The sequence below is a fragment of the Sphingomonas sp. genome (assembly GCF_042091075.1).
Classification (GTDB): domain Bacteria; phylum Pseudomonadota; class Alphaproteobacteria; order Sphingomonadales; family Sphingomonadaceae; genus Sphingomonas.
Genome location: NZ_JBELIE010000007.1, coordinates 1 through 42767 on the forward strand (window position 1 = coordinate 1; position 42767 = coordinate 42767).

The following is a 42767-nucleotide window of genomic DNA, read 5'->3' on the forward strand; positions in this document are numbered from 1 at the left end:
CTGGGCTGATCTCGGGGGCGTCGCCGCGGCGGCGGCGCTGGCCCCGACGGCGGCGCCGGAGGTGGCGTTCCTCGATCTGCCGGGTGCGAAGCTGCTGTTCGTCGATGGTGTGCTGGACGAGGCGGTGAGCGAGCCGCATCGCGTCCGCCTTGGCGACGTCGCTCCGAGCGACCATCCGCTCGGGCGGCGCGCGACGCGGGGCTGGTCGTTGCACCTTGACGCCGATGCGGTGACCGATCCGATCCAGGTGGTGCATGTCGCGACCGGCGGCGACAATCATGTCGCGGCGGACGTCGTGCTCGGCGACGGCGCGTCCGCGCAACTCATTGAGAGCTTTGTCGGCGCCGGCTGGTCGAACCGCTTGACGCGCGTGCGGCTGGGGCAGGGTGCGAGATTGATGCGCGCGGTGCGGATGACGCAGACGGCCGGATTCGTCTCGTTGCGTGACGAGGCGACGCTGGGGCAGGCGGCAAGCTATGTCGGCACCGTGCTGGCGGCGGGCGATCAGGGCGCGCGCATCGATGCCGCGATCACGCTGGCGGGCGAGGGCGGCTATGCGGAGTTCGGCGGCGCGCTGCTGACGCGCGACGCGATCAGGCAGGAATGCGCGGTGCGCGTGCGTCACGCCGAGCCCAACGGCCAGTCGCATCAACTGTGGCGCGCGGTCGCGGCCGACACGTCACAGGCCAGCCTGGCGGCGGCGGTGGAGGTGGCGCGCCACGCGCAGAAGACCGACGGGGAACAATCGCTGCGCGGCTTGCTCCTGCATCGTACCGCGACGGTGAACCTGAAGCCCGAGCTGGAGATCTTCGCCGACGACGTGAAATGTGCGCATGGCGCGACCGTGGGCGAGCTGGATGCGCGCGCGCTGTTCTACATGCAGAGCCGCGGTATCCCCGCCGGACGCGCCAAGGCGCTGCTGACGCGCGCGTTCGTCGCCGACGCACTCGACCGGATCGCGGACGAGACGGTGCGCGCCGCCTTCGTCGCCGATGCGGATATGTGGCTGGAGGAGGCGTTGTGAGCGACGAGGAAGCGCCGCTAGACCTCGTCGCCGACTTCCCGGCGATCCCGTCCGGCTGGGCCTATCTCGACACCGCCGCGACCGCACAGAAGCCGCGCGCCGTGATCGACGCGATCACGCGCGGCTATGACGACACTTATGCCACGGTGCATCGCGGCGTGTATCAGCGCTCGGCGGACATGACGCTGGCGTATGAGGCTGCGCGGGCGACCGTCGCGCGCTTCATCGGGGGCTCGCCGGAAGAGATCGTGTTCGTCCGCGGCGCGACCGAGGCGATCAACCTCGTCGCGCAGTGCTGGGCCGGGACGCAATTGCGCGCGGGCGACCGCATTCTGCTGTCGCAGCTCGAACATCACAGCAATATCGTGCCGTGGCAGATGGTCGCGCAGCGCGTCGGCGCGGCGATCGACGTCGTGCCGTTGACCGACGATCACCGGATCGATCTGGACGCGATGGCGGCGATGATCCGGCCCGAGCACAAGCTGGTCGCGCTGTCGCATGTCTCCAACGTGCTGGGTTCCGTGCTGGACGTCCGGCGTGCGGCCGACATTGCGCACGGCGCCGGTGCGAAGATCCTGATCGACGGATGCCAGGCGGTGCCGCGCGTGCCGGTCGACGTCGCCGCGCTGGGGTGTGATTTCTACGTCTTCTCGGGGCACAAGCTGTACGGGCCGACCGGCATTGGCGCGCTATGGGCGCGGACGGCGCTGCTGGAGGCGATGCCACCCTATCAGGGTGGCGGGTCGATGATCGACCGTGTCTCGTTCGAGCGGACCACCTATGCTCCGCCGCCGACGCGGTTCGAGGCGGGCACGCCGCACATCGTCGGCGCGCTCGGGCTGGCGGCGGCGATCGACTATGTCACCGCGATTGGCCTGCCGCGGATCCATGCGCATGAAGCCGCGCTGGTGCGCGACGCCCGCGCGGCGCTGGCGCGGTTCAATTCGGTGCGGCTGTTCGGGCCGGAAGATTCAGCGGGGATCGTCTCCTTCGCGCTGGAGGGGGTGCATCCGCACGATATCGGCACCATCTTTGACGAACATCGCGTCGCGATCCGCGCTGGGCACCATTGCGCACAGCCGCTGATGGCGACGCTGGGCGTCGACGCCACGGCACGCGCCAGCTTCGGCGTGTACAATGGCGCGGACGATATCGCCGCGCTGGTCGCGGGTATGGAACGGGTAGTGAGGATTTTCGGATGAGCGATGCCATCAAGGTCGAGCACGTCGACGCGGTGCCGCCGCCCCCGCGCGCCAAGGTGGCGGATGCGGTCGAGGACGGCGCGACCGCGGTGGAGACGTTCGAGCGCAAGCGCGATTATCTCGCCGGTTTCCTGGCGCAGAAGCCCGCCGTCGACGCCGCCGCGCATGAGCCGGGCGGCGCGCTGTACGAAGGCGTGATCGATGCGCTGAAAGACATTTTCGATCCCGAAATTCCGGTCAACATCTATGATCTGGGCTTGATCTACGGCGTCGAGGTGACCGCCGAGGGGCAGGCGGTGGTGACGATGACGCTCACCACGCCGCACTGCCCGGTGGCGGAATCGATGCCGGGCGAGGTCGAAATGCGCGTGGCGGCGGTGCCGGGAATCGCATTCGCGGATGTGAATCTGGTATGGGATCCGCCGTGGGATCCGCAGAAGATGTCGGACGACGCGAAGCTCGAACTGGGGATGTTGTGATGGCCACCGTCACCCGTGAGCGCCCGGCGGCGCTGAACCTGACCGCCACCGCCGAGGGGCGGATCGCCGACCTGATGGCGCGCGCGCCGGAGGGGGCGATCGGCGTCAAGCTGTCGACTCCCCGGCGGGGTTGTTCGGGGCTGGCCTATTCGGTCGATTATGTCACCGAGGCGCTGCCGTTCGACGAGAAGATCGAGACGCCCGGCGGCACGCTGTACGTCGATGGTGCCTCGATCCTGTATCTGATCGGCTCGACGATGAACTGGGTCGAGGACGACTTCACCGCCGGGTTCGTGTTCGACAATCCCAACGCCAAGGGCGCGTGCGGGTGCGGAGAGAGCTTCACGGTATAATCGTGGATCATCCGGCCCGGCACGACCGTGGCGAGGTGCCGTCGGCCTGTTGCCGCATCGCCACAGCTCGCGTGCTTATCGACCGGACAGGCAACCCCAGGCATCGTGTCGCGTTGCCCGGACGATGCGGACAAGCCTTTCTTCGTCGGATCTATGGCGGGCGTTTCGGGGTGACTGGTGGGGCGCCCTGAAGCGTGCCTATGCCGCGTCGAACGATGATAACCTTGGGCTGATCGCGGCGGGAACCGCTTTCTACGCCTTTTCCTCGATTGCCCCGCTGCTGGCGGCGACGGTGTTGAGCTATGGCCTCTTCGCCGATCCGGCGACCGTACAGGCGAATATCCGCACGCTGTTCGAACTGTTGCCGGCGGATGCCGCACGCCTCGTCGGGCAACAGCTCGATACCGTGATCTCGGGCAGCGAGGGGAAGAAGGGGCTGGGGCTGATCGTCGCGCTGGCGATCGCCATCTATGGCGGCAGCCGCGCTGCGACATCATTGATGACCGCCTTGAACGTTGCCTATGAGGTGAAGGAAAAGCGCAATTACATCGTCTGGATGCTGACCGCGTTCGCGGTGGTGCTGGGCGGGGTGGTGCTGATGGTGCTGGGGATGAGCGCGAGCACGCTGACCGCGTTCCTCGGCAGTCTGATCCCATGGACGCCCGGCTTCGTCCGTGCGGTGATCGGCGTCCTCACTTATGCATTGATGGCGGCGGTGACGGTGACGGGGGCGTCGCTGCTGTTCCGGTTCGCTCCCTATCGCCCGCGCGCGCGGCTTCGCTGGGGGACGCCCGGGGCGGTATTGGCGACGATCGTGTGGCTGGCGGCAACCACCGGGTTCGGCGTGTATGTCGCCAATTTCGGCAATTACGGCGCCACATATGGCTCGCTGGGCGCGATCGTCGTTCTGCTGACGTGGCTTTGGCTCAGTGCCTATGCCTTCCTGCTGGGCGCCGCGCTCGACGTGCAATTGTATCGCAGCCGCAGCACGACCCCGGTGGCCGCCGCGACGGAAGCCGCGCCGGTACAGCATGAATCGCGGGCGGCGGTCGCGGCGGCAGGAGTGGGTGGCCTCGCGCTGAGCATGGTGGGGCTGGTGATCTTTGTATGCGGCGGTGCGGCAAAGGACAGGTGACAACGAGCCTCGGCCGCGGCTAGGCTGAGGCACAACATCTCTGGGGGCATCCGTGACCGCGCAACCATCAGGCAATGAGCGAGGTCCGCTCGCGCATGCGATTCTCGACACGCTCGTCCACCGCATCGGCAAGGACGAATTTGCGGCGCGCCCGCATGACTGGCTGGCGGCGACGATCCTGACCGTCCGCAACGAAATCATCGAGCGGTGGATGGAATCGACCAAGGCCGCGCACGCCTCCGGCGCGAAGCGGGTCTATTATCTCAGTCTCGAATTCCTGATCGGGCGGCTGTTGCGCGACGCGCTCGCCAATCTGCAGAAACGTGATGAGATCGCGGCGGCGCTGTCGCAGCTGGGGCTCGATCTGGCTCAGCTTGAGGCGATCGAATCCGATGCGGCGCTGGGCAATGGCGGCCTGGGTCGGCTGGCGGCGTGCTTCATGGAAAGTCTCGCGACGCTCGACCTGCCGGCTTACGGCTATGGCATCCGCTATGTGAATGGCATGTTCCGGCAGCGGATCGATGACGGCTGGCAGGTGGAGCTGCCCGAAACCTGGCTGGCGCATGGCAATCCCTGGGAGTTCGAGCGGCGCGAGAGCAACTATTTCATCGGCTTCGGCGGTGAGGTGACCGGCAACGAACAGGGGCTGGTGCATTGGAAGCCGGCCGAGGCGGTCGAAGCGGTGGCGTTCGATACGCCGGTGGTGGGATGGCGCGGGAAACGCGTCAACACGCTACGGCTGTGGACGGCATTGAGCCTCGATCCTTTCCGGCTGGAGGCGTTCAATCGTGGCGACTTCCAGGGTGCCCTGGCGGATCAGCTGCGCGCCGACACGCTGGTGCGCGTGCTGTACCCGAATGATTCCACTGCGGCGGGGCAGGAATTGCGGCTGCGGCAGGAATATTTCTTCTCCTCCGCGTCGATCCAGGACATCGTTCGCCGGCACGTTCAATATGTCGGCGATATCCGCACCTTGCCCGACAAGGCGGCGATCCAGCTGAACGACACGCATCCGGCGGTGTCGGTGGCGGAATTGATGCGGCTGTTGATCGATCATCACGATCTGCCGTTCGACGAGGCGTGGAGCATCACGCAGCGCACCTTCGCCTATACCAATCACACGCTGCTGCCCGAGGCGTTGGAAAGCTGGCCGCTGCCGCTGTTCGAGCGGCTGCTGCCGCGTCACATGCAATTGGTCTATGCGATCAACGCCAAGCTGCTGCGCGAGGCGCGGCAGCGCGCGGAGGCGGACGACCGGGCGATCGCGGCAATCAGCCTGATCGACGAGGGCGGCGAACGCCGGGTACGCATGGCCAATCTGGCCTTCGCCGGGGCCCATAGCGTCAACGGCGTGGCGGCGCTGCACACGCAATTGATGAAAAGCACGGTGTTCGCCGATCTGCACCGCGTCTTTCCCGACCGTATCAACAACAAGACCAACGGGATCACGCCACGGCGCTGGTTGCAGGAATGCAATCCCGGGCTGACCGCGCTGATCCGCGAGGCGATCGGCGACGCCTTCACCGATGACGCGCAGAAACTGACGGCGCTCGCGCCTTTTGCGGAGGATGCAGGGTTTCGGGAGCGTTTTTCCGCGATCAAGCGTTCAAACAAGGTGGCGCTGGCGGAGCATCTTCGGGAAACGATGGGATTACGGATCGACCCCGATGCGCTGTTCGATGTGCAGATCAAGCGCATTCACGAATACAAGCGCCAATTGCTCAACATCGTCGAAACGGTGGCCTTGTACGATCAGATTCGCAGCCACCCGGAACGGGACTGGGTGCCGCGGGTCAAGCTGTTCGCCGGCAAAGCGGCGTCGAGCTACCACAATGCCAAGCTGATCATCAAACTCGCCAATGACGTCGCCCGGCGGGTCAACAGCGATCCATCGATCGGCGGGCTTTTGAAGGTCGCCTTCGTCCCCAATTACAACGTCAGCCTGGCCGAGAAGATGGTGCCCGCGGCGGACCTGTCGGAACAGATTTCGACTGCCGGGATGGAGGCGTCGGGCACCGGCAACATGAAATTCGCGCTGAACGGTGCGTTGACGATCGGCACGCTCGATGGTGCCAATATCGAGATCAAGGACCATGTCGGCGACGAGAATATCGTCATCTTCGGCCTGACCGCGGACGAGGTCGCCGCGAAGCGCGCCAATGGCTATAATCCGCGCGAGGTGATCGAGGGATCGAAGGAACTGGCGCAGGCGGTCAGTGGCATCGCCTCCGGCGTCTTTTCCCCCGACGATCCCAACCGCTATCGCGATCTGATGGCGGGGTTGTGCGATCACGACTGGTTTATGGTCGCCGCCGATTTCGATGGATATGCCGCCGCGCAGCGTGATGTCGATGCGCGCTGGTCGAACCGTGAGACGTGGCAGCGGCAGACGATCCTGAACGTCGCCAACATGGGGTGGTTTTCGTCCGATCGCACGATCGCCGAATATGCGCGAGACATCTGGGGCGTGATGTGACGCCGGCCGGGGCCGTCATTCGCGCGCTGCTTGACGGCACCAGCGACGATCCCTTCGCGCTGCTCGGCGCCCATGCGGGCCCCGCGGGCCTGTTCGCGCGCACCTGGGTGCCGGGGGCGGAAACGGTCGCGGCATTCTCGCTCGCCGGTGATCCGCTCGGTCGGTTGGATCGGGTCGACGATGCGGGTCTGTTCGAGGGCATGATCACCGGCGTGGCGCAGCCGCTGCGCTATCGCGCGCGCGCGGGCGGGGCGGAATGGTGGGTGACCGATCCCTATACCTTCGGGCCGGTGCTGGGGCCGGTCGACGATTTCCTGATGAACGAGGGCACGCACGTGCGCCTCTACGACAAGCTCGGCGCGCATTGCATCGCGCATGAGGGCGCGGAAGGCGTGCATTTCGCGGTATGGGCGCCGAACGCGCGCCGCGTTGCGGTGGTAGGGGACTTCAACGATTGGGACGCGCGCCGGCATGGCATGCGGCGGCGGGGCGATACCGGGGTGTGGGAAATCTTCCTGCCCGATATCGGCGCGGGACGTGCGTACAAATATGCGATCACCGGCCCCGATGGCGTCTTGCAGCCATTGAAGGCGGATCCTTATGCCTTCGCGACAGAATTGCGCCCGAAGACGGCATCACTCACCACCGCGCCGCCCGCCCACCAATGGGGAGACGAGGCGCACCGCGAAGCGTGGAGCAGGGTCGACCCGCGCCGGGTGCCGATCAGCATTTACGAAGTCCATGCGGGGTCATGGGAGCGCGATGAACACGGCTGGTTCCTGTCCTGGGATCAACTGGCCGATCGTCTGATCCCCTATGTCGTCTCGCTCGGCTTTACGCATATCGAATTCATGCCGATCGCTGAACATCCCTATGACCCAAGCTGGGGTTATCAGACCACCGGCCTGTATGCGCCCAGCGCTCGGTTCGGCGATATCGAGGGGTTCGCCCGTTTCGTCGACGGCGCGCATCGCGCCGGGCTGGGGGTGCTGGTCGATTGGGTGCCGGCGCATTTTCCGGTCGATGCGCACGGCCTGTCGCGGTTCGACGGCACCGCGCTGTACGAACATCTCGATCCGCGGCTCGGCTTTCATCCCGACTGGAACACCGCGATCTACAATTACGGGCGTCGCGAGGTGGCCAGCTTCCTCGTCAACAACGCGCTCTTCTGGGCCGAACGATATCATATCGACGGCCTGCGCGTCGATGCGGTCGCCTCGATGCTGTATCGCGACTATTCCCGCAAGGCGGGCGAGTGGATCCCGAACGAAGGCGGCGGGCGCGAAAACTGGGAGGCGGTGGACTTCCTGCGCGAGACCAACCGCGCCATTTATGGCGCGCATCCGGGTGTCTTCACCGTCGCGGAGGAATCGACCAGCTGGCCCGGCGTCACCGCACCGGCATTCGCGGAGGGACCGCGCGAAAGCCTGGGGTTCGGGTTCAAATGGAACATGGGCTGGATGCATGACACGCTCCAATACATGGCGCGCGAGCCGGTGCATCGTCGCCACCATCATCACGACATCACCTTTGGGCTGGTCTACGCCTTCAGCGAGAATTTCATCCTGCCGCTCAGCCATGATGAGGTGGTGCACGGCAAGGGATCGCTGCTGACCAAAATGTCCGGCGACGATTGGCAGCAATTCGCCAATCTGCGCGCTTATTACGCGATGATGTGGGGCTATCCGGGCAAGAAGCTGCTCTTCATGGGGCAGGAATTCGCGCAGCGCCGCGAATGGAGCGAGGAGCGCGCGCTCGATTGGGAACTGACCAATTCGGCCGCGCATGACGGCGTGCGCAAGCTGGTCCGCGACCTGAACCGCCTGTATCGCGATACGCCGGCGCTGCACGCGCGCGATTGCGAGCCGGACGGTTTTGAATGGCTGGTATCCGACGATTCCGAAAATTCGGTGTTCGTGTGGCTACGCAAGGCGCCCGGCGCGAACCCGGTGGCGGTGGTCGCCAACATGACGCCGGTCGCGCGCATGCCCTATCGCGTGCCGCTGCCACGCGACGGCCGCTGGCGCGAAATCCTCAATTCCGATGCGCAATGTTATTGGGGATCGGGGCTGGGCAATCTCGGCGGAGTCACCGCCGAAGACGGTTTCGCCTATCTCGCGCTGCCGCCGCTCGCGACGTTGATGCTCGAGTTCGAGGCGTGAGGCCGCGCGATCAGAGGAAGTGTCGCGCGATCGTGACGATCGCCACCCACGCCGCGAGCGACGGGATCGCTCCCGCCGCCAACCCGCGCCACAGCGGCATGGCGTCCGCCGCGCTGCTGCGGTGGGGAAGGGGCATGGGGGTGGCGTACATGAGCGATCCTCTGGGTGGCCTTGTCCTGAAGAATGTGGACGAAGCTCGGTTATTTTTTCCTTAATCATTAATTTGTCGGCACGTAAAGAGAAGAGGGAGAGGGACGTGGACGAACGCAGAGGTCAGCCGCTGGCACGCGATGCGATGGCCTACGTTCTGGCGGGCGGACGCGGCAGTCGCTTGAAAGAACTGACCGACACCCGGGCGAAGCCAGCCGTCTATTTCGGCGGCAAGAGCCGGATCATCGATTTCGCGCTGTCGAACGCGCTCAATTCGGGTATTCGCCGCATTGGCGTGGCGACGCAATACAAGGCGCATTCGCTGATCCGCCACCTGCAGCGGGGCTGGAATTTCCTGCGCCCGGAACGCAACGAGAGCTTCGACATCCTGCCGGCCAGTCAGCGTATCAGCGAGTTTCAGTGGTATGAGGGAACCGCCGACGCGGTGTATCAGAATATCGATATCATCGAGGATATCGCGCCCGAATATATGGTGATCCTGGCGGGCGACCACATCTACAAGATGGATTACGAGATCATGCTGCGGCAGCATTGCGACAGCGGTGCCGATGTGACCGTGGCATGTATGGAAGTGCCACGTATGGAGGCGGTGGCCTTTGGCGTGATGCACGTCGATGCCAAGGATCGTATCGTCGACTTCGTCGAGAAGCCCGCCGACCCGCCCGCGATCCCCGGCCAGCCCGATGTCGCGTTGGCGAGCCTCGGCATCTATGTTTTCCACACGCGTGTGCTGATCGAGGAATTGCGGCGCGACGCGGCGGATCCGACGTCGAGCCGCGATTTCGGCAAGGACTTGATCCCTCATCTGGTAAAGAACGCCAAGGCGGTCGCGCATCGCTTCTCGGCGAGCTGCGTCCGCTCACCGGAAGAGCCGGCGGCCTATTGGCGCGATGTCGGCACCGTCGACGCCTATTGGGAAGCCAATATCGATCTGACCGACGTCGTGCCGCAGCTCGACCTTTACGATCGCGAGTGGCCGTTGTGGACCTATTCGGAACTGACCCCGCCGGCGAAATTCGTCCATGACCAGGATGGCCGGCGCGGCCAGGCGGTGTCCAGTCTGATCTCGGGCGACTGTATCATCTCGGGGGCGAACATTCATCGCAGCCTGGTCTCGACCGGCACCCGCGCGCGCAGCTACTCGATGCTGGATGAGGCGGTGGTGTTGCCTTATTGCCGGATTGGCCGCGGGGCGCGGTTGTCGCGCGTGGTGATCGACCGCGGCGTGGTGATCCCGGATGGGCTGGTGGTGGGGGAGGATCCCGAACTGGACGGCCGCCATTTCCGCCGGACGGAAAAGGGCATCTGTCTGATCACGCAGCCGATGATCGACGCGCTGGGATGATGGAGATGCGGCTGCGGCACCGACAGCATAGTCCCGCCGGGACGACCGCATGTTTTGGCGCGGTCGCATGACGATCGCGGTCCTGTCGGTCGCATCGGAGGCCTATCCGCTCGTCAAGACGGGTGGGCTTGCGGATGTGGTGGGGGCATTGCCCGCCGCGCTGGCGCCGCACGGTGTCGCGGTGACGACGCTGCTGCCGGGCTATCCGGCGGTGCTGGCGACATTGCGCAAGCCGCGCGCGCTGCATCGCTGGAACGACCTGCTGGGCGGGCCGGCGCGATTGCTGACCGGCACGCTCGACGGCACACACCCGCTTCTGGTGCTGGAGGCACCGCGGCTGTTCGCGCGCGAGGGCGGGCTGTACACCGACGCGCTCGGTCGCGACTGGGACGATAACTGGCACCGCTTCGCCGCCCTGTCACGCGCCGCGGCCGATCTGGCGGCGGGGGCGGTGAGGGGGCGGCATTTCGACATCCTGCACGCGCACGACTGGCAGGCATCGTTCGCTGCCACCTATCTCCGCTATCACCCGGTCGAGACCAAGGCCAAGTCGGTGGTGACGATCCATAACCTCGCCTTCCAGGGACGGTTCGATGCCAGCGTCTTTCCAGCACTCGGCCTGCCCGGGGAGGCTTGGGCGATCGACGGGGTGGAATATTATGGCGGCGTCGGCCTGCTGAAGGGCGGGCTGGAGGCGGCGGACGCGATCACCACCGTCAGCCCCACCTATGCGCGCGAAATCTTCGAGCCAGCGTTTGGGATGGGGCTGGAGGGGCTGATCGCGGCGCGCGGCGGGCGTGTGCACGGGATCGTCAACGGGATCGATCCGGCGGTGTGGAACCCCGCCGTCGATCGCGCGCTCGCGGCGCGCTTCACGGAACGGTCGCTGGGACGACGCCCCGCCAACAAGCGCGCGGTCGAAATCGCATTCGGGCTGGAACCGGGAGATGGTCCGCTGTTCACGGTGATCAGCCGGCTCACCTGGCAGAAGGGCATGGACGTCCTGGGCGAATGTATCGACTCGCTGGTGGCGATGGGTGGACGGCTGGCGCTGCTCGGTTCGGGCGATGCCGCGCTGGAACATGCCTTCCGGCTGGCGGCGGACCGGCATCCGGGGCGAATCGGCGTGCGCATCGGTTATGACGAGCCGCTCTCGCATCTGTTGCAGGGGGGCGCGGACGCGATCCTGATCCCGTCGCGGTTCGAGCCGTGCGGACTGACGCAGCTTTACGGGCTCGCTTATGGCTGTGTGCCGGTGGTGGCGCGTACCGGGGGGCTGGCGGATACCGTGATCGACGCCAATACGGCCGCGCTGGATGCGGGCGTGGCGACCGGCATCCAGTTCAATCATGTCGCTGCCGATGCGCTGACCACCGCGATCGGGCGTGCCGTCTCGCTGTACGCCGACCGGGAGCGCTGGGCGATGGTGCAGCGGCGCGGGATGCGCGCCGATTTCAGTTGGGCTAAGAGCGGCCGGCGCTACGCCAGTCTCTACAGGGAGCTACTTTCGGCATGATCCGCACCGTTCAGACGACGCCATTTGCCGACCAGAAACCCGGCACATCCGGTCTGCGCAAGAAGGTGAAGGTCTTTCAGCAGCCGAATTACGCCGAGAATTTTATCCAGTCGGTGTTCGACGTGGTGGACGGCAAGCAGGGCGCCACGCTGGTGATCGGTGGCGACGGCCGCTTCCTCAACCGCCCGGTGATCCAGACCGCGATCCGGATGGCCGCCGCCGCCGGCTTCGCCCGCGTGGTCGTTGGGCAGGGCGGCATCCTGTCGACCCCCGCCGCCTCCAACGTGATCCGGCGGCGCGGCGCGCTCGGCGGGCTGGTGCTCTCCGCGAGCCACAATCCGGGCGGGCCGGACGAGGATTTCGGGATCAAATATAACGTCGCCAACGGTGGCCCCGCGCCCGAGAAGGTGACCGAGGCGATCCATCAGCGCACGCTGTCGATCGACGCCTGGCACGCCGCCGACGGCGCCGATATCGACCTCGACACACTCGGCGAGGTGACGGTCGAGGGCATGGTGGTGGAGGTGATCGATCCGGTCGCCGATTATGCCGCGCTGATGGAAACGCTGTTCGATTTCGACGCGATCCGCGCGGCCGGGCTGACGGTGGCATTCGATGCGATGAACGCGGTCACCGGGCCGTATGCGACGGAGATCCTGGAACGCCGGCTGGGCTTCGCGGCGGGGACGGTGCGCAATGGCACGCCGCTGGAGGATTTCGGCGGGCATCATCCCGATCCCAACCTGGTCCATGCGCACGAACTGTACGAGCTGATGATGGGCCCCGACGCGCCCGATTTCGGCGCAGCGTCCGATGGGGATGGCGATCGCAACCTGATCATCGGGCGCGGGCGGTTCATCACCCCGTCGGACAGCCTCGCGATGCTGGCCGCCAACGCGCACCTCGCGCCGGGCTACAGGGCGGGGCTGAAGGGCATCGCGCGTTCGATGCCGACCAGCGCGGCGGCGGATCGCGTCGCGGCGGCGCTCGGCATCCCGTCGTTCGAGACGCCGACCGGCTGGAAATTTTTCGGCAATCTGCTCGACGCCGGCATGGCGACGATCTGCGGCGAGGAAAGCGCCGGCACCGGCAGTGACCATGTGCGGGAGAAGGACGGGCTGTGGGCGGTCCTGCTGTGGCTCAACATCCTGGCTGCGACCGGCAAGAGCGTCGACGCGATCGCGCGGGACCATTGGGCGCGCTTCGGCCGCCATTATTACGCGCGCCACGATTATGAGGGCGTCGACAGCGCGGCTGCGGACGCGCTGATGGCGGAGCTGCGCGGGTCGCTGGCCGACCTGCCGGCGCGCGCGTTCGGGCCGCTCACCGTCGCGACAGCGGACGATTTCGCCTATGCGGATCCCACCGATGGCTCGGTAAGCGCGCGACAGGGCGTGCGTGTGCTGTTCGCGGGCGGCTGCCGGGTCGTGTTCCGCCTCTCGGGAACCGGCACCAGCGGCGCGACGCTGCGGGTCTATCTGGAGCGGTATGAACCGGCGGACGGGGCGCTCGACGCCGCGACCGATGCGATGCTGGCGGATATCATCGCCGCGGCGGACGAGATTGCCGGGATCGCACGGCATACCGGCCGTACCCGCCCCGACGTGGTGACGTGAGCGCGGCGATCGGCAAGGAGGCCGGCGTGGGCGGCACCGCCTTCACGGTGCGCGCCCCCCACGCCACGCGCGTCTGGACGTGCCTGTTCGATGGCAAGCGTGAGCGCCGCGTCGCGATGGAGCGCGTGGGCGACGAATGGCGCGTGTTCGTCCCCGGCGTCGGCGAGGGCGCGCGCTATGGCTTTCGCGCCGACGGCGCGGCGCCGTTCGATCAGGCCAAGCTGCTGGTCGATCCACGGGCGACCGCGATCGATCGGGCGTTCGCTTATGACCCACGGCTGGCGACCTTCGGTGTGGATACCGCGATGCTGGTGCCGCGCGCGATCGTCGCCGCGCCGTTGCCGCAGCTCGACCTGCCACCGCTGTTTCGCGCGGGCGGGCTGATCTACGAGATCAACGTGCGGGGCTTCACGATGCGGCATCCCGATGTGCCCGCGTCGCTGCGCGGCACGATCGCCGCGCTGGCGCACCCGGCGGTGATCGCGCATCTGCAGCGCATCGGGGTCGATACGGTGGAACTGATGCCGATCGTCGCCTGGATCGACGAACGACATCTGCCGCCGCTCGGGCTGCGCAACGCCTGGGGCTATAACCCGGTGGTGCCGATGGCGCTCGACCCGCGGCTGGCGCCGGGCGGGCTGGCGGAATTGCGGGCGACCGTCGCCGCGCTGCGCGCCGCCGGGATCGGCACGATCCTCGACCTGGTGCTCAACCATAGTGGCGAGAGCGACCGGCAGGGCCCGACACTGTCGCTGCGCGGGCTCGACGAGGCGTCTTACGCTCATGCCGCGGACGGGACGCTGATCAACGACGCCGGCACCGGCAATGTCCTCGATTTCGCCCAGCCGGCGGTACGAACCCTCGCGCTCGATACGATGCGGCATTTCGTCACCCAGGCGGGGGTGGACGGGTTTCGCTTCGATCTGGCGACGGTGATGGCGCGCGGACCCGGCTTCGCGCCCGACGCGCCGATCTTCGCCGAGATCGCCGGTGACCCGGTGCTCTCCCGCGCGGTGATGATCGCGGAGCCATGGGATGTCGGGCCCGGCGGCTATCGGCTCGGCTGCTTTCCCTCCACCTGGCTGGAGTGGAACGACCGGTATCGCGATGACGTGCGCCGTTTCTGGCGTGGCGACGGCGGGGTGGGGGCGCTGGCGACGCGCGTGGCGGGCTCGACCGACCTGTTCGGTACGCAGCGCACCCGGAGCGTCAATTTTCTTGCCGCGCACGATGGCTTCACGTTGCGCGATACGGTCACCTATGCCGAGCGGCGCAACCACGCGAATGGCGAGGACAATCGCGACGGCCATCACGGCGAGGTCGCCTGGGCGAACGGCAGCGAGGGCGTGCGAGAGCTGCTGGCGACGCTGTTCGCCAGTCGCGGCACGATCCTGTTGACCGCCGGGGACGAATTCGGCCGAACGCAGGGCGGCAACAACAACGCTTATGCGCAGGACAATGAAACGACGTGGCTTGACTGGCATGGCCGCGATCGCGCGCTGGAGGCCTTCGTCGCGTCGCTGGCGGCGCTGCGCCGCGCGATGCCTGAACTGGCGGATCCGACGATCCGGCACGATGCCCGCTGGTACACACTCGACGGCGACATGATGCGCGACGAGGATTGGGCACGGGCGGTTGGCGTCGAGATGCGCCTGCCCACGGTGAGCGTCATCTTCGACCGGGCCACGCCGCGCGTCACGATCCGGCCGTCAGAGCAGGCGGGGTCGGCGCTCGCCACGCGATGAAATCCCCTGGCAGTAGCGCCGGCTGACAGGGACATGGCCGCTTTGCCGCGGCACACGATTGCGGGACCTTGATGGTCGCCTTCCCGCGATGGCGTATCGTCGGTTAGGCGACTTCGCCGCCACGCACTTCGCAACAAACTGTCGTCGGCAGTGCTCAGCGACGACACGATGGGCTCGCGGCGTCACGCGGATGTAAGAATAATCTATCCGCATGCGATTCATGATCGTGTTCGTCGAACGAAATTACGCAATTTGACGCAAGTAATGCGTTGCCAATTCATGAAACTTAGATGTTTCGACCGTGAATGTAAGCTGCGTGTTTAGAAAGTGGAATATAATGTAAATATTGGCATCGTTCTATATGTGATTCGTTTATACCTGCACATATCGTTAACATTATTAAGAGATTTTGTAGCGTTGACTTAGATTTGTCGCCACAATTACTTAGCTCCAGACCAATTGATCGAAAATCGCTTTCCGGCCTGCGCCTCCGCCACTGTGGCGGTGTGCGAGGTGTTTTGTCGTGGCTGAATGCGATCGCGACGTTTGTGTCACTCTGGGGGGCTGTTTATGACGAAATTGCATTCGTTCCGTAGCTACGATCATGCTCGCGGCGTTCGTGGTGGTTTTATCGATCAATGGGCCGGCGGCGCGCCGCTCGGCTGGTCCGGCCGGCGCCGGATCATGGCGATCCTGCGCGCCAGTTGCATGGTGCTGGGGGTGAAGCGCCGTCACCACGGCGTCGGCCTGCTCGCCTTCGGCGGACAGTCCCCCAACGCCGATGCGGCAGGCGGATCGACACGGCCTGGCGCGCTGACGATGGCCATGCTGCTGGGCGGCGCCGCCGTGTTGCACCCTGTCGCAGCCGTGGCGCAGGCGCCGAATACGGCCTATTCGGGAACCTCCGCCGCCGGCACCGCGGGTGCCTCGGTAACGGGCAACGGCAACGTCGCGCTGGGCGTTTCCGCGGGTGGAAATGTCATCGGCGACGAAAATGTGGCGGTTGGAGGCACCGCCGGCGCGTCCGTAGCCGGCAATAATAACACCGCGGTCGGTTCGTTCGCCGGGGCGGGTGTGTCCGGCGATAACAATACCGCGCTGGGCGTCTCTGCGGGTACGCTGGTCGGCAACAACAACAACTCGATCGGCGCCTATTCCAGCCTTGAGGGCGCTGGAAACAACGTCAACCTGATGGGGCAGAATGCTGGCCAGTACATGGTGGGCAACGAAAGTATTGGCATTGGCAGTACGGCGCTAAGTTCTTCAATTGGTGACTATAACGTCGGCATTGGCAAAGACTCGCTGAGCAATGTCGAGGGCAATTACAACGTCGGCATCGGTAGCGGCGCGCTGAAATCCGCGCATGGATCGGAGAATGTGGCCCTTGGCCGGGGTGCGCTGCAATCGGCGCAGGGATCGTCGAACATCGGTTTCGGCTTCAACGCGGGATATGAGGCGACTGGCGATCGTAACCTCGTGATGGGGGAGGATGCCGGTAGTTACGCTAACGGAAGTTATAACCAGTTATTCGGATATGGGTCCGGTGAGGAGATGGCCGGTAACTATAATATCGTCAATGGTTACCGGTCCGGCGGTTACATGAGCGGTGAGTCCAATATATATACTGGCACGGAGGCAGGAACATCCGCGACCGGCGGAAGCAATATTGCTACCGGGTCATCTGCTGGTCGGAATATGTCCGGATATTACAATATACTGAGTGGAGATGAATCCGGGTCCGGAATTGTCGGATCACATAATTTCGCCGTTGGATTGTCGGCCGGATATGCCGCTTCCGGCGATGGAAACGCCATGATTGGCGAGAATTCCGGCTACTCCCTTACCGGCAGCTACAATAACATGTCTGGTTATGCTGCGGGTTTTGGCGCTATCGGAGATTACAATAATGCTATAGGCGAGAATGCTGGATATTCGCTGACTGGAAATTATAACAATCTAATTGGCCGGGAGGCTGGCGAATATTCCAGCGGAAATTACAATACAATTATCGGCTACGAAGCAGGTCATGAGTTCTCGGGTGACCAAAGCATCATCAACGGAAGCCACGCCGGGTTTTCCGCCTCGGGCAACGGTAATATCATGATTGGCAAATATTCTGGGTACTCCCTGACAGGAAATTACAATCAGTTGTTAGGATACAGCACTGGTTACGGATTAACAGGCGCAGATAATAACGCGCTAGGTGAGTACGCCGGCTATTATACGACTGGTGACGGAAATATCATGATTGGTGAGGAGGCCGGCGAATATGCTGTCGGCGATTACAATCATATGATGGGATATGAGGCGGGTTATGAGCTCACCGGCGATTATAATACCGCCTTCGGCATATACGCCGGATACTATACGACCGGCGATAGAAATCTTCTTATCGGCGAAGAAGCAGGTTATTATGCAGTTGGAAGCTATAACCATATTTTTGGTTATGAATCCGGATCCTATCTGTCAGGAAGCTATAATCTAATCGATGGTTTTATGGCGGGCTATTATCTTACGGGTGATTATAATACTGCCATTGGTTTATACGCTGGCTATTATACGTCGGGCGATAGGAATATTCTTATCGGCGAAACGGCGGGTGGTTCCGCTATAGGCAGCTACAACCAAAATTTTGGTTATCAATCCGGATACGGTTCAACGGGCAGCTATAACGCAATTGATGGTTACCAATCCGGATTTGGTTTGACCGGCGACTATAACGCAATTCATGGTTTTGAATCCGGATACGGTTTGACCGGCAGCTATAACGTAATTGATGGTTATCTAGCGGGTTACTCGATTGTCGGATCCAGGAATGTAGCAACCGGAATTTATGCCGGATATGAAGCCGTCGGAGATGACAACGTCATGCTCGGAAATTCTTCTGGTGCCTATATGGCAGGCAATCTTAACATTGCGCAGGGGATGAACTCAGGCGCGAATGCCAGCGGTGCCGAGAACGTTTTCCTTGGTTACGAATCCGGTCGGTCCGTAATTGGCAATAACAATGTCGGGATGGGCTCATACGCGGGGCAGCAATCCTATGGCTCGGGCAATATTGCCATCGGTCAATCGGCGGGTGCCAATATTGGCAGTTCGGCCGCTCCGGTGAATAACGCGATCGCACTGGGGAACAGCGCCGCTGCACTGGTGGAAGGCGGCATGGCGATCGGCCAGGGCGCGACGGTGCAAAGCGGTGCGTTTGCGGGCTCGATCGCGCTGGGTTCGGGCAGCACCGTTACCGGCTCCAGCAATGCCGCGGGTTATCTCACCAATGTCGCGGCGCCGACCGTCGGTCAGCTGGAGATTGGCGGCCGTCGGATCACCGGCCTCGCCGACGGTGCTGATGCGCAGGATGCAGTGACGGTCGCGCAGCTTTCGACCGGCCTTGCCAGCCTCGGCAACGGCGTGGCGGGCTTCGCGCTCGGCACCGGGGCCGGTGTGGGCTCCACGGGCAGCAGCAACGTCGCCACCGGCGCCGCCACGGGGCAGAGCGTCAGCGGCACCAACAACCTCGCCAGCGGCAATTCGGCGGGTCAGAATGTCGTCGGCAATTATAACGTCGCACTCGGCGATCAGGCGGGACAGTCCGTCGTCGGAGAGGGGAATACCGCGGCGGGCGCCTTCGCCGGGACCAGTGTCGCCGGTGATCACAATCAGGCCAGCGGCTATGCCGCCGGGCAGTCGGTCGAGGGAAGCGACAATAGCGCGACCGGATATAATGCTGGCCGCAACGTCGTTGGAAGCGGGAACACCGCCAGCGGCGCGCTGTCGGGTGGCGCGGTGGTCGGCGATCGCAACGTCGCGTCGGGCTATGGCGCGGGCAGCACGGTAAACGGGCAGGACAATTACGCGGGCGGCACCAATGCCGGTACGTCGGTCTATGGCTCGAACAACGTCGCGCTCGGCAATGGCGCCGGAAGCGGCATCGGCACCGCCGCGACGCCGGTGGGCAATACGGTCGCGATCGGTAACAATGCGGTTGCGGCGCAGGAGAACGGGGTGGCGATCGGCGCGGGTGCGTCGGTGGGTGCCGGCGCCGCGGCGGGCGCGATCGCGCTCGGTTCGGGCAGCACGGTGACGTCGACCAGCACGGCGGCGGGCTTCGTCACCGGCTCGGCCGCCCCCACCGTCGGGCAGCTGGAAATCGGCGGTCGTCGTATCACCGGGCTGGCGGACGGCGCAGATGCCCAGGACGCCGTCACAGTGGCGCAATTGTCGACGGCGATGACGTCGACCGCGTCGGGGCTGGCCGCGCTGTCGACCGGGCTGGCGACGACGAATACCGCGATCGCCAGTATCTCGAACGTCGCGCTGGCGGCGGCGAGCAGCGGCGGTGTCGCGACCGGCACCATCTCCGGCGCCGGAGGGGCGGCCGGCGCCTCGACCGTCACCAACGGTGTGGTGCAGGATGGTAGCGGCAAGGGGACGTATTCGACTGTCCAGGCCGCGCCGACCGCGTCGGCGGCGGATACCACCGCGTCGGGCATCTTCGCCTCGATCGACTCGGCCGCGACCGGGGGCACCACTTATGGCGCATGGAGTTCGGTCACCGGCCAGAACGGTACTGCGGTCGGCTATTCGGCGCTCGCCGGAGCTGGCGCGGTCGCCGTCGGCGTCGGCAGCGAGGCGAGCGGCACGCAGTCGATCGCGATCGGCTATCGCAATGTCGTCAGTGGTGCCAATTCCGGCGCCTTCGGCGACCCGAACGTCGTCAGTGGCGCCGGTAGCTATGCGATCGGCAACAACAACACGGTTGCCGCCAACAATGCTTTCGCGCTGGGCAACAACATCACCATCGCCGCCGGCAGTGACGGCGCGGTGGTGCTGGGCAGCGACAGCACGGCGAGCGGCGCCAATACGGTGTCGGTCGGCTCGGACCAGGTGAAGCGACGGATCACCAACGTGGCGGCGGGGACGGAAACGACCGACGCGGTCAACGTCGGGCAGTTGAACGCGCTGCAATCCAACCTGTCCTCGCGGATCACCGGCGTCCAGCAGGAGGTGTTCGACCTGCGCCGGGCCACCGGCTTCGGCATCGCGGGCGCGACCGCGCTGGCGATGATCCCGGATATCGATCCGGATCAGAAGGTGGCGATCGGCATGGGTGTGGGCGGCTTCGATGGGTATAATTCCATCGCGCTGAGCGTCACCGGGCGCGTCGCGGACAATACCAAGTTCCGCGCGGGTGCCTCGCTGTCCGGCGGCAAGTCCACCTACGGCGCGGGCGTCTCGTTCGGCTGGTAAGGGGCTACTCTCGGGGCGGGCCGTGACGGGCCCGCCCCATTCGCCGGGCGGCGCTGTTCGTGCCCGGCCCTCCGCCTCCGATCGATCGCCCTTGATCTCGAATCTGGATGACACCGTGCGCATTGGCATCGCCTTTCCCGCCGCATCGGACCGCGATCGCGATATCGCCGACGTGGATCGCTTGCTGTATCATCTGGCTTGCGTGCTGGAGGCGATCGGCTTCGTCGAGGCGGTGCTGGCGGTCGATACCGGCGGAAACGCGGCGGATGAGGCGTCCTTGTTTGCCCATCGTGGCGCGACGATCCGCCTCGCCGATGCCGATGCGGCGATCGACGTCCTGATCGTTACTCCCGGCGTGATCGCGGCCGAATGGCTCGCCTGTTTTCGTGCCCGCGGTGGCCGCGTCGTGCTCGTCGATCCCGGCAGCAGCCATGCGCGGTTGATCGAAACGACGCTGTTCGACGTACCGATCGCCTTCAGCGGCGCCGAGCCGTGCGATACGGTCTGGCTGTGCGGCGAGGCGCGATCCTCCGCGCCGATCCTGCGGGCATTCTATCGATGCCCGGTGATCCCGCTGCCCGCCATCTGGTGTGAAGCGCCGGCGGGGGGCGGCGCAGCCGGACGCGCGACCTATCGGCGCGACAGCGTGACGCGCGACGGCGCACGGCCATTGATCCTGCATCACCGGTCGACCGCGGCGACGATGCTCGTCCCGCTCCTGATATGCGAACAGGCCGTTCGGGCGGACGGCAAGACGATCGACCGCGTCCATCTGCTGCACGCGCACGCTCTACGGGAGCAGGCCACCTTCGCGCATCTGATCGCGTCGAGCGAATTGTATCGGCAGCATCGCATCACGATCGAGGACGGGCATCGGGCGCCGGTGCTGGGGGCAGATGCCAATATGGTGGTGGCGCACCAGATGGGTGGCGTCGGCCATGCCTGCTATCTGGATATCGTGGCGGCGGGATTTCCGCTCGTCCACAATCTGCCCGCGCTGGCCGATGTGGGGTATTTCTATCCCGGCAATGCGGTCGACACCGGCGCGGCGACGTTGCTGGCCGCCAGCCGAGATCATGATCGGACGCTGGACGATTATCGCGCGCGCACAGCCAGGGCCATCGCGCGCGTCGCGCCCCGTCATCCCGTCGTTCAGACCGCCTATGCCCGCGCTTTGGTCGCGACGACCGCCCCGGCGAGGGCGGCGGCATGACAGGGCGCGGGTTGCGCATCGCGGTCACCGTCTTTCTGCGCGGCGGCGATCAGTCGCTGTGGGAAAACGGGATCCACCAGAACTGCCTTTTTCTGCTGATGCTGCTTGGGGCGGTGTCGAGTGTGGCGCAGGTATTCGTCCTGCCGCTCGGCCCCGGCGCGACGACGCAGGAAGAGGTGGCGCAGGATAAGGTGGTGCGAGGTGAGGTAGCGGGGGCGATCACCGCGCCGTCGATCGACCAGCGAACCGCGCTCGACGCACTGGATATCGTCATCGAGCTCGGCGCGCAGCTCGAGCTCGACTGGGCACGGCAGTTTGCGGCGCGCGGTGGACGGATCGTCGCGATGCGCGTCGCCAACGATTTCATGATCGATGTCGAGCGGCTCGCCTTCGGCCTGTCGCCGGGGTTGTTGGTGACCGGCGCCCCCTATGCCGCGATCTGGATGCTGGCGGGTTTCGTTCCCGACTGCGCCGGTTATTACGCGGCGGCCCTGCGCGCGCCGGTGCGGATCATGCCGCACCTCTGGAGCCCGGTACTGGTGGAGCGCGCCGCCGGTGGGCATTTCGCCTATCGACCGGGGCGGGCGCGTTGGCGGCTGGCGGTGGTGGAGCCCAATATCTGCACCGTCAAAACCTGTCATCTGCCGCTGCTGCTGGCCGATGTCGCCCATCGGCGCGATCCGCAGGCGATCGCGCACGTGCGCATATTCAACGCTTTGGCGGTTCGCCGTCATCCCGCCTTCGTCGCTTATGCGCGATCGCTCGATCTGGTGCGGCACGGCCTGGTCACCTTCGAAGGCCGTCTGCCGCTGCATTCGATCATGGGCGCGGAATGCGACGCGATCGTCGCGCATCACGACGGCAACCCACAGAATTATAGCTATTACGAAGCGTTGTACGGGGGCTTTCCGCTGATCCACAACTCCGCGCTGCTCGGCGAGGCGGGTTACCGCTACGCCGATCACGATCCGGAGGACGGCGCGCTCGCATTGCTGCACGCGATACGTGGGCATGACGCCGACATCGAGGGTTACCGATCGATCGCGAACCGCTTTCTCGCCACGCTCGATCCGTTGTGCCCGGCCAATATCGCGGCCTTTGAGCGGGCGATCCTCGATCTTGATCCGCAGGGGAATGGTGGATGATGGCGTCTCGATCCGCGCGGTGCGGTGTGACGCGGCGCGCCCGGCTGGGGCTGGCGTTGGCGCTCACGCTGGCGGCCGGTTACAGTCTGGGGTGCGTGATGGCGCCGGGACGGGCAGCACCGCCCCCCGCGAGCCCTGCGGCGCGCGCGCTGGTGGTGGACGCAGCGCAGAAACTGGGCGTCAAACGCTGCCTGCCGGCGATTACCGCGATCGGCCAGCGCGCTGTCCTGGGGGCGACGCAACACGATATCATGGTCGACTGGGATCGGCAGGCGCCCGACGCGGCCCCGTTCTTCTCGTTCATCGGGTTGAGCGCCGGGAAGCAACGGGCGGGCGTCACGCTGGTGGCTGTTCCCGCCGGAACCGGCGGTTGCGCGATCCTGGTGGAGCGCGTGTCGAGCACCGGCCGCCCCTGCGCCGCGGTGGCAAGCAGCGAGCTACCGAACTATCCCGCTACCCCGCTGATCGACGGCATCACCGTCTATCAGAATCCGTCGTCCCCCGGCGAAACCTATGTGCTGGTCAGCAACGACGGCGGATGCCTGATCCTCCGTCGCCAGAGCAGCTTCAAATGGCCTCCACGGCCATGAGCGGCTCGCCGCCGCCGCCGCCGGCGATCCATCCTGCACGTAAGGGTTCACCGATGCCCCAAGGTCCGGCCGATACGGCGCTCGCCGCGCTGCAACGGGGTGATCTTGCCTCGTGTCATCGCATGACGAGCGAGCTGTTACGCGCCAATCCGTATGACGCCGGCGCGATCATGCTGCGGGGGTTGTCGACACCGCCGGCGGACGCCGTGCTGGCGCTGCCCTTGCTGCAACTGGCCTGCCGCATCGCCCCCCACAACGCGGAACATTGGTTTCAGCTTGGCCGGTGGCACGAACAGAGGGGCCGTTTTGTCGATGCGGCGCGGGCGTTCCGCCGCGCGATGGCGCTCGATCCGGCGCATCTGCCGGCGCTTTCCCGTGGTACGGAAATGCTGCGCGTCACCGAGCAATTCGCGGAGGCGATCGGCTTCGCCCGGCGGATGCAGCGGATCCTGCCCAACGATCCCGCCGGTTTCGCCCATGAGGCGATATCGCTTCAACATCTCGGTGAGCTGGAGGCGTCGGATGCGATGTTCGACGCCGCCATCCAGCGGTCGCGCGATCCGGCGCTGCTTCATTGGGAACACCAATTTTCGCTGCTGCGGCGGCAGCGTTTCGCCGAAGCGTGGGACAAATACGAGGTGCGCTTCGACTGCGCGGAGGCGAACAGCGTCGATGACATGGCCTTCACCCTGCCCCGGTGGCGCGGGGAACCGGGGCAGCACGTGCTGGCTTATGGTGAGCAGGGCATCGGCGATCAACTGATGTTCGCCTCGGCCCTGTCCGATCTGATCGCGCGCGCATCGCGCGTCAGCCTCGCCGTCGCACCGGCGATGGTCGATCTGTTTCGCGCCAGCTTCCCGACGATCCACGTCTTTCCGATCGAGCGGAAACGCGATCCGAAGGCATGCGCACGGGTGGCCGAGGCGGCGGGCGCGGTGGTGCCGGTGGACGCCACGCTGCCGCTTGGTTCGCTGATGGCGATGTTCCGACGCGATCGGGCGGCGTTTACCGGCATGCCCTATCTGCGAGCATCGGACGCAGCGCGCGAATATTGGGCCTCGCGCGGCGCGGCACCGTCTGTATCGCCACAGGGTGGCGGCAAGCCGTTTCGTATCGGGGTTTGCTGGTCCTGCAATCCGTCGCTGCAGCAATTCAGCCTGGCGCGCCGGGCCCAGCATCGCACCATGCCCTTTGGCGACATGGCGCGGCTTGCGCAGGTGCCGGGCGTTTCCGCCACCGCGATCACCAACGTTTCGCTGCGCGATTTCGGCATCGACGACGCGGCGGCGGGCGGGATTGCGGATGTCTCCTCGGCCCTCACCTCGATCGATCGCACGGCGGCCCTGCTGGAGGAGATCGACCTGCTCGTCACGGTCGATACCGGGGTGGCGCACCTTGCCGGCGGGCTTGGCGTGCCGGTGTGGATACTGTTGCACGCGGCGGGCGATCCACGCTGGGGCGCTCCCGGCAGCGAGGCCAGTTACTGGTATCGATCCGCGACATTGTTCTGGCAGGCCGAGCCTGGGAACTGGTCCGAGGTGATCGACCGGGTCGAGGCGGCATTGCGCGAGACCATCGCTGCCCCACGCCGCCGGAGCGTCGCGTGACGCCGTCCTTCCCGGCTGCGCTCAGCGCCTATCACGCGGGCGATCACACCCGCGCGCATGACTTGCTGCGCGAAGCGGGTGAAGCGGTGCTGGGGGATCCCGTGGCACTGCAATTGCTGGGGATTCTGCAGGCCGATCTCGGCGATGCCGACGCCGTGTACGACCACGCCGCTTTATCGCTCGATCCGGGCAATGTGCAGGCGATCTTCAACCTTGGCGTCGCCGATCAGCGCAAAGGGGCGCTCTTCCATGCCCTGCTGCGGTACGAGCAGGCGCTGCGCCGCGATCCACACCATCTCGGCGCGCTCAACAATCTCAGCGATCTGTTGCGGCGCCAGGGGCGCAGCGAAGAGGCCTGGGAGTGTCTGCAACGCTATCTCCGGGCGGGCGGCGATGCCACCGGCCTGGAGATCAGGCTGGCCAAGGTAGCCGACGATTGCGGGTTGAGCCGGGAGGCGAGCGAGTGGTTCGCGCGCGCGGCGGCGCGAGACGATGATCGCGACGGCGTGCGGTGGGAATGGGCGATGCAGCAACTGCGCGACGAGGAATTCGCCGATGGCTGGCCCCATTACGAATTACGCCGCCAGCGCTTCGGCCACGAGGTGTTGGCGACCGTCCAATATCATTCGATGCCGGAATGGCGCGGCGATGCGCTGAACGGCCGTTCGCTGCTGATCCACAAGGAGCAGGGGCTGGGCGACACGATCATGTTCGCCTCCTGCCTGGCGGACTTACCCGGTGATAGGGGCCAGTTGCATCTGGCGGTGCCGCCCGTCCTGGTGCGGCTCTTCGCGTCAAGTTTTCCCGATGCCGCCGTCTGGCCGAGCCGCTCGACCGTCGACACCGATCAGGAGCAGCATCAGGCATGGCGGCCGCAGGCGGGCGTGATCGACGCGCATCTGCCGATCGGTAGCCTGCCATTGCATTTGCGTCGTGAGGGGTTTCCTGCGCCGCGCCCCTATCTGCGGCCACTTCCACAGGATGTGGCGGACTGGTCGGCGCGCCTTGCCAGGCTGATACCCGGGCCGAGGGGCCTGCGGGTGGGACTGGTGCTGGCGGCGCGGCGTGGTGCGGCCATCAATCCCTCCGTCGCCGACGGCTGGCCGCGGTCGCTGCCCCTTCACCTCGCCAGCGATCTGGCGGTGCCGGGTGTGCAATGGTTTGGCCTCCACGAACGGCAATATGACGATGCCTTCGCGCAGGTTCCCGGCCTGTCGATCGTGCCGTGCGGCGACTGGATCCACGACATGGGCGATACGGCGGCGCTGATCGCGAACCTCGATGTCGTGGTGACGGTCGATACGGCGGTTGCGCACGTCGCTGGGGCGATGGGGCGCAAGGTGATCCTGATGCTTCGTCGTCTGGGTGACTGGCGCTGGGGGCGCGAACGTCTCGACAGTTACTGGTATCCCGATGTCGAGATCGTCCGGCAGGTTCGGGAGGGCCGCTGGGAGCCGGTCGTCCAGCAGGTCGCGCGACGGCTGGCGACGCTCGTCGCGGCGCGGGACTAGCGCGATGGCGCGGGAACCGCTGGCCACGATCGATCCCGCTCCGACGGCCGGGGAGGGGACGGCATTGCAGCGGCTGGCCTCGTGGCTCTGCTCGACGGCGCTGCCGGCGTGGCGCGCCGATCGCGAACCGCTGCCGTTCGCCGAATGCCGCGATGCGCACGGGCGTCGGGCCGATCCCGGCGCGGTACGGCTGCGCGTGACGACGCGCCAGACGGCCGTCTACGCACAGGCGGCGATGCTGGGCATCATGCCCGCCGCGGATGCGCTGACGGGATGGCGCGCCTTGACGGCGGTGTTCTGGCGACCAGGTCACGGCTGGATCACGCGGGTCGACCATCGCGGCACGGCGGTCGACGACAGTTTCGGCCTCTATGATCAGGCGTTCGCCTTATATGCGTGCGCCCATATCGCCCCGCTTGATCCCAGCGGTCGCGCGCTCGATCTCGCCCGCGATACGCTGGAGTTGATCGACGATCGTTTGCGGCAGGGGACGGGGGCGGGCTGGATCAGCGTGGCGGGCGCCACGGAACGCGATCAGAACAGTCATCTGCATTTTCTCGAAGCGTTGCTGGCGCTGGACGTTGTCGAGCATGATGCGGCATGGGCAGGGCGGATCGCGGAACTTGTGGCGCTATCCGGCGATCGTCTGTTCGATCCGGCGATCGGCGCGATCGCGGAGCATTTCGATGCTGGCTGGCGTCCCTTGCCGCAAACCCATGTCGAGCCCGGCCATCAATATGAATGGCACTGGCTGTTGGCGACCGCGCAAGCGCGGGGCTATCACAGCGCCCTGCCGTCGGCGCAGCTCTTCAGGTTCGCTGACCGGCACGGCTGGTCGTATCCGATTGCCCTGATCCACGACCGCTGCGACGGAAGGGGGCGGGCGATCAGCGACACGCACCGGCTGTGGCCCCATTGCGAGGCGATCCGCGCTGCGGCGGTGCAGCCTCCCGCGCAGGGATTGATGCTGGCGGCCCGGGCGGCGGGCCGGTTGGTCGACACCTTCTGCGGCGTGCCGTTCCCGGGCGGGTGGCACGACAGGGTAGATGCCACCGGCCGCCCGATCGTTGATCGGGTGCCTGCGACCAGCCTTTACCATTTGTGGGAAGCGGTGGTGGCGGCATGTGGCGCGGGTTGGGTGACGATGCCGGCGGTGCGGCCATGCTGATCGATGGCAAGGGGTGCTGGATCGCACCCGTAGAAGGCGGCGACATCATGCCGGCTCGGCCAGCACTCTTCGTCGATCGGGACAATCTGTTGATCGAGGACCGGGGTTTCATCTGCCGTCCGGCGGATGTGGTCCTCAAGCCTGGAGCGGCGGATCTGCTGCTCGCGGCACGCCGACGCCGCTGGGGGCGGATCGTGGTGACGAACCAGTCGGGCATCGCGCGCGGCCTGTTCGACTGGGCGGCGTTCCATGCGGTCAACGCGCGGATGATCGAGCTGCTGGCGGATTGCGGGGCGGCCCTCGATGCGGTGGTCGCCTGCGCGTGGCATCCCGACGGCCTGCCGCCGCTCGCCGGGGACCATGTTTGGCGAAAGCCGCGACCGGGCATGCTGTTGACCGCGCAGATACGCTTCGGTGTCGATCTGACGGCTTCCTGGCTGGCGGGCGACCGCCGGTCGGATATCGACGCGGCCCGCGCGGCGGGCCTGGCCGGGGCGATGCTGATCCATGATCGCGCGCCGGCCATTCCGGTGGTGAGCGATCGGGGCGACGGCTTCACGATGCTGGAGGCGCGAGGCATTGCGGCGGCGCTCGCCTGCGGATCGCCGCTGATGGAGCAGGCGGCATGAGCGCCGCCATGCCGACCGGCATCACCCGCGCCCGGATCGAGGCGACGCTGGCTGACCTGCCCCAGCGTCACCTGCTGTGCGTGGGCGATGTGATGCTCGACGTCGAAGTGCCGTGTGGCAACGGGCGCCTGTCGCCCGAGGCGCCGGTGCTGGTGTTCGACGAGCAAGACCATCGTTGCCGCGCCGGCGGGGCTGCCAATGTGGCGGCCAATATCGCCGCTTTGGGCGCGGTCGTGCACCTGGCGGGGGTGATCGGCAACGACCCCGAGGGGGTGCAATTGCAATCCCTGCTCGATGCGACCGGCATCGATTCGCGGCTGGCGGTCGTGCCGGGCGCGCTTCACCCGACCACCCGCAAGACCCGTTTCGTCGCGGGCGGGCGGCAGTTGCTTCGCATCGATCGCGAGCGACGGGCCGACATGGACGACGGGATTGTCGAACGGCTGGTCGGGTCGGTCACGGATCGATTGACGCGGGTCGATGCGATCGTGGTGTCAGATTATCGCAAGGGGCTGATCACGCCGTTCGCGATGGCGCGGTTGCGGGCGATCGGTCAGCAGCATCGGGCGCCGATCGTGGTCGATCCGAAAGGGCGCGACTGGCGGATGTATGGCGCGGTCGAGCTGATCAAGCCCAATGCCGATGAACTGGCGCTGTTCACCGGGCGGCCCTGCGGCAGCGACGCCGAAGTCTCGGTTGCCCTGGCCGAGGCGCTGGCCCGCTGCGAGGCGGGGGCGATCCTCGTCACCCGCGCCGCGCGCGGAGCGGCATTCCTGTCGCGGGGCGGGGCGGGGGTGGTTCATGTTCCCGCGCACGCGGTCGACGTTGCCGATGTCTGCGGCGCGGGCGACACGAACATCGCCACGCTCGCCGCCTGTCTCGCCGGCGGATGCGATATCGTGGAGGCGATCGCGGCGGCGCAGCTGGCATCGTCGGTCGCGGTGCGGCGGCGCGGCAATGCGGTGGTCGGCGCCGATGATTTGCTGCGCGCGTGCGACGGGCTCGCCGATCGCAGCGAAGAAGCGCCCTTGTCGTTCCAGCAGGCGGCGCTCCTGGCCCAGCGCTGGCGCGCCGCGGGGCTGCGGGTCGGGTTTACCAACGGTTGTTTCGACCTGTTGCACGCCGGGCACATCCATGCGCTGCGGGGCGCGCGGGGGGCCTGCGACCGGCTGGTGGTGGGGCTTAACGGTGATGCGTCGGTGCGCCGGCTGAAAGGGCCGACCAGACCGGTCAACGGCGAAGCGGATCGTGCCGCCGTGCTGGCCGCGATGTCGGTCGTCGATGCGGTGGTGATCTTCGACGACGATCGCCCCGAAGCGCTGATCGAGGCCGTCCGGCCCGATGTTTTGATCAAGGGCGGGGATTATGATCCCGCGACGATGGCCGGCGCGGCGTTCGTCCGCAGCTATGGCGGGACGGTCATCGTGTCCGATCTGCTACCCGGGCGATCGACCAGCCGGATCGTCGCGCACATCGCGGGCCACTCACCGACCGGCGATGTCGATCACATCCGCTCCATCGGATCGGTCGCCGGTTCGTCCGGCACCGGTCACCGCCACGTCCGCCCCCCTTGGGCCGACGCCGAATGTTCCTATCCGGCAGGAGAATGAAATGATCAGGATGAAGATGCGCGATATGGTCGCGGGCGTCGCAGCGATGGCGATGACAGGCACCGCCGCACCAGTGGCGGCCCGGGTCGCGACGACGACAAGCGCCGCCCCCACCGCGCCGGCCACGCCCGCGCCTGTGAAGACGCCGGCGACGCAGCCGATCCCGCGGTTTCCGGTGCAGGGCATGTTGATCCAATATGCCCTTGCCGCCCTGAACCAGGCCAATCAGGCCGCGGACTATTCGGTCTTGTTGAAGAACGCATCGCGGTCGTTCCAGCGGGTCAATTCCGCCGCGCAACTGGCCGAGCAGTTCAGGGTATTCCGTGAAGCCCGTATCGACCTGTCATCGACGGTGCTGTTCGTTCCTCGTCTGACCGCGCCGCCGGTGATGTCGGCGAACATCCTGCATCTGAAGGGGTTCATCCCGTCCCAGCCGCAACGTGCGACGTTCGATCTCTATTTCGAGCTAGAAGATGGTCGCTTCCGCATCGCCGGTATTTCGGTCGGGGTCGTTCCTGCCGGTACGCCCGCACGGCCCGCCCCGCAGCAGAAGTGATCCGGCGCCGACCCGTGGCGTCGCACCGGCTTCGGCGGCGCGGCGGCAAGGGACGGGCGGTTTGTCTAGGGAGAGATCGTGGACGACAACGCAGCAGCCGGCGTGGCGCCGCTGATACAGCGTGCGCAATATGATCTGGCCACCGGGCGTGCGGCCGAGGCGGTTGTCAGGATTCGCCAGGCGATCGGACAACAGCCCCGGCATGCTCCCCCCTTGTTATCCCTGTACCGGCAGGCACTCTGGCAGGCGGTGGCGCAGGCGGTCGACCGTTGCGACTGGACGCATTACGATCTGGCCGCGCGCTGGGTGCACGAAGCGATCGAGGATGATCCTGCTTTCTGGATGACCGGGGAGACGTGTCTGACGCTGGACACGCTGACCCGCCATGACCTTCGCACGCTGCAGGAACGTTTCTGTGCGTGCTTTCCGAGGCCGGATGGATCGTTCGCCCACCGCCCGCCGCAGGAGCGGATCAGGATCGGGATCATCGGCTGCGATTTCCATGCGCAGGCGACTGCATATCTCTTCACCGGCGTCGCCGAGCGAATGGACCGGCGGCGTGTCGATCTGCTGGCCTTTGATTACGGTCAGGAGATTCCGGGGGAGTGGCGCACGCGCTGTGTCGCCGCTTATGACGAATTCATCTCGATCGCCGACATGGACGACCGCGCGGCGGCGGAACTGATCCACGCCCGTGGCATCGATGTGCTGATCCACATGCGGGACGTGGCGAAGGGCCGGCTGGGCATCTGTGCATGGCGGCCGGCGGCAATCCAGATCCAGTACCTCTACTTTCCCGGTACGTCGGGCGCGGCCTTCATGGATTATCTGGTCGCCGACGATGTCGTCGTCCCCCCGGAACTGGAGGACGGCTATGCCGAGCGTATCCTGCGCATGCGCGGTTGCTATCAACCAAACGATTCCGCGCGGGAGCGGCCGGCGCCGATCACCCGGAATGAATTCGGCGTGGCAGGCGACTGGGTGCTGCTCGCCAATTTCAATCAGTCGTACAAGATCACGCCGGCGATCTTCGCGTTATGGTGTCAGCTGCTGCGGCGGGACGACCGGCGACGCTTATGGCTGCTCGATGGCGGAGCGGAGAATTGCGCCCGTCTGCAACAGGAAGCTGCGTTACATGGCATCGATCCGACGCGGCTGATCTTCGCGCCGCGTAGCAGTATCGCGGTTCATCTCGCTCGACTGGCCTGTTCCGACCTGGTGGTCGATACCTATCCTTATGGCGGCCACACCTTGACCAGCGACAGCCTGTGGGCCGGAACCCCGGTGATCAGCCTGAGGGGCGAGACCTTCGCGTCGCGGGTGGCGGCGAGCCTGTTGACGGTCAGCGGACTGCACGATTTCATCGTCGATGATCCGCGTGAATATCTATCGGTCGCCGATACGATGTTGAACGATCGAGACCGGCTGCAGCGATGGCGACGCCATCTCGACGAGACGCGCGCCGCCAACAGCCTGTTCGATCCCGACGATTATGCGGAACGTTTCCTCGACATCATCGAACAGGCGGTGCGAACCCGTTGGCCCGAATGCGGCACCTGACCACGCTTCGATGGCGCCTCCGTGATGTCAGAACGACACGGCGAGGGTCGGTCCGCCGAAGATCTCGTGGGTCGACCGTCCCACCGTTGTGCCGATGGATGGCAGGATCGAGAAGCGGGCGGTCGGCGCGATCGACGCAGAGAGACCGAGCGTGCCCCATTGGGTAGCGTTGGCGTCCTGCTGCCCCGTCTGGACGGTGCTCGACCCGAACAAGCGCCGGCCGAGCCGGCTCGCGGCGCCGTCCGTCACGGCGGTGAATGCCGCGCTGCCGGTCAGGCTGAAGGAATCCGAGAACTGGCGCGTGACGCTGAGCGCCGGCGTGATCGACACACCCTCGCTCGTCGTGTCGATTCCCACTGGCGTGGTTCGGTCACGCAAGGTCAGCCCACCGCTCGTTCGTGTCCGGTCGTAGCTGACCGACAGCATGGGCGTGGCTGTCAAAGCCCCTTGGCCGAAGGAATGGCTGAACGAGCCACCGATGCTGGTGGACACGACGTCGCCGGACACTTCCGCGGCGGCGTCCGTGCCAGCCCCGACCTGCGTATCGCCTATCGTCGCGCTGCCGTTAAGCCCCTGTCGCGAATAGGCGAAATTCACGCCCATGAACGACCGGCCCAGCGCGATGCCGGCATTCACGCCAGCGTCGAGCGTCGATGTGCGGACCCGGTCGACCACGCTGGGCAGTCGTACTCCCGTCCCGGTCGCGCCGATCGTCGCCCCGATGCTGACGGTGCCATGTTGCCATTGCAGCCCTAAAGATCCGCTCCGGATCGTGTTCGCATCGCTCTTTTGCTCATGCGACGCCTGGCCACTCAGCGAACCGTCAGCTTGTCCACAGGAGCATCCTGCGCCCGGGCAGTGCTGCTGAAGAGCAGCATGGTGACAGAAGAGGCGATAAAGAAAATGGTTTTTTGGAGAGGCGATGGCATGTCTTCTTCCCTGTTTTTATTTGCCGGTGATAATTTATGATGCCAGTCGCGATGATCCGGCGGCGAACAGATCGCATCGCTTCGTAATGGAGCCGTGGTGGTCGGGTAAAAAACGGTGACGAAGTGTAATTTCCACTTCTTGTTGATTTCACCCACAACGGCCCCGCGCGATCGTCGCCGTCTTTGGACAGCACGGACCAGTAGGACTGACCTTCAGCCGTGCGATGAGAAAGCGACCGGGATGTTTGGCTTATCCGAGCCGATCCGGCGGCGTTCCCGGCGGAGCGAGCGCGATGCGGATGCGGTCGCGCACCGTTCCGGCGCGTCGCATCAGCGCGAACAGGTCCGCCCATTCACGCCAGACCACCCGCAGCGGATTGGCCTCGGGCGCCCGGTCCTTCAGGCCGAAGACGACCGGCTCGTCGGCGCGTTCCTGCCGGAACGTCCCGAACAGGCGGTCGAAGACGATCAGGACGCCGCCGTAGTTGCAATCGAGATAGACGTCATTGCGGCCGTGATGCGCGCGGTGGTGCGACGGGGAATTGAGCAGCCATTCGAGCGGCCCCAGCGATATCCGCGCCTCGGTATGCAGGAAGAACTGATAGCGCAGGTTGAAGGCCAGCAGCGCCACGACCATCCGGGGATCGAAGCCCAGCAGGATCAGCGTGACGTAGAATGCCCAGCCGGCCGAGAACAGGCTGGTCCAGCCCAGCCGTAGCGACGACAGCAGGGTCATCTGCTCCGCGGAGTGATGGACGGCATGCGTCGCCCACATCCAGCGGATACGGTGGCTGGCGCGGTGGAACCAGTAATAAGCGAACTCGACCGCGACGAACCCCGCGAGCCACACCCGCCAGTCCGACAGCGGAAGATGCACCGGCGCGGCATGCCACGCGATACCGTAGAGCGCGCCGATCACCACGCCATTGAGCAGCGCGGCGGGGACGTTGCCGGCGACAAGCCCCAGCGTGGTGAGCGCGGTGCGGCGATCGTAGCCATGGCCGTGGCGGACGCGCCAGACGCTTTCGACGAGGACCAGCGCCACCACGATCACGAGCCAGAGGGGCGATTTCGTGGCCAGCATTTCCATGGCTTCAGCTCCGCATCTCGGCGAACGCTGCCCGCAGCGCCGCCATTTCATTGCGATCCACGACGCCGTCGTGGTTGCCGTCGGCCCGGTCGAAAGCCGGCATGGGTGCGGCCGAAAGCTCCGCGCGGGTCACCACGCCGTCGCGATTGGCATCGGCGGTCGTGATGACCTGCCGGAGCGCGAAGCTGGCGCGCGATCGGAACCGCGCGATGCGGTCGGCATCCACCTGGCTCAGCACGCCGTCGCGGTTCCGGTCCATCCGGGAAAAGTTGGCCATCCGGGCGGCGCCGAATTCGGCTCTGGTGATCCGGCCATCGCGGTTCGCATCGGCAGCCGACATATCCTGTGCCGCGGCGGGGGTAGCGGCGACGAGGCTCGCCGCGATCGCGGAGAGCGTAAGAGTGCGCATGATCATTTCCTCGATGAAAAAGATCCGGCCGCCTGGGGAGGGGCGGCGGCCGGATCACCGTATCGGGAGGGGGGTCAGTACTGCGGCGGGGTGGTGCTCACAGTGCCCGATACGGTACGCGACTGGCCGTTGGGGCCGGTCAACGTCGTGGAAGCGCTACCCGAACCATCGCCGTTCGCGGTGGCGGTGGTGGTGCGGCCGAACGTCGCGCCGCTGTTCGTGGTGTGCGTGGTTCCGCCCGTGTAGCTGCCATTGGACCAGCTGCCGCCGCGCGTGGTGGTCGCTCCGCGGCCAGAATTCGTCTGGATGCCCCGCGTCACGCTGCTGCTGCCGGGCTGGCGGTTCACACTGCGCGAAACAGTGCCGCCGTGGCCGGCCGAGCCCTGTACGCTCACGCTGCCGCCGCGGCGCTGCTGTGCATCGGCGGGAATTGTCGCGAGGGTCGCTGCGATCGTCGCGCTGGCGATGGCGGCGGTGAGAAACTTGTTCATCGTTCGTGTCCCTGATTGCTACCGGACGGGGTGTGTCCGATGGCTGCAATCTGGCGGGGCAGGGTAATCGGCGTGCGATCGGGCGATGAACGAAGGTGAAGAAATGTAACCGGACGCGCTCGGCACTTTTCCCGGTCACGGCAACGCGGCAGGAGATATTCATGGAAAGCCAGACCGTCATCGCCGTGGTGGAGGACGATCCCGAAATCGGTCCTCTTGTCGCGGCGCTGCTGCGACGCGAGGGGTTCGAGGCGGAATTGTGCCCCACCGGCGATGCGTTCGATCGCCTGCGCGCGCGGCGGCGGGTCGATCTCGCGATCCTCGATGTCATGCTGCCCGGCGAGGATGGATTGTCGATCTGCCGCCGTCTTCAGGCGGAGGGGGAGGTGCCGGTTCTGATGGTCACCGCGCGCGGCGACGATGTCGACCGGATCGTCGGGCTGGAGATCGGCGCGGACGACTATCTGCCCAAGCCGTTCAATCCCCGCGAACTGGTGGCACGAACGCGCGCCATCCTGCGTCGGACGCGCGATCGACACCGTGTGGCGCCCGTCCCGGCGCCCGAGCGCTGGCGCTTCGCCGGATTCGTGGTCGATCTCGAAACCAGGTCGCTGCACGATCCGGATCACCTCGATATCGAGGTGACGGGTGGCGAGTTCGACCTGCTCATCGCCTTCGTGCGGCATCCGCGGCGGGTGCTGTCACGCGATCAATTGCTCGATTGGACGCGAGGGCGCGACGCACAACCCTTTGACCGGGCGATCGACGTGCAGGTGGGCAAGCTTCGCCGCAAACTGGCGCAGCATCCAGCGGGTGAGACACTTATCAAAACGATCCGCGGGGGTGGCTATTGCCTCGCCGCCGGGGTCGAGCGGGCCTGACGGGATGCAGCGCGGAACCCTGTCGTTCCGGATCACGCTGGTGCTGGTCGCGGGGTTCGTCCTTCTCCAACTGAGCGTCTTCGCGCTGGCAAGTCTTTCCACCACCACGCGCGGGACGAACAATGTGGGCCTGCCGACGATCCGCCAGACCCGGGCGATGGTGGCGCTGATCGAAGCCCTTCCACCACAGCGGCGCGTCGGGCTGGCGAGCGCGCTGGACGGGGCGCTCTTTCACGTCCTGGTGACCGAGGGCCCGCTACCGCCGACCGTCGAGAGCCTTCAGGGCATGGATATCGGCAAGACCTATAGCAGCGGGCTGCCGGGCCGTGAGCTGTCTGTGACGGGACAGGTGGCACGCTTTCCGCTCGTCGCGCGGGTCATTCCCTGGGCCGCCTGGTGGCGCGGCAATGCGCTTGCTCTCCACGTTCGACTGTCGGGTGATCACGCCAACCTCCTGACCATTGCCAGCCAGCCTTCGGAGGAGGTGCGCATCGCCTTGCGTCAGCGCGCCGGCCTGCTCGGCCTTGGCGGGACCATCGCGCTTGCGGCGCTGACGCTGGCGGTTCGCGCGACCACCCGGCCGCTCTCGCGACTGGCGCGGGATATCCGCCGCTTTCGTGGCCAGCCGGAGACGCCCGACCTTACCGTGACCGGATCGCACGAACTGCGTGATCTTGCCGAAGCCTATAACGAGATGAAGGCGCGCATCGCCGATCTGCTGGCCGAGCAGACGCGCATCCTCGCCGCCATCGCGCACGACATGCGCACCTACATCACGCGCTTCCGGCTCCGTGCGGAGTTCATCGTCGATGACGGCCAGCGCGAACGTGCAGGGCAGGATCTGGACGAGATGGCGGCGCTGCTCGACGATACGCTTTCGCTGGCGCGTTCCGGGAGCGATGCGCATCACACGCGCCGGCCGGTCGACCTGGTGCGAGAGTTGACCCGGCTCGTCGACATCTATCGCGAACTGGGAGAGCCGGTGACGCTCACCACGGCCACCCCGGCCGCGTCGACACTCGCCGAACCGATGGCGATCCGCCGCATCGTATCGAACCTCATCGACAACGGGCTTCGCTATGCCAGTAACGTGCAGGTCGCGCTGGCGACCGAGGGCGACCAATGGCGCGTGACCGTCGAGGATGACGGCCCTGGCGTTCCCGCCGAAAAGCTCGGCATGCTCGGCAAGCCGTTCGGCAGGATCGATCCGTCACGCGATCGCGCACGCGGCGGCGCCGGCCTTGGCCTTGCGATCGTCCAGGCGCTGGCGGCGGCGCAAGGCGGCAAGGTGCGCTTTAAGAACCGGCCGCAGGGAGGGCTGTCGGCGGCCGTCTATCTCGGACAGCATTAAGCGAACGGGCCTGCCGCTGATCCTCCTGTCCACCGTTGCTGCGACGCCATTGCCGGCGCAGGTGCTGCCCCCCGAGCCGGGCTGATCGGGTGGGCGCCGGAAGGGGAGGGCTACCATCCGCCGCGGTATAATATTGCGAGTCAATATCAAAACATGTAGCGAGGGGCATGGCGACGCTGCCCCTCAACAGTCTGGAAGACATATACCGGTCGCATGGCAAGTGGCTGTCCGATTGGCTGGCCGTTCGCGCCAAATGCGGTGCGCTGGCGGCCGATCTGGCGCAGGAGACTTTCTGCAGGATTGCGGCGAGGCCTGACATTCAGCTGCACTCCCATCCCCGGCGATACCTGGCCACTGTCGCGCGCCGGCTGCTGATCGATCACAGCCGGCAACGCGGTTCGGAGCGCTGCTTTCTCGAAGCCTATGCTCTGCTGCGCGACGGGGTGGCGCAGCCGTCACCCGAGCGGATCGCGGTCGCGATCCAGGAACTCGAAGCGGTCGCTGCCCTGCTCCGAAACCTCCCCGAACGCGTGCGGCGGGCGTTCCTGATGAGCCGGGTGGACGGCATGGCCTATGCCGACATCGCCGGCGAGCTGGGCGTATCGCGAAGCATGGTGAAACAGTACGTCGCCCGTGCCTTCGCGCACTGCTACGAAGTGGCGCATGGCGTCCCCGACTGACGATCACGAACCTTCCCGGGCCATTGTCGCCCAGGCCGCCATGTGGATGGCGCGGCTTGCCGACGAGAATTGCCCCCAGATCGACCGGGACGCGTTCGACGCCTGGATGGCATCCGCACCGTCCCATCGTATCGCCGCGGAACGGATGGGCGCCATCGCCGGCCGCGTCGAGACGCGAGATCCGGCCCAACGCGTCGCCCTTGCCCGGATGCTGGAACGGCCTGGCGCCGCACGTCCGCTCATCACGTTGCTTGTTGCCGGCGGTGCGACGGCGCTGGGATGGTGGGGCGTGCACGATCCGGGCGTGCGCGCGAGGATCGCGGACGAGCGTACTGCGTCCGGTGTCCAACGCCGGGTGGAGCTCGCCTCCGGCGACAGCGTGATGCTTGATGGCGGTACCGCCGTTGATGTCGACGCCTCGACGCGGCAGGTCCGGCTGTGGCGCGGGGCGGTGATGGCGCAGGTCGCGCATGGCCGCACCGAACCCTTCTTGATCCGGACGCCGCAGGGCAGCGCGCGGGCGATGGGAACACGGTACAGCGTTCGTATCGTCGGCCATCACACGATCGTCACGGTGATCGCCAGCCGGGTCGAGGCCTGCGCGGCGCTGGGTGACCGGCGCTGCATCCGGCTCGACCCCGGCCAGTCGGCACGGCTGGACGCCCAAGGTGCGACACCGCTCCCGGCCGTGGACACACTCGCGGCGGATGCCTGGTCGCATGGCATGCTCTATGCCGACGATCGCGCGCTGGCCTCGGTCGTGGAGGAGCTGAACCGCTATCGCGCAGCGCCGATCGTCCTCGATCCGACGGTGCGAACTCTGCGCCTCTCCGGCTCCATCCCGCTGACCGATGCGGATCGGGCGCTCGCTAGTATCGCGGCGGCGCTACCGGTCACGATTGAGCATCGCCCGGACGGGGTATTGCTGCGTCTGCGCAAAAAAGACTGACGAAGGACTGTCCCTCACGATCGCTGATCCGTCCGTAGGAGAAAGCGACCTGAAGGGAGTTTGATCCGATGACCGTTTCCCACTGGTTCGGCGCGTTGCTGGGCAGCAGCGCCGTGCTGATCGCCGCGCCGGCGGCCGCGCAGCACGGCCCGGCCGTCCCCAGCCTCGATCTGCCGGCCGAGCCGCTGGCCCGCGCGCTGGCGCGCTTCACTCAGGCGACCGGGGTCATCGTCGTGGCCGATGGCACGCTCGTCCGTGGACGGACCAGCACGGCGGTCAGCGGCCCGATCGCTCCGGACGGGGCGTTGCGCCGGCTGCTGGCGGGCACTTCCCTGCGAGCGGAGCCAGATGGTCGGGGCGGCTACGTCCTCGTCAAGCCAACGGCATCGCCCCGCCGTCGCCCGGCACCGCGGCCCATGCGCGTCAGGGAAACCCATGAGGACCAGCCCGAACGGTCGAATGGCAGCGATATCGTCGTGACGGGTCTGCATCCGGTGGTGGAGAGCCGTGTCGGCACCAAGACCTCGACCCCGCTGATCGAGACGTCGCAATCCATCTCGATCATCTCCGCCGGCCAGATCGACGCGCAAGGCGCGCAGAGCGTGGGGGAGGCGCTGCGCTACATGGCGGGCGTCAATCCAGAAGAATATGGCGGCACCGACCAGCGGATCGATACCTATTTGATCCGCGGCTTCGCGAATACCATGCCCTTCGTCGACGGGCTCCCCACCAATGGCCGCTATACCTTGCTGTCGACCAAGGTGGACCCCTACGGCCTTGATGGCATCGAGATCCTGCGTGGGCCGTCGTCGGTGCTGTACGGGCAGAACGTGCCCGGTGGCCTCGTCAATCTCGTCAGCAAGCGGCCGCTCGATGTCGCTGCGGGTGAGCTGGCGGTCCAGACCGGCAGCTACGGTCGGATCGAGGGGCGTGCCGACCTGACCGGCCCGGTCGATGAGGCGGGCACCTTGCTCTATCGCGTGACCGGGCTGGCGCTGAACACCGGCACCCAGGTCGACCATGTCCGGAACCGCCGCTACTTCATCGCGCCCGCGCTGACCTGGCGTCCGGACGATGCCACCAGCGTCACCTTCCTGTCCCACCTCCAGCGGCAGGAGGACGGCTTCGCACTCCAGAACCTGCCCGCCGCCGGCACGCTCTACGCCGCGCCGTTCGGGTTCATCCCCCGCAGCCTGTTCACCGGCGAGCCGGACCTCAATCGTGTCAACCGCACGCAGTGGGATGTGGGATATCAGGCCGAGCATCGCTTCGGCGAGCGCTGGTCGGTCCGCCAGAACCTGCGCTACGCGCATGTCGCCACCGACATCGGTTACGTCGCAGGCTATGGGGAGGGCGGTGCCCAAGGCCAGATCATGGGTCGCTTCTCACTGGCGGCGCGCGCGCATCAGAACAATTTCGCGCTCGACAATCAGGTGGAGGGACACCTCGAGACTGGCGCGATCCAGCATATTGTGCTGGTCGGCGTCAACTATTCGCAGTCGCATGATGTCTGGGACGAGCAAGACGGCAGCGCCTCGCCGCTCGATATCACCCATCCGGTCTATGGCCAGCCCTACACGCTGCCGCCGGTCGACTTCGCGACGGTGGATACGCTGCGCCAGATCGGCGTCTATGCGCAGGACCAGATGAAGCTAGGCCGGCTGGTGGTGACCGGCGGCATCCGTCACGACTGGGCCTATACACGCTCGAACGAGCAGGACATCTACGTCAGCCAGGATACCCGCCAGCACGACCGGGCGTTCACGGGCCGCGGCGGCGCGGTCTATCTCTTCGACAACGGCCTCGCGCCCTATGTCAGCTATTCGACGTCGTTCCAGCCAACCCCTGGCCTCACCTTTACGGGCACGCCGTTCAGGCCCACCACCGCGAAGCAGTGGGAGGGTGGCATCAAATATCAGCCCAAGAGCGCGCGCAGCTTCGTTACCCTGTCGGCGTTCGAAATCCGCGAGCGCAACGTGCTGACCGCCGATCCCCTGCACAACTTCCAGCAGGTGCAGACGGGCGGTATCCGGGTGCGCGGCGTCGAGGCGTCGGGCAATCTCGATTTCGGTCACGGCTTCAGCTCGACGGTGGCCTACAGCTACCTCGATCCGACGATCACGCGGAGCAACGACGGCTATGTGGGCAATCTGCCCAAAGACGTGTCGCGCAACAGCGGCAGCCTGTGGCTCGACAAGCTGCTGCCGGTCACCGCGTCGAGCCGGCTGACACTGGGCGGCGGTGTCCGCTACATGGGGCCGCGCTACGGCGACAATGCCAATATGCTGCGGCTACCGGGTAACACGCAGTTCGACGCGCTGGCGCGTTATGATCTCGATGGCTGGCAGATAACGCTGAACGCGCGCAACGTGGCCGACAAGCGTATCGTCGCGACCTGCGACAGCGCCGCCCGCTGTTTCTACGGTGAGCGCCGCTCGATCATCGCGACGCTTGGCCACCGCTGGTGAGATCGGCGGCCTTGCGGCGCTGGGCCTGGGTTCATCGCTGGTCGTCGATCGTCTCCACCCTGTTCCTGCTGGTGCTGTGCATCAGCGGGCTGCCCCTGCTGTTTGGCGACGAGTTGCACGGCTGGCTCGACCCGCCGGTGGCCTATGCCAAGGCGGCGCCAGGCAGCTCGCGCGCAAGTCTCGACACGCTGGTGCGCGCGACGCGACTGAGGCGGCCTGGCGAGATCATCGTCACCGTGTTCGTTGATCCGGCAGAGCCGCAAGTGAAGGTGTTCACCGCGGTTTCTCCCGCGGCTGCGGATGCGGGGGAACTGCACTGGCTGCGGTTCGACGCATATAGCGCGCGGCTGCTCGGCGATTCCGAGGCGCGTGGCATCGCCTCAACCGCGTTCGACCGTTTCATCTATGCCCTCCATGCCCAGCTCCTTCTTGGCGGCGCCGGCGTCGTGCTGGTCGGCATCATAGGCATCCTGTTCGTCGTCGCGCTCGTCTCGGGCGCGGTTCTCTACGCGCCGTTCATGCGGAACCTGCCTTTCGGCACCGTGCGTCGCGACCGATCCGCTCGGACCCGGCGCCTCGACACGCACAATCTGTTCGGGATCGTGACACTGGCCTGGACGGTCGTGGTCGGCTTCACCGGTGGACTCAACGAACTGGCAGGGCCGCTGTTCGCGCATTGGCAGCAGGCGGTCGTGGCGCCGGCGGTGACCCGGTGGCATGGTGCGGCGGGGCCGGAGCCTGGGGCGAAGCTCGATACCGTCCTTACCGCCGCTCGTCATGCGGTGCCGAACGAGCTGGTGACCGGGATCGACTTTCCCGGCGCGACGCTCGGCAGCCCGCGTCATTTTATGGTATGGGCGCATGGCAACACTCCGCTCACCTCGCGCCTCGTCACGCCGATCCTGGTGGACGCAGCGACGGCGCGGGTCGTGGCAGTGCTACCGATGCCCTGGTATCTGCGCACGATCGAAGTCAGCCGCCCCTTCCACTTCGGCGATTATGGCGGGTTGCCGCTCAAGCTTCTCTGGGTGGTGTTCGATCTCGCAACGATCGTGGTGCTGGTTACCGGCATCCAGCTGCTCGTCAGGCCAGCGACGGTCTCGCGATGACGACGGTTCGATCTCGCCTCTGGACCGTCCCGTGCCTCCTCGCCGCCGCAACGCTCGCCGGCCTCGCCCTGGCGATGATCAGCGGTGCAACATGGGTGAGGGCGATCGCGTGGATGTTGCTATTGGCACCACTCGTCACCTTGGCGCTGAAGCTCCGGCGTGCGTGACTTGCGCTTGCGCTGAAAAAGACCCCACCTGCGCTCGCACCTTCATGGGGCGGGACGAGCGTTCACGAGCCGGAAAATACCGCAGATTTGCACGACTTCCAGAGCTCTAGGGGGGCGTGAGATGGAGCGGTGAAGGAAACGCACCACAGGCGTGCGTGGTTAAGCGCAAAGGGATAGCGGGGG

General features: G+C 66.2%; 35 protein-coding genes. 29 read left to right on the forward strand and 6 right to left on the reverse strand.

Going from position 1 to position 42767, the window contains the following annotated elements:
* The 7 genes from ACFDSW_RS01445 to glgB form a co-directional block, all read left to right on the forward strand.
* The coding region (locus ACFDSW_RS01445) for a SufD family Fe-S cluster assembly protein (RefSeq protein ID WP_375248491.1) at window positions 1–1024 on the forward strand (1024 nt) is incomplete at its 5' end.
* The gene (locus ACFDSW_RS01450) at window positions 1021–2226 is read left to right on the forward strand and encodes a cysteine desulfurase (protein WP_375248492.1); all 1206 of its coding nucleotides are present in this window, start codon (window positions 1021–1023) and stop codon (window positions 2224–2226) included. The genes ACFDSW_RS01445 and ACFDSW_RS01450, both read left to right, overlap by 4 nt.
* Entirely contained in the window at window positions 2223–2705 is a 483-nt protein-coding gene (locus ACFDSW_RS01455) for an SUF system Fe-S cluster assembly protein (RefSeq protein ID WP_375248493.1), read from the forward strand. The genes ACFDSW_RS01450 and ACFDSW_RS01455 overlap by 4 nt, the downstream gene beginning before the upstream one ends.
* Window positions 2705–3058, forward strand: coding sequence for a HesB/IscA family protein (locus ACFDSW_RS01460; RefSeq protein WP_375248494.1), 354 nt, complete (start codon window positions 2705–2707; stop codon window positions 3056–3058). Before ACFDSW_RS01455 ends, ACFDSW_RS01460 begins: the two co-directional genes overlap by 1 nt.
* Before the next feature lie 124 nt (window positions 3059–3182).
* The gene (locus ACFDSW_RS01465) at window positions 3183–4193 is read left to right on the forward strand and encodes a YihY/virulence factor BrkB family protein (protein ID WP_375248495.1); all 1011 of its coding nucleotides are present in this window, start codon (window positions 3183–3185) and stop codon (window positions 4191–4193) included.
* A gap of 52 nt (window positions 4194–4245) precedes the next feature.
* Window positions 4246–6669: a glycogen/starch/alpha-glucan phosphorylase gene (locus tag ACFDSW_RS01470; protein WP_375248496.1), complete on the forward strand. Its 2424-nt coding sequence runs from the start codon at window positions 4246–4248 to the stop codon at window positions 6667–6669.
* Window positions 6666–8831: a 1,4-alpha-glucan branching protein GlgB gene (gene glgB / locus ACFDSW_RS01475; RefSeq protein WP_375248497.1), complete on the forward strand. Its 2166-nt coding sequence runs from the start codon at window positions 6666–6668 to the stop codon at window positions 8829–8831. Before ACFDSW_RS01470 ends, glgB begins: the two co-directional genes overlap by 4 nt.
* A gap of 10 nt (window positions 8832–8841) precedes the next feature.
* Here the strand turns inward: glgB and ACFDSW_RS01480 are convergent, their stop codons facing one another.
* The gene (locus ACFDSW_RS01480; RefSeq protein WP_375248498.1) at window positions 8842–8982 is read right to left on the reverse strand and encodes a hypothetical protein; all 141 of its coding nucleotides are present in this window, start codon (window positions 8980–8982) and stop codon (window positions 8842–8844) included.
* Between the two features lie 105 nt (window positions 8983–9087).
* Here ACFDSW_RS01480 and glgC point away from each other — a divergent pair, with 105 nt between their 5' ends.
* From glgC to ACFDSW_RS01555, 15 genes are all read left to right on the forward strand, one after another.
* A complete protein-coding gene (gene glgC / locus ACFDSW_RS01485; protein WP_375248499.1) occupies window positions 9088–10347 on the forward strand; it encodes a glucose-1-phosphate adenylyltransferase in 1260 nt (419 codons plus the stop codon).
* A 67-nt stretch (window positions 10348–10414) separates the two neighbouring features.
* Window positions 10415–11863 carry a glycogen synthase GlgA gene (gene glgA / locus ACFDSW_RS01490; protein WP_375248500.1) on the forward strand — a complete coding sequence of 483 codons (1449 nt, stop codon included), beginning with the start codon at window positions 10415–10417 and terminating at the stop codon, window positions 11861–11863.
* On the forward strand, window positions 11860–13479 hold the full coding sequence (locus ACFDSW_RS01495; RefSeq protein ID WP_375248501.1) for an alpha-D-glucose phosphate-specific phosphoglucomutase: 1620 nt from the start codon (window positions 11860–11862) through the stop codon (window positions 13477–13479). Before glgA ends, ACFDSW_RS01495 begins: the two co-directional genes overlap by 4 nt.
* Window positions 13476–15224: a glycogen debranching protein gene (locus ACFDSW_RS01500; protein ID WP_375248502.1), complete on the forward strand. Its 1749-nt coding sequence runs from the start codon at window positions 13476–13478 to the stop codon at window positions 15222–15224. The genes ACFDSW_RS01495 and ACFDSW_RS01500 overlap by 4 nt, the downstream gene beginning before the upstream one ends.
* 708 nt (window positions 15225–15932) lie before the next feature.
* Window positions 15933–20471, forward strand: a complete 4539-nt coding sequence (locus ACFDSW_RS01505) for a hypothetical protein (RefSeq protein ID WP_375248503.1) — start codon at window positions 15933–15935, stop codon at window positions 20469–20471.
* Window positions 20472–20562: 91 nt separating this feature from the next.
* Window positions 20563–21684 (forward strand): DUF2827 family protein, encoded by a 1122-nt coding sequence (locus ACFDSW_RS01510; protein WP_375248504.1) that lies wholly within the window; start codon window positions 20563–20565, stop codon window positions 21682–21684.
* Window positions 21681–22829, forward strand: coding sequence for a DUF2827 family protein (locus tag ACFDSW_RS01515; protein ID WP_375248505.1), 1149 nt, complete (start codon window positions 21681–21683; stop codon window positions 22827–22829). The genes ACFDSW_RS01510 and ACFDSW_RS01515 overlap by 4 nt, the downstream gene beginning before the upstream one ends.
* Complete coding sequence (locus ACFDSW_RS01520) at window positions 22826–23419, forward strand: hypothetical protein (RefSeq protein WP_375248506.1); 594 nt, start codon at window positions 22826–22828, stop codon at window positions 23417–23419. The genes ACFDSW_RS01515 and ACFDSW_RS01520 overlap by 4 nt, the downstream gene beginning before the upstream one ends.
* A 53-nt stretch (window positions 23420–23472) precedes the next feature.
* A complete protein-coding gene (locus tag ACFDSW_RS01525) occupies window positions 23473–25026 on the forward strand; it encodes a tetratricopeptide repeat protein (protein ID WP_375248507.1) in 1554 nt (517 codons plus the stop codon).
* Entirely contained in the window at window positions 25023–26537 is a 1515-nt protein-coding gene (locus ACFDSW_RS01530; protein WP_375248508.1) for a glycosyltransferase family 9 protein, read from the forward strand. Before ACFDSW_RS01525 ends, ACFDSW_RS01530 begins: the two co-directional genes overlap by 4 nt.
* 4 nt (window positions 26538–26541) lie before the next feature.
* Window positions 26542–27705, forward strand: a complete 1164-nt coding sequence (locus tag ACFDSW_RS01535) for an AGE family epimerase/isomerase (protein ID WP_375248509.1) — start codon at window positions 26542–26544, stop codon at window positions 27703–27705.
* Window positions 27706–27752: 47 nt separating this feature from the next.
* Window positions 27753–28334, forward strand: coding sequence for a D-glycero-alpha-D-manno-heptose-1,7-bisphosphate 7-phosphatase (locus ACFDSW_RS01540; protein WP_375248510.1), 582 nt, complete (start codon window positions 27753–27755; stop codon window positions 28332–28334).
* Window positions 28331–29944, forward strand: coding sequence for a D-glycero-beta-D-manno-heptose 1-phosphate adenylyltransferase (gene rfaE2, locus ACFDSW_RS01545; RefSeq protein WP_375248511.1), 1614 nt, complete (start codon window positions 28331–28333; stop codon window positions 29942–29944). Before ACFDSW_RS01540 ends, rfaE2 begins: the two co-directional genes overlap by 4 nt.
* A 1-nt stretch (window position 29945) precedes the next feature.
* A complete protein-coding gene (locus tag ACFDSW_RS01550; protein ID WP_375248512.1) occupies window positions 29946–30500 on the forward strand; it encodes a hypothetical protein in 555 nt (184 codons plus the stop codon).
* Window positions 30501–30578: 78 nt separating this feature from the next.
* Window positions 30579–32060 (forward strand): hypothetical protein, encoded by a 1482-nt coding sequence (locus tag ACFDSW_RS01555; protein ID WP_375248513.1) that lies wholly within the window; start codon window positions 30579–30581, stop codon window positions 32058–32060.
* A gap of 27 nt (window positions 32061–32087) precedes the next feature.
* Here ACFDSW_RS01555 and ACFDSW_RS01560 read toward each other — a convergent pair whose 3' ends face one another.
* The 5 genes from ACFDSW_RS01560 to ACFDSW_RS01580 all read right to left on the reverse strand — a co-directional run bounded on the left by ACFDSW_RS01560 (window position 32088) and on the right by ACFDSW_RS01580 (window position 34979).
* Window positions 32088–32735, reverse strand: coding sequence for a hypothetical protein (locus tag ACFDSW_RS01560; RefSeq protein ID WP_375248514.1), 648 nt, complete (start codon window positions 32733–32735; stop codon window positions 32088–32090).
* 137 nt (window positions 32736–32872) lie between these two features.
* A complete protein-coding gene (locus ACFDSW_RS01565) occupies window positions 32873–33145 on the reverse strand; it encodes a hypothetical protein (protein WP_375248515.1) in 273 nt (90 codons plus the stop codon).
* Between the two features lie 94 nt (window positions 33146–33239).
* Entirely contained in the window at window positions 33240–34079 is an 840-nt protein-coding gene (locus ACFDSW_RS01570) for a sterol desaturase family protein (protein ID WP_375248516.1), read from the reverse strand.
* A 4-nt stretch (window positions 34080–34083) separates the two neighbouring features.
* Window positions 34084–34488, reverse strand: a complete 405-nt coding sequence (locus ACFDSW_RS01575; protein WP_375248517.1) for an EF-hand domain-containing protein — start codon at window positions 34486–34488, stop codon at window positions 34084–34086.
* Between the two features lie 74 nt (window positions 34489–34562).
* Window positions 34563–34979, reverse strand: coding sequence for a hypothetical protein (locus tag ACFDSW_RS01580; RefSeq protein WP_375248518.1), 417 nt, complete (start codon window positions 34977–34979; stop codon window positions 34563–34565).
* Between the two features lie 161 nt (window positions 34980–35140).
* Between ACFDSW_RS01580 and ACFDSW_RS01585 the strand changes: the two genes are divergently transcribed.
* The 7 genes from ACFDSW_RS01585 (at window position 35141) to ACFDSW_RS01615 (ending at window position 42584) form a co-directional block, all read left to right on the forward strand.
* A complete protein-coding gene (locus ACFDSW_RS01585; protein ID WP_375248519.1) occupies window positions 35141–35860 on the forward strand; it encodes a response regulator in 720 nt (239 codons plus the stop codon).
* Window positions 35861–35864: 4 nt separating this feature from the next.
* Entirely contained in the window at window positions 35865–37211 is a 1347-nt protein-coding gene (locus ACFDSW_RS01590; RefSeq protein WP_375248520.1) for an ATP-binding protein, read from the forward strand.
* Window positions 37212–37378: 167 nt separating this feature from the next.
* Complete coding sequence (locus ACFDSW_RS01595; protein WP_375248521.1) at window positions 37379–37891, forward strand: sigma-70 family RNA polymerase sigma factor; 513 nt, start codon at window positions 37379–37381, stop codon at window positions 37889–37891.
* A gap of 40 nt (window positions 37892–37931) precedes the next feature.
* Window positions 37932–38840, forward strand: coding sequence for a FecR domain-containing protein (locus ACFDSW_RS01600; protein WP_375248522.1), 909 nt, complete (start codon window positions 37932–37934; stop codon window positions 38838–38840).
* 68 nt (window positions 38841–38908) lie between these two features.
* Window positions 38909–41308: a TonB-dependent siderophore receptor gene (locus tag ACFDSW_RS01605; protein ID WP_375248523.1), complete on the forward strand. Its 2400-nt coding sequence runs from the start codon at window positions 38909–38911 to the stop codon at window positions 41306–41308.
* Window positions 41305–42417, forward strand: coding sequence for a PepSY-associated TM helix domain-containing protein (locus ACFDSW_RS01610; RefSeq protein WP_375248524.1), 1113 nt, complete (start codon window positions 41305–41307; stop codon window positions 42415–42417). The genes ACFDSW_RS01605 and ACFDSW_RS01610 overlap by 4 nt, the downstream gene beginning before the upstream one ends.
* Window positions 42414–42584, forward strand: a complete 171-nt coding sequence (locus ACFDSW_RS01615; protein WP_375248525.1) for a hypothetical protein — start codon at window positions 42414–42416, stop codon at window positions 42582–42584. Before ACFDSW_RS01610 ends, ACFDSW_RS01615 begins: the two co-directional genes overlap by 4 nt.
* The last annotated feature ends 183 nt before the right edge of the window (window positions 42585–42767 follow it).

Coding starts and splice junctions, on each gene's coding strand:
- ACFDSW_RS01455 (WP_375248493.1), top strand. CDS start 2,223: ATGAGCGATGCCATCAAGGTCGAGCACGTCGACGCGGTGCCGCCGCCC.
- ACFDSW_RS01460 (WP_375248494.1), top strand. CDS start 2,705: ATGGCCACCGTCACCCGTGAGCGCCCGGCGGCGCTGAACCTGACCGCC.
- ACFDSW_RS01465 (WP_375248495.1), top strand. CDS start 3,183: ATGCGGACAAGCCTTTCTTCGTCGGATCTATGGCGGGCGTTTCGGGGT.
- ACFDSW_RS01480 (WP_375248498.1), bottom strand. CDS start 8,982: ATGTACGCCACCCCCATGCCCCTTCCCCACCGCAGCAGCGCGGCGGAC.
- glgA (WP_375248500.1), top strand. CDS start 10,415: ATGACGATCGCGGTCCTGTCGGTCGCATCGGAGGCCTATCCGCTCGTC.
- ACFDSW_RS01495 (WP_375248501.1), top strand. CDS start 11,860: ATGATCCGCACCGTTCAGACGACGCCATTTGCCGACCAGAAACCCGGC.
- ACFDSW_RS01505 (WP_375248503.1), top strand. CDS start 15,933: ATGGTGCTGGGGGTGAAGCGCCGTCACCACGGCGTCGGCCTGCTCGCC.
- ACFDSW_RS01515 (WP_375248505.1), top strand. CDS start 21,681: ATGACAGGGCGCGGGTTGCGCATCGCGGTCACCGTCTTTCTGCGCGGC.
- ACFDSW_RS01520 (WP_375248506.1), top strand. CDS start 22,826: ATGATGGCGTCTCGATCCGCGCGGTGCGGTGTGACGCGGCGCGCCCGG.
- ACFDSW_RS01525 (WP_375248507.1), top strand. CDS start 23,473: ATGCCCCAAGGTCCGGCCGATACGGCGCTCGCCGCGCTGCAACGGGGT.
- ACFDSW_RS01535 (WP_375248509.1), top strand. CDS start 26,542: ATGGCGCGGGAACCGCTGGCCACGATCGATCCCGCTCCGACGGCCGGG.
- ACFDSW_RS01540 (WP_375248510.1), top strand. CDS start 27,753: ATGCCGGCTCGGCCAGCACTCTTCGTCGATCGGGACAATCTGTTGATC.
- rfaE2 (WP_375248511.1), top strand. CDS start 28,331: ATGAGCGCCGCCATGCCGACCGGCATCACCCGCGCCCGGATCGAGGCG.
- ACFDSW_RS01550 (WP_375248512.1), top strand. CDS start 29,946: ATGATCAGGATGAAGATGCGCGATATGGTCGCGGGCGTCGCAGCGATG.
- ACFDSW_RS01570 (WP_375248516.1), bottom strand. CDS start 34,079: ATGGAAATGCTGGCCACGAAATCGCCCCTCTGGCTCGTGATCGTGGTG.
- ACFDSW_RS01575 (WP_375248517.1), bottom strand. CDS start 34,488: ATGCGCACTCTTACGCTCTCCGCGATCGCGGCGAGCCTCGTCGCCGCT.
- ACFDSW_RS01580 (WP_375248518.1), bottom strand. CDS start 34,979: ATGAACAAGTTTCTCACCGCCGCCATCGCCAGCGCGACGATCGCAGCG.
- ACFDSW_RS01585 (WP_375248519.1), top strand. CDS start 35,141: ATGGAAAGCCAGACCGTCATCGCCGTGGTGGAGGACGATCCCGAAATC.
- ACFDSW_RS01590 (WP_375248520.1), top strand. CDS start 35,865: ATGCAGCGCGGAACCCTGTCGTTCCGGATCACGCTGGTGCTGGTCGCG.
- ACFDSW_RS01595 (WP_375248521.1), top strand. CDS start 37,379: ATGGCGACGCTGCCCCTCAACAGTCTGGAAGACATATACCGGTCGCAT.
- ACFDSW_RS01600 (WP_375248522.1), top strand. CDS start 37,932: ATGTGGATGGCGCGGCTTGCCGACGAGAATTGCCCCCAGATCGACCGG.
- ACFDSW_RS01605 (WP_375248523.1), top strand. CDS start 38,909: ATGACCGTTTCCCACTGGTTCGGCGCGTTGCTGGGCAGCAGCGCCGTG.
- ACFDSW_RS01615 (WP_375248525.1), top strand. CDS start 42,414: ATGACGACGGTTCGATCTCGCCTCTGGACCGTCCCGTGCCTCCTCGCC.